Origin of the sequence: Microcoleus sp. PH2017_24_DOB_U_A, assembly GCF_020738205.1 — a bacterium.
Lineage (GTDB): Bacteria > Cyanobacteriota > Cyanobacteriia > Cyanobacteriales > Microcoleaceae > Microcoleus.
The window spans coordinates 1-56,705 of the sequence record NZ_JAEQCT010000060.1 but is presented as its reverse complement, the minus strand read 5'-3'; the positions used below and the strand labels follow the sequence as shown (position 1 = coordinate 56,705).

The following is a 56,705-nucleotide window of genomic DNA, read 5'->3' as shown; positions in this document are numbered from 1 at the left end:
ACCTTAAATGTACGCGGAGACAGAGTAAGACTATGAAAGGTAGCATCAGTCGATGAGGCGTAAAGAATCCCCGCGCGTTTACGCCGGGGAGTATGTCAATGAGAGATTACTACCCGCTGAGGTGGTTGGGAGCTTTGGGAGCGCAAGTCGAAATTCTGGTACCTTGGGACTTGCGAGAGAAAATAGCTGTAGAAATCCAAAATACTGGCAACTTATACCTATAGTCTTTTGCCCGATAATTATTAAAGCTATTGTGGAAAACTTGCATATTTCTGTGGAAAACCCCCTTTTTCCTGTGGAAAACCACAACTAAACGAAGTGCGATTGCTCTCACCAGATTGATAGGATTTAAAAAATTGGAGGAATTGCGATCGCCTTTCATCGCCTTCCTCCTTTATCACTCAACCTGCTTTTTACTGGAAATACAGCCTAAATCTTTCTTGCTTCATCCTTACCTCTTGCTGATTCCTTCTTCCCTCTCTTGCGCCTCGTAGCTAATTTGGTCGGAATGGTAAGCAGGCGGCTCAACGTGAATTAAGATGCGTACAGGGCTGAAACGTTCTTCCAAACGGGCTTCAACTTCTTCTGTGATCCGGTGAGCAGTTTCTACATCGACAGCATTGACAATCATGTGCATATCAATAAACACTTGACGCCCGATCAGCCCGCGAGAGGCGATCGAGTGACAATTAACAACTCCGGGCACATCCATGGCAATTGCTTGGATGACTTCCGGTGCGATCGCCATTTCATCCACCAACCAAGGCAAATTTTCCGTTAAAACTTTCCAACCGCTGTGAAATACCAAAAGAGCAACTGGAAAAGACAAAAACACATCCAGGGATTGCAATTGAGGTATCTTTAAAATCTGACCTTGCCAAACACCAATCAACCCGCCGATGACCATAATTGTCACCCAAACATCGCTCATCGTGTGCTGGGCGTCAGCCACCAAAATCGCGCTACCGAGACGTTTGCCAACTCTGCGCTCGTAAAAAGTTACAAAAATATTAATCCCCAGTACCAGCAGCAAAATCCACAGTTCATTTGGGGATATTTTGACAGCTTTACCGCCGTGTAGCAGCCTTTCGACAGCACCGCTGAGAATTTCAAAACAGGCAATTCCCAGAAAAACTGCAATTCCCAGAGCTCCGAGAGCGTCAAATTTCTGGTGTCCGTAGGGATGATCGCGATCGGGTTGCGGATTGGCATAATGATTAGTTACCAATCCTAAAATATTATTAGCGCTGTCCGTGACGCTGTGCAAGGCATCTGCCAGCAAACTCAAGGAACCAGTCAGCCATCCCACGCCTGCTTTAATTGCCATCACTAGCAAGTTTAGCAATAAGGTAATGATTAAAACCTTGCGGACTTCGGAACGGTTATCGGCAACCATAGAATCTCCTCTATCAGCGATCGAGTTTTCTGGCTTCTAGTTTAAAGCGTATCAAGTCACGAAAGGTTAAAAGTATTATAGAATCTAGCTTGCAACTAGATTTATTTTCATTAATTTAGCCAAGCTTGTTGAGAGAAGTTTCAATTAATAGCATTCTCGCAGTCCAATTGAGCTGGAACGTACTTCTTTTGGGTTACTATATTTTTTAGCATTAACGATTGTATATTAAATTTCATTGCCCATGTCTCTTTCTCCGCTGACACTGAATTTAGTTGAAGGTTCTGTCTCGTTTAGCTTTTCCCCGGAAGCTGCGCGGGATTTGCAAAGTGCGATCGCCACTTTGATGGACAGCTTGAAAGCCGTAGCAGCCAAAACCGCTGGTGCTAAAGCTTCTCCCCAAAAACCGATGGAATATCGGTATGCAGGGGATGTATTTTTGGAGGTTTTCTGCAACCCAAATATTTGGGCGACTCCTTTTGCTGCGAAAGTGCTGATTACGGTTAGGGACGATCGCCTGCGCGTCACCACCGAAGCCGAACTGAGCCGCCTGCGCGACGATCTCGCTCAGTATATCGAACAAGTTGGTTGAGATGCTTCAACCTGAAACCCGTCGGTTTATCAAGGTTGCATTCTTAATGAATTAGCAGGTTTTGTCAAAGCTTAGTAGGGTGCGTCAGCTATGGTTATTTCATATATAATTAAAAAGCTCTGAGCTGACGCACCCTACGACCAAACTAAGAGGGCTGAAGCCCAACAACGTACCTCATCATTCTGAGAACCGCTATATCTCTAATTGACAAGCTCTAAGCTGAGGCAACCTACGACTTTTTTCTAACTGATAGCTATCAGCAGGCGAAGCCGACCATTCCCACATTGAACCTGCATAATTCTTAGCATCAAAGCCGAAACTTGTCAACACCGAAGTCAACCACGCAGACCTAATTCCGCCACTACAATAACTCACAATTTTAGTTGACAGCGAAACACCTTTCTGCCGCAAGATTTCGACAATTTCCCCGCGAGAGAGGAGTTGTCCCTGCTTGTCCATCAACTGTTTGTAATAAAGGTGAATTGCCCCGGGAATGTGGCCGCCCCGCGTTTCTCCGTAAGGTGTTTTACCTGCATATTCTCGCGGCTCTCGGGCATCAATAACTGCTAAATTATCATTGCCTAAAATAGCTTTTAAATCATCCCGATTGATTTCCCAAGTCGAGCGGCGAGATACGATAAAATCTCCGGGCTGAGGTGGATTATTTGCACCTGTTACGTGAGAAATTCCAGCTTTGACTAAAGCTTGATATCCTCCACCTACAAAAACAGCTTTTTCGTGTCCCAAACTTCGCAGCATCCAAACAATCCGCCCGTCTTCGCCCCATCCTTTCACGGAATTGGCGATCGCGATTACAGGTTTGTCTTGACAAATTCCCAGTGCTTGCAGTTTTTCTGTTAAGATTGTGTCATCTTCGAGAATTTTGCCTTTGTGCGGAAAGTGCGATCGCGAAAATTCCTGCCAAGTTACGGGAATAGCTGGCGGGAGACGGCAAAACCACTTTAAAATAGGTGCGCGAGCATCGAGCAAGGTAGCTCCTCGTGACAGCAACTCCTTAGCTATATCTGCACTTACTATCCAATTATCTGCTAAATTACACATCAATTAGAGATAATTTATTGAGCAACTTTTGCTGTATTAGCACCGCAGGCTACAACCCCTTTAGTATCCATTGTTGGCTTAGCTGGTTTAATCTTGCCAGAAGCAACATTTAGACACAAGATTGTTTGGGTCTTATTTCCTGCCAAAAAGACTCCACCCACAAAACTTTTGAGATTAGATTGATTCGACACTGCATAATTAAATACAGCTTTGTTTACTGTATCAATTGAATATTTGTAATTAGCTGTGTCAGCTTTAATGCCGAGAGCTAGATTAGAAACAGAACTTGTAAAACCCGTATTATTGCGATAGTAGTCTTGCTGAGCTTTATTCATTTCTACCACATATTGTTTGGCTGCTGATTCCTGAGTTTTAAGGGTTGGCGACAACTGAGCATGAGCCACTGTAGGAAACAAAACTGGTAGAATTAGAGTTGCGATCGCAATTTTTATCTGCTGGTTACGAGAGCTATAAATCATGTTTTTACCATTGCTTAAAACTTGAATGGCGGTAGGACGCTGCACGGCCGTGTCTTTACATATCTGCGGCTTTGGCTACATATTTCACGTCAAATTCATCGCTCCACCTAATTAGCCAAAGCAGTATTATTCGCAAAAATTAATCATGAACTGAGCGGTGGAGTAACATACAATTAAACTAATTGTTTTGCTTGAAACTGTTTCAAATCTTCCGGAGCAACCGTGCCGTATTCTGTGATAATTCCCGAGATTAATGCAGCCGGAGTTACATCAAAAGCTGGATTGTAAAATTCTACTCCTTCAGGACAAATTCGGGTAGTTCCAACTTGATACATTTCAACTGAATCGCGTTCTTCAATGGGGATTTGGCTACCGTCGGAAAGTTCAAAATCAATTGTTGACAGAGGAGCGGCGACAAAGAAGGGGACGTTGTGAGCTTTGGCAACAATTGCTAAACTGTAAGTGCCAATTTTATTGGCGGCGTCGCCGTTAGCAGCGATTCTGTCTGCACCGACAACTACGGCGTGAATCATGCCGAGTTTCATGCAGTGAGCGGCCATATTGTCGGCGATTAATGTGACGGGAATTCCTTCTTGCACGCATTCCCAAGTGGTGAGTTTGGCGCCTTGGAGACGGGGGCGAGTTTCGTCAGCAAAAACTCTGCCGAGTCGGCCTTCTCGCCAAGCAGAACGAAATACACCTAATGCTGTACCGTAGCCGGCTGTGGCTAACGCACCGGCATTGCAGTGAGTTAGTAAGTTCAATTTTTCGGGTGTTGCTGGTAGAACTTCTAAACCTTTGTCGCCGATATCTTTACAAGTTTGTACGTCTTCTGCTTGAATGGTTTTGGCCATTTCTAACAAAGTTTTTTGTACTTGTTCGACGGAACCGGTAGTTTGATTTGCTGTTTTGAGCATTCGGGATATTGCCCAAAACAAATTAACTGCTGTGGGACGAGTCGATCGCAATAATTCACCAACTTGTTCTAGTTTAGCCAGAAATTCAGTGCGATCGCCCGTTGAGATTTCTCGCGCCCCCAAATACATCCCGTAAGCTGCTGCTACCCCAATCGCCGGAGCACCTCGGACGATCATAGTTTTAATCGCCTCAGCCATATCTTGAGAGTTGGTAATTTCGACTGTAGCGTATTCTTTGGGCAGTCGGTTTTGCTCAATTAGCAGCACTCGGTCTTCAATCCAGGTGACGGGGGAAACGGGGGATTTTTGAGCAGTCATCGGTTTCAATGATATGAGGGACAAGTTTCTATGATGCCATGAAGGCGACTCTTCCTCCTATGTTATGAGCGATAGGCTGGATTTGCCAAAATCCCTGTCCTGCCGTTGGAGATTGGAGATTGGAGATTGGAGATTTATTGCATATTTACGAATATATGGGTACAGAATTAACAAAAATTATTGTTCAACAGGGATACTCTCGATCGGCTGTTGCGGATTTAAATTGTATATTTCCCGGAACTGTTCCCCACTCCTCAAATTCTCCTCTGGAACATAGCACGCTATCTCTCGCTCGCCCAGCAGCTTATCGACCCATATTGCGTTTCATGCGATCGAGTTCTTCCTCAGCTTCCCAGTTTTGAAACTTTTGTTCTAGAGGGTCTGCCGCCTTAAAACTGTTATAATTAGAACTCTGATTCCAACCCTTTGTATCCCAATTCTGCTCAGTTTTATCTGCTTTAGCGGTAGTTTTAGTTTTCGCTTCTGCGGCTTTGGCCCGGACTTCTTTTCGGCGCAATTGAATTTGGCGGTACAATTCTTTGGCTTTTTCTATCCGTTCTTTGCAGCCTTGCATTTGTCCCCAGCGCTGATTTCCCTGACGCAGCAAAGCTGCTTGTCGCTCTTGGGCGGCTTGAGCGAGATCCAGCCTTTGAGCTGCTTTGGCTTTGTTGGCGCGATCGTTCCAGCGCTGAATTTCTTGGGCGGCGGACAGAATTTCTGCTTGCAGTGTTTTCTCTTGTTTCTGAATCTCTAGAATCAGTCGCAGGGTGTCTTCTTCTTGTTCCTTGAGTTGTTCTTCTATTGCCTGCAATTCCAGGTGGGGGTTGCTACGCAAAAATTCTTCTAATCGGGTTTCTAGAAAGCGGCTGACATCATCAAATATGCTCATTTTTTATGAAAATTCTGTGTTATTGGTTATTTGTTATTGGTTATTTGTTATTCGTTTTTAGCAGTGGAGATTCCCCAGCGATCGATTTATTAGCTACTAACAACTGACCCTTCGACTTCGCTCAAGGCACCGCAACTGACAACTGATAACTGATATCGTTTCCGGTTGCATGGTCAGGTGATTTAACCTTTCTAGAACACTATTGACACAGAGTCCGAGAATAGAGAGCTGAATACAGGACGATGCTACCGGAATTGATATGACAACTGACAACTGACAACTGACAACTGTCAACTGTCAACTAACGGATTAGAACTTTTGTCCGACAAAAACCGATCGCACATCTCCACCCTTGCGGATAACTGCTTCTTGATTTTTGATTTCTGCCAGAGTCCAACCGCTAGCGCCGATGCTTTCACCGACATAAATTCTGCGGGCTACACCGTCTACTTCAAACAAAGCAGCCGATCGATCGCCCAATTCCAAAATCCCCACTAGCGTCTGGGCGGAAGTCGGCGCGCCGGTAACAGCCGCTGCCGATTGCTGGGGCGCTGGCGCGGATTGCCCTGCTGCTGGCGCTGGTGCTGATTCAGTTTCGCGAGCCAAAATCTTTGGCTGCACAGACTCCGAGGGGGAAGCAGCAGCCGCGAGGGGACTGCGATTGCCAGCGGTGGCGATCGCGCGACCGGAGGCAGAGGCTGACGGTGAAGGCGAACCTGCTGCGGTTTGAGAAGCTGCCGGAACCGCCACATTCACCTGAGTCGGAGCCGCCGGAGCCACAGTCACCTGAGCGGGGGGAGGGATGACTACGACTTGGGGTGCAGGTGCTCCCGGCGCGGCGGCGGCTTGTTCTAGGGCATTCGCGATGCGGTTGACTGCTGTCGAAAGACCTGCGGTTGCCGGTGGCGCGCCGGAAATTGAAATGCTCGGGAGTGTTCCTGGGGTTGCGGCTCCCGGAACTGTGGCAAGTTGCGAGTTAGCCTGAGGAGCTTTTTTTTGTTCGATCGCTACTAGCGATCGCTGCACGTATTCGACAAACTGGGTGTCTGGTGCAATTTTGCCACTTGCTGCCGGCGTCTGCGGGGTCGGGGCTGCGGGCAAGCGCACCAGTCCCGACCTGCTTGCCAGCCACAATCCCATGACTAGAAGCAGCGACCCACAGGCTGCTCCTAGCAGGATTCGGTCAAATGATTGTTTGGACTGTTTTTTGGTTGTTTCTAGGGCGACTTGGCGGGCGATCGCTGCTACCTCTTGTTCCCCGCCTCGCGGAGGTTCTGGCGCCAACTGCGACAAAACTATTTGAGGTACCGAGATGGATTTTAGCGCCACGAATTCTGCTGGTGGCATCTGCTCGGCTGGCAGTCCCTCGCTGCCGTCGAATGCTCGATCGACTCCTTCAAACAGTTCGTCCATCAACCGATCGGCGTAGGACTCTACTGCCACTGTTTCGGATGGCACTGTTTCGACGGTCGCCACCACGGCGATCGGATCGGACGCTGATTCCAAGGACATCTGTTTGGCGATTACTTTTTGAGGCATAGTTTTTTGTTGGCTCCCGCTCCTCGACAACTCTGAGATTCTCAACTTCAGATTTCTACAGGATACTTGTGATGTTGACCAATTCTTGGCTTAGAACAGGTTAATTGTAGCTCAACTCATAACAAAATTTTTAGTCTTTGGCAAACTTATTGCCCGGTCTCTACTTCTGAAGCAAGCTGTTTTCCGCCTTTTTGCCTGCTAATTTCTGCTGCCACTTTTACTCAGCCTTAGTCTCATACACATTTTAGTTTTTTTGTCAATGCCCATTCAGGGCTTTCCCCGGCTCTAGACACACAACTTGACTTTACGGCTAATCGATTGAAGAATTGGAGAATTGGAGAATTCAAGAATTGACACCAATGACTATTGAAATACAATATAAGGGACAAATAGAATTACCTGGTGAAAAAATACAGTTACATCTATAAAAAAAGAAGGTTATAGCCTTTCTCAGAAAGATGAGGTACTAATGGGCATAGGGCATAGGGCATAGAGCATAGGACTCGCGGGCATACCTCACTTTTTTGAGAAAGGCTATATATTAATGTATGAGATATTGCCAAACATTTAGGATGGCAGTTAAATAGTATTTATTTTTGCCATTTAAAAAAGTTACAAAGAAATCGTCAACATTACCTTTGAATTCCTTGAAATACTATAGCAAACATCTTAACGCTTTCTCCACTACTTATCTCAACGATTTGCGCGGAGCAATTCTCGCATCTCCTTATTTTGCCATCAATAATCTCAACCGCGACTTCATCGGTACAAAAGGGTTTTCACTGGTATTCCAGCGTTCAGAGATTGCACAAGTCGAACAGAAATTCCCCTGCTTCAAACCCTATCTAGACCAAGCCCTACAGTCAGCTTGTAATGCTTTTTACCTCAACCCTCTACTGCTGAAAGAAGGTTCTCGCGTCGATCCGCATATCGATCGATCTTTGCGATCGTATTGCAAAACAGTTGAACCGCCCGCGACAGTCAGCGTATTGTATGTGCAAGTACCGACAAATCTGGAAGGCGGAGAGTTGGTGTTGCGCTGTCACAAAAAACAAGTCGGGCAAATTAAGCCAGAAGCAAATACGCTGGTGTATTTCCAAGGAGACTTAACCCATTCTGTGAATGCAGTTACAAGTCCTGGGACTCGCCTGAGTTTGGTTTGCGAACAGTACAGTTTGAGTGAAACAGAATTAGCAGATATTCCCGGATTTACATTAGAATCTCGGGCTGTAAAATCCAAAATAAAATAAGACAGTTCCGAGCTTTCATCTAATAAGCTGAGGTGCATCTAAATTTCACAGTTAAGTTTGATAAAATTATTGTGGAGTGGGCGTCTCGCCCGAAAAATTCACTTAGATTTTGATAAAATTATTGTGGGGTGGGCGTCTCGCCCGCACAAAAAACCTAACTTAGATGCGGAACAGCTTATTATGTCTTCCTTCTAATTAAAAATCATGTACTCAGATCCAGTTCAAACAGAATATTCTCGCCTCGCCAAGCGATATGATAGTCGTTGGTCATTTTATGTCAATGCCACAATTGGGGAAACACTCAACCGTCTAGAAATTAACCAAGGAGAACGTATTTTAGACCTTGGTTGTGGAACCGGGGTTTTAATCCAGCGTCTGTTACAGGTGTCTCCAGAATCAGAAGTTATCGGAATTGACGCCTGTGCCGAAATGCTCGAAATTGCCAAACAGAAACTACCTGAATTTGTGGAGTTAAAACTAGGTAGTGCTGACAACCTGCCATTTCCCAGCAACTATTTTGATCTAGTAGTTTCAACCAGTGCATTTCATTTTTTTCGAGATCCATTCCAAGCACTCCAAGAAGCAAAACGGGTTCTCAAACCTAATGGTCGTCTAGTGATTACAGATTGGTGTTATGATTATCTAACTTGCAAGGTTTGTGACTTTTTCCTGCGATGTTTTAACCGCGCTCATTTGCGTACCTATGGAGTCGCGGAATGTCAAGCGATGATGCAAAGTGAGGGATTGCAAGAAGTTGAAATTGAACGATACAAAATCGATTGGTTTTGGGGGATGATGACAGCGACAGCAGTCAATCGATTTTAGATTTTAGATTTTATGATTGATTAACTCATTGATCCAACAGTGATAACACCCGCTGTAATTCCCCACAAGCTGCCTGAAGCGATGGCGGTGCATCTTCTGGTAAGCTTTGAGAATAACATCGATCGGCTAAATTCTCAACATAGGTTTTGCAAATAGCCTCATTTTTCTCATATTTTGCGTAAGCATCCTCCTCATTCACAGTTTCTCCCTGCAAATAGTGTATCCAAGTCTCAATATTGCGCTTGGGGACGAAAATTGCGATCGCCTCATGGGATTCCCTCTTTTCCTGAGCATCTTGATCGAGTATACTAGCTAACTGATTTAGTCTGTCTTGTGGCGTACCCGTATCTGCATCAATTAATACCACTAATGCGATCGAAACCCGGTTTCTATTTTGGCGATAAGCTTTCACTTCCACCGGATACTGACTGCGTACATACTGTTCTCCAGATTGGCTACCGGGCGGACAAATCTTAGTCCGAAATAGACCTGTGAAACCTCGCTTTTTCAGGAAATGACGGGCAAAAACCTCCTGCTGTCTGTCCTCGCAGAGAATGACAATCTGAACTCTACGCTGACTCATTCAACCATCCCCGTGCAATCAATTCAGAAACTGGCAATCCAGAATTATCAGCTACTTCACTACTAATTCGTTTAACTCGAACCGCAGCATTGCTTTGACGCTCAAACCAATAGCCAATCGGTGAAGCTAACAGATAGTTAATTAACTCAGGATGGTGAGAAATTAGTAAAGCTTGAAGTTTTCCCTCGTTACAAAGGTCATAAAGTTCAATCAGCCAAGGTTGAATTTCTGGTAATGCTAAAAAGTTTTCCGGTTCATCAATCCACAAAGTATAGTCTTCAGATTTTGTACCGTGAATCAGGGTATATAAAGCAACTAGGGTTTTTTGTCCATCCGACAATTCTCCCAAGCGATATTCAATTGGTTTGATATTGTCTGTTTCTCCTGAAAACCGCAGTTTTAACAACACATTTTCTTCGCTGACTCGCTCAAATTTAAAATTGTTGAATCCATTCAAAACATCTTTTAAAATATTTCCTATTTCCGCAACCTTACCTTGATCTTCAGATAAGTAGCGATACCAAGAAACAAAATTTTCCATTTTTGGAGTCAAACGCATTTGTTCTTGCTTGCTTTCATCAACCATCAAGCTGGGAACAACTTGCACGATGATAAATCGCGCCATCCGTTCTCTAAACCAAGTTAACTTCGTGTTGTCGTTTCTTGGCATTAATGAAGGCAGAATAGATTGCGACCAGTCAAACTGGTATTTCGGGCCTGGCGAATAATCATCTCGATAGAGTTGAACTTCGCCGAATTCAAATTGTAGTAAAAGTCGGTTATCAAAGAGCAGACTCTCGTACCTAACACGACATTTATCTCCATACTCATCGATTTGTAATTGATATGTGTAGCAGCCGTCATTACCGAGAATTTCTAGCTCGAAACGCTGAATTTGTAAGGTTTGCCAGCGGGTGAAGTCCGCAGGTTTGAAAATTCCTTCTACCTTACTGTCGCCGCTGATAAATGCTTGAATTTTTTGCAATACTTCAAAAACAGTCGATTTACCTGAACCGTTAGCACCTAGAAATAGATTAATTGCATCAAAGTCAAGTTCAAAGTTTACCAGACAGCGAAAATTGTCAATATATATTCGTTTCAGCATGGGATTTTTTTACTTATAATTCCTCTAGCTCCTGTCATTGTTAACAGGAGCCAAACACAACACTCGGACAACCAAAATTACCCCAGCCGTTCGGCTAAGTCCAACCACCGCTCAGTCGCAGTATCAATTTCGTGAGTCAATTTAGCCAAACGATCGGATAACTTCTTCACCTCCGCAAACCCGCTCGGAGCATTGTTGGACAAAATCTTCTCAATCTCTGCTTTCTCTGCTTCCAGCTTCGGAATTTTAGTCTCTAATTGCTCGTATTCCCGCTTATCATTGAAGGAAACTTTAGTTGATTTTTGAGGAGCAACTTTGGCTGATGAATTGTTGGATTCAGCGGTGCGTGTAAGTTTTTCTTTGTCTTTTTGTCCTTTGAGTTCCTTGGCTTCTTCGGCTTTCTTGTAATCTAAATACACTGAGTAATTGCCGGGATATAAACGCAAATTGCCGCCAGGTTCCAAGGCGAACACCATGTCGATCGTCCGATCGAGAAAATAGCGATCGTGCGATACTACAATTACGCAGCCGTTAAAGTCTTCGAGATAATCCTCTAAAACCGCCAGAGTCTGCACGTCTAGGTCGTTTGTGGGTTCGTCGAGAATCAGCACGTTGGGCGCACTCATCAGCACTTTCAGCAAAAATAACCTGCGCTTTTCGCCGCCCGAAAGCTTGTTAATGGGTGCATACTGTTGGTTGGGCGGAAACAGAAACTTTTCCAACATTTGAGAAGCAGTAATGATTTCCCCATCCGCCGTTTGCACCAATTCCGCCACACTTTTGAGATATTCAATCACCCGCTGGTCTTCATTCGGTGTCAAATCCTCTGAATGCTGGTCAAAATAACCGATATGAATGGTTGTGCCAATTTCCACAGTACCAGAATCCGGCTGAATGCGTCCGGTGATGATATCCATCAGCGTCGATTTTCCCGCACCGTTGCAGCCAATAATCCCAATCCGGTCTTCGGGAGTGAAATTGTAGGTAAAATCTCTGATTAAAGTGCGATCGCCATAGGCTTTACGGATATTCAACAACTCAATGACTTTCTTGCCAATTCGGCGGCCCGCTGTGGCAATCTCGACTTTACCATTGGCTGTTTTAAACTCCTCTGCGCGCATATCCTTAATGCGATCGATCCGAGCTTTTTGCTTCGTACTTCGCGCTTTCGGCCCTTTCTTGAGCCATTCCAACTCACGCCGCAATACTCCCGAAAATTTGCGCTGAGTGCTGGCGGCGGATTCTTCAGCTAAGGCTTTTTTCTCCAAATAATAAGCGTAATTGCCAGCATAATTGTATAGGTCGGCGCGATCGATCTCCAGAATGCGATTGGTAACGCGATCGAGAAAATAGCGATCGTGCGTAATCAGCAACAAAGCACCGCGATAGCCGTTCAAATAGTTCTGCAACCACTCCACAGACAGCGCATCCAAGTGGTTTGTCGGTTCATCCATCAACAACACATCAGGTTCAGACAACAGCGCCGTTGCTAAGGCAATTCGCTTGCGGTAGCCACCGGACAAGTCGCCAATTTTGGCATGAAAATCCTCAATCCCCAGCTTCGTCAAAATCAATTTAGCCTTAGTTTCCAAATCCCACGCGCCCACCTCATCAATGCGCGCCGAGACAGTAGACAGACGCGCCATCAACTTGTCGGTATCGCCTTTACCGTGGGACAATTCATCCGAAATTTCTTCATATTCCCGCACCAAAGCCATTTGTTCGCCGCTGTCGGCAAATACTTGCTCTAAAACCGTGTGACTTTCGTCTAAATCCGGCTGTTGCGGCAGATAGACAATTGTAGAGCCTGGATTGACCCAGCGATCGCCAGAGTCGATCGACTCCAAGCCCGCAATCATCTTCAGCAGCGTTGATTTCCCGGAACCGTTGGTACCGATGAGTCCGACTTTATCGCCTTCATCCAGGCTGAAGCTGGCATTTGTCAAGAGTTCCTTGATGCCGAAGTCTTTTTTGATCGATCGCAGAGTAAAAATAGTCATGAGTATATAAAATTATCTACTTAGCTTTTGACATTCACTAGCAATTTGCAGTATTTTAGATTATATCATGTCTTGTACCGCACTTGATTTTGATTTGCGATTTCACTCAAGGCAAGCGAGAATTTATCAGTCTAAGTTTCCGAACTGGCAAGATGAGATATAAAATAATAAGTAAGAGTTGAGATTAGGAGCAATGAAAATAGATCGTATTACAAGCAATCCCAAGCGAATGAATGGGCAACCATGTATTCGCGAGCTTCGGCTGACTGTTCGTCGGGTAATCGAGCTGCTAGCAACTTATCCCGATCGAGCAGAACTACATCAAGAGTTTCCAGAATTAGAGGATGAAGATATCCGACAAGCTCTAATTTTTGTATCCTCTTATCTTGACGATCGGATCATTGAACTACCTAATCGTTATGAAGCTGTTGCTTGACCAGGGATTACCACTTTCTGCGGCAGCATTATTACGTGATGCAAGTATCGACACCATCCATGTTGGTGAAATTGGTATGTCTCAAGCCGAAGATGCCGAAATCATCCAGAAAGCCAGAGAAGAGGAACGTGTAGTTGTTACCCTCGATGCAGATTTTCATACATTACTAGCACTTGATGAAGCAGTTTCTCCCTCAGTTATTCGCGTTCGGATTGAAAGGTTACGCGCCCAAGCATTAATGGATTTACTGCTGATGGTAATTGCTCAGTGCGAGGAGGATCTAGAACAAGGCTCTGCCATTTCGATCGAGCCAAGCCGTATTCGGATTCGCCGTCTGCCACTCATACCGGATGTCTAAAAAATAGTCATCAGTATCAACAGTCATTTACCTAGCTTTAGTGTAGCATGATATCGCGTGTATTAATTGCATTATTTCTGCTCATATTGCGTCTTGTACCGCATCTTCGATACAATTATAAGTTAGAGTTCTCATCTTGAGCGGTCTTTGTTTTAGGTGTTGTATTCCCATTCAATTTTAACATCGATAACAGTTTAATTATATGAAATTGCACAACACACCTGAAATTGCTAAGTTGAACGGCTACATGGAAGCTATGAGTTGTTGCTTAGATGGTTGCAACTATGTCGTCCGGTTTAGCGCTAAAGGAATACAGCTTGAGGATAATGAATTAGAATCGCAAACATTGGATGAATTAGCTATTCGAGAGAATCTTCAGGAAGTAATACCTGGTTCGGAATTGCAGAGTTTAATGCAACTAGCTTATCCAAGAACACACCCTCATCTTGCAACTATGTGCGAGTGCCATCACGGTCTCACATGGTTGACTACCAGAGTCAATACCTTTATTGCTCGCATAAATCCGTCAGACGGGTTCAAGAATGTGGACAAGCACAAAAAACAGAACCTGACCATAGGATTTTGGCGTAATGTCAATGCGTGTATTGATTATGAAAATTCTCGATTTTTTCAGTACAATCCAGCCTTCGGTGTAGACGATGAGTTATGGGACTTCATAATTTGGGGCTTCACATTTTTGATTGTGAATGAACAACAACGAAGATGTTTACTGATACATGGTGCTGCATCAGATTAAAAACGATGATAAAGCGTTAGCCAAAGTTTTTGGTTGCAGCTTTAGTTTGTGACTTCATTATGTTTCGTTAGTGCGATCGCAACTGGAGATTGACAAACAAAAAACCTATGCGGTAAAATGAGGAAAAAAGCACGGATAATTCCCAAATGAACGATCGCTCCTCAGCAGATTTGATATCTGTGACAGAGTTACACCGCCAGCTTAACGACTTACTCCAGCAACTATCACCAGAACGATTACAGGTGCTTGCTGATTTTGCAGCTTATTTAGCCAATGCTGAAAGCGAAGCTGCAACTCAAGAACTTTTGGCAATTTCTGGATTGCTAGAGCGAGTTAAGCAAAATGAAGCAACTCTTAAAACTGATTATACAAACTGGAGAAGTCTTCGATCTGATGTATGAAGTTCTTCTCCATCCTGATGCTCAAAAGGTTTATGTCAATGCTGACAAAGCCCTAGCGAATAAAATTGCCCGATGTTTGGAGCAGTTAGAACAAACTCCCCGATCGCACCCTAATATTAAAGCCCTCAAAGGAGATTATGCAGGGTACTATCGCTACCGAATCGGTGACTACAGAGTCATTTACTCGATCGAGGATGAAGTGGTACAGGTATTTGTTGTGGCGATAGCCCATCGCAGTCAAGTTTATGAACCGTGAGGGCGAGTTAGTCAGCCCAGCAGCAAGAGTGATTCCAATCCTTGTAAAAACCCACTATAATTCAGATACCAACCTTTGTTGGAGTATTTTTATATGTCCTTGCAACAGCTTAAAGAAAAAGCCTGTCAACTCTCAGTCAGCGATCGCCTGGCCCTGCTAAGTGCGATCGTTCAATCGCTCCAAACTACACCAGAAATCGAGAATTGGCAATATTTAGTTGCACGTCCTCATGCTTGGCGCAAACAACTGTACATTAAAGGACGTAAATTACTGGCATCGACTATTTGGCGAGACATGACTGCTAATGGGATGTCACCCGAACAAGCCGCCGAAAATTGGGATTTACCGCTGTCTGCTATCTATGAAGCGATTGATTACTGTGAGAATCATCAGGAACTTTTAAAATTAGAAGCAGACGAAGAACGCTATCGATTGGAAGCAAAAGGAGTTCGACTTGAGTCTACAAATGCTGCTTGACGAAGATTCTCAAGCAAAATATTTGGTTAATCTACTTCAAGCAGCCGGTCATGATGTAGCCACAGTCAATACACTGAATTTAATGAATCATCCCGATTCAGTCGTGCTAGACGCTGCTAGAAAAAATGAAAGAGTCCTGCTTACACGCAATTGTGATGACTTTCAGGAATTACATCAAGCCAACCCAGAACATTCAGGAATTTTGGCAGTTTACCAAGATTCTGAAGCTTCTAAGAATATGAGTTATCAGGCGATAGTAAAGGCAATTGATAATTTAGAGATAGCAGAATATGACCTCAATAATCAGTTTGTTGTTCTCAATCAATGGAGTTATTAATTTACAATAAATTTATTGTAAATTAAGAAAGCTTAATCAAAACCCCGATCGCCCGTGCCTGCCAATGTATTATAATACAGATACCAACCAAGGTTGAAGTATCTTTGTATGTCCTTGTTATTATAAACGCAGGTTCGTTCTTATGTCTCAAGCACTTAGGCAAGACATCATCAATATCGCCGAAGAGCAGATTGACGAAATAAAGCAAAAGATTGACTACTATACCACAGAATATGCCATCGAATTCATAGTCGATAAATACCTGGAACAAGATGATGCCGGGCTCGGTGAGATTTATCTCCCTGAATTTCACAGAAACTTGAGATGGGGTATTAATCATCAATCTCGATTCATTGAATCGATTATTCTTGGTGTGCCTATTGCTGCCATGATTGTCGCAGAAATCGAAGAAACTGGAAAAATAGCGATTGTTGATGGAGCTCAGAGGGTGATGACTCTGGCAGCTTTCCTGACAAATCAGTTCCAATTGAGCAACCTCCAAACACTAGATTCTCTAAATGGTTCCTATTTTAAGGATCTCGCACCTTCACGCCAAAGAAAGTTTAAAAACACTTCGATCAGAACGATCGTTCTCTCAGACAAGGCTGATGAGAAAGTAATAAATGAAGTGTTTTGTCGCATCAACTCTTGAGAAGATATTGAATTGCGTACCGACAGATTTTTCAATTAAACTGAAGACATATGATGTTAAAAAACCACTTTTAAGTCAAAGCCTATGAAAGAGTTCATCAGAGACTTTAACAGGCGAGTGGCAGAAATTCAGAAATATTTTGAATTAGTAGATAAGATTGAACAACTTGGTGCATTATCTTCTAAATCAATCATCTTCCCATCAGGTGAATATATTGTTGATAGCGAGATTCAAAAAATCTTGCAGTCTCATTGTTATCTGCTATTATACAATCTCGTCGAATCTTCTATTAGAAACGGCATAACAGCAATTCATGATATTATCTTAATCGAGCAATTAACTTATAAAGATTTAAGTCCGAAAATCAAGAGATTGTGGTTGCTGAATGATAAAAGTAAAAGTTTCAGAGACTCATATATCAAAAAAGATTCGATCGCTGACAATCTTCGGGAATTAATTAAATCGGTTTTGGATGATGAGATGGTTTCGTTAGATTCATCTAATATTCCCATATCGGGAAATTTGGATGCTAAAACTATCAAATAACTCATAGATATGTATGGCTTCTTTGGGAATTTAGGAGTTGCGAGTAGAGAAATAGATGACATTCTGAATTTTGTGGTTAAGATCCGATGCGATTTGGCACATGGAAATGTTTCGTTTTGTGATGCTTTGAGTCAAATACTTTGGAGCAAGTTAGTTGATGATAAAGATAAATTGGTGAAATATCTAACTCATATGCTGAATAATATTGATGATTATATTGATCGGAAGAAATACAGAATTTAGCCGTCGGTAGCGACTAGGGTAAAAATATTCCCACTACTCGATCGCACCTTAATTTCCTAGCTTATTTTTGTCCTCCTTTGCGGAAGTTGTCGCTGTCGGATTTCTCTTGATTCGATCGCCCACGCCTTCCAATGTACTATAATTCAAATACCAACCATTGTTGGAGTGCTTTTTTATATTTCTGCAAGAGCTTAAAGAAAAAGCCTGCCAACTCTCAGTCAGCGAGATCCTTGCGTTACTAAGTGCGATCGTTCAATTTCCCCACTTTGATAAGCACGGTTTTATCATGTCGATTAAAACAGTCTATCGCCTAACTGCCCATCTCAAAAAAATCCCGCTACGAACAGTGCTGATTGTACCGTTTGTGCTGCAAATTGTCGGGACTGCGGGGTTGGTGGGGTATCTTTCCTATACAAACGGGCAAAAGGCGGTTAACAACCTAGCAGATCGGCTAGCAGCACAAATTGGCGATCGCGTCGTACATTACCTCGATACATATCTGTCTGCGCCTCATTCGATCAACCGCATTAACGCCGATGCGGTGCGCCAAAAAACAATCAATTTACAAGATTTGCGGCAACTCGAACGCTACCTTTCGTTTCAACTCAAACAGTTCGATTCGCCGACAACCATTATTTTTGGTAGCAAACGGGGAGACTTCGTGGGAAGCGATCGCACTATCGGACAGAATCTGATTATGCGATCGGATGAGTTCGATCGGGGCATCATCAATATGTATGTTCCAGACTTGCTAGGTAATAGAACCAAACTATACAAAACTTTTCGACAACCTGATGCCACAAATAGGCCTTGGTACCAAGCTGCTAAAGCTGCCGGGAAATCCACCTGGAGTAATATTTTTCAAGTCGGTAACAATACAGATTTAGTAATTAACGGCAATCGACCGATTTATGATGAGGCGACAAAGGAACTGCTGGGAGTCTTTTCGGTAAACCTCAACATTAGAAAGATTGCCAATTTTCTCGATAGCATAAAAACTAGCAAGTCGGCAAAAATTTTTATTATCGAACGCAGCGGGTTGTTAGTAGCCAATTCCGGGCCCGACAATCCCTATATTTTGAGCAACCAGCAGTTTAATCGATTAAAATTAACGGCAAGCCCAAATGCTACAATCCGCGCCACGGGTCTATTTTTAACGAATCACTTTGGCGATTTTTCCCAAATTAATCATGTTCAACACCTTGAATTTGAAATTGACGGCCAATCCCAATTACTCAAAGTAGTACCTTACAAGGATAATTTTGGTTTAGATTGGTTGATTGCGATCGTCATCCCAGAATCTGATTTTATGGCAGAAATTGACGCCAACAATCTCACCACAATTATACTATGTGCGACTGCCTTAACGGGAGCAATTGTTGTCGGCATTTTCACAGCCAAATGGATAACAGAGCCACTTTTATGCTTAAATACTGCCGCCAAAGCTCTAGCTAACAATGAAGGGAATACAAATGTCGAGATCGATCGCGCTGATGAAGTCGGGCAATTGGCAAATTCGTTCAATTATATGGCAGACAAACTGCAATATGCTTTCAAATCGCTCCAATCTTTAAATGCTGCCTTAACCGACAGTGAAAGCCGCATGAAACAAATCCTCGAAGCTATGCCGGTGGGAGTATCAGTTCATGATATTACTGGACAACTGATTTACATAAATCAGATAGCGCGACAGTTAGTAAATATCCAAACTATACCGGAGTCTACAATTGAGCAAATAGCAAAAGTTTTTAGACTTTACGATGCAGGAACAGATGAATTATATTCAATTGAAAAAAATCCAGTCGCTCGATCGCTCAAAGGAGAAACCGTGAGAGTGGAAGACATAGAAATTCGTTTGCCCGATCGCACTATTCCTTTAGAAGTTTTTAGTACGCCGCTGTTTGATGAAGCTGGCAACATTATCGGCGCGATCGCAGCTTCTCAAGACATCACCGATCGCAAAAAAGCCGAAAAGTTGCAGGCAGACTACAATCGCACTTTAGAACAAAAGGTGAGCGATCGCATTGCCGAACTCCAAAGAGCAAAAGAAGCCGCCGAAGTCGCATCCCTTGCTAAAAGTGCCTTTCTTGCCAATATGAGCCACGAATTGCGTACTCCCCTCAATGCCATTCTCGGCTACACTCAAATACTTTCCCGACAGCCAGATTTTTCTCCCCGCGACAAAGAGCAAATTCGCACGATCCAGCAGTGCGGTTCTCAGTTGCTGACTTTAATTAATGATATTTTAGATTTGGCTAAAATTGAAGCTGAAAAGATGGAGTTAACTGTTAACGATGTTTGTTTGTCGGATTTTCTCAATGACATATTAGAAATTTTTCGGTTCAAAGCCGAAGAAAAGAACCTGGTCTTTGTCACCCAAATAGCAGGTAAAATTCCGGATTTTGTATCTGTCGATGAAAAGCGGTTGCGTCAAATTCTCCTGAATTTATTAAGTAACGCGATTAAATTTACTGATGAAGGTAGCATACTTTTTAAGGTAGAGGTAATTGAGAACAGTCAACCTGTTGCAGGAATATTGAGCGGGGGCCAGGAATCAGATTTTTTATTTAATGCAAGTCCCGCCTTCCCAATTACCAAAATCCACTTTCAAGTTAAAGATACAGGCATCGGAATTACTAGCGATGCAATAGAACGAATATTTCTACCTTTTGAACAAGTGAACGAAATCGGGCAGAAAACAGAAGGGACGGGTTTGGGATTAAACATTGCCCAAACCTTAGTTTCGCTGATGGGAGGGGAACTCAAAGTCGAAAGTTGTTGGGGTGTTGGGAGTACGTTTTGGTTTGAGATTGAATTGTCCCTCGCAGATGTGCTCCTACCAGTTTTGCCACCACCACAGCAACCCGTAATTACAGGTTATGAAGGTCAACGGCGTAGAATATTAGTTGTTGACGATAGCCCAGAAAATCGCTCTTTGATGGTGGATATTTTAGCACCGCTGGGTTTTGAGTTAATTGAGGCTGATTCTGGTGAAAGAGGTTTAGCAATAGCGATTTCCCAGGAACCGGATTTAATTATTGCTGACTTGTTGATGCCTGGAATCAGCGGTTTTGAACTCTGCGCTCAATTGCGTTGTTTGCCAATGTTTCGGGAGACGCCAATCTTGATTGCTACTAGCGGGCTGTTCGAGTTGGAGTTGGAAAAGCAAGAGGAAATAGGCTACACTGATTTTATCAGTAAATTTTTTATAATTGATGATTTTTTGGCAAAAATACAGAATTATCTGGGACTGATTTGGATTTTTGAGGCTTCGGGCGATTCCCTACGGGATAACTCCATCGCGCGTACTTTCTCTGAATTGGCGATCGGCTCAGAAGACGTAGAAATGCCTCCCCGCGAAGAGTTACTTTATTTGTACGAAGCCGCTCAAATCGGTAATTTCGAGCAGGTTAAGTACGAAGCACAGCGCCTGCAAGAGTTAAATCCGACCTATGCCCTATTTGCTCGGAAAATTTGGCAGTTAGTCGATCGCTATGACGATGACGCGATAATTAAACTAATTGGGCCTTACTTAAATCCGGGCGACTAAAATTGCTTCCTAGTACGGAGTTCAATCCTCATAATCTGATTTAACAAGCAGTTATAGCCTCAATCCTAAAAATCGTTCGGAGCCAGCAAACTTGCAGTATAAATAGTAAGGGTGTGAGAGCGACCTCTACCTAGAAGGAAGAGGATTGGAGTAATGAATAGTCTGATTTTAATTTCTCCCTCAAAGACTTGGGGCTTTCAACCAATTCTTTCTGGTAAGTAAGTCATGGCCAGTGAAACGTAAGCGTTGGGATGCGCGACGATCGCCATCGCTGGTATTGGGTACATCTTATTTTTGCATTTTTAGTAGTGCTGTCCCCGCTCGCGTGCTGTGTAAAGCACGCGAGCGGGGACAGCACTGTAAAAAACATCCTTTTTGCGAAAATGAGATGCTCCCGCTGGTATGTATGGCAGTTGTACGTCACGGCACCAGAAACCCAGTTTTTCACACTCTAAAGTTGATATAACCGAGCAAATTTGAAGAATAAATAGTAGAATAGATTTCTATAAGGGTTCCATCTCCTACATCCGATCTGTTGCACCAAATTCTACCAAACTCAAGCAGCCGAGTAACAGCGATGCAACATCTCGGCTTTCAGGTTGAGTTTGTGGCAAGCAACTCTGTTTCTCTATTCAATGCCTTCTCATATTCTTGTATGTTGGGTTAAGACACTCCCAATCAACCTACTTTATGTGAGCCATTTCGTTGATTTTCAAACATAAAAATATGCAGACTCAGCCAAAAAGCAAAGTATTAATCGTAGACGACCAACCCGCTAATATTAACATATTATCATATTTCCTAGTGGAATACGGATTTGAGATTTTTGTAGCTACAACGGGAGAAAAAGCGCTGGATAGAGTCACAAAAATCTTGCCAGATATCATTTTGCTAGATGTGATGATGCCGGGAATAGACGGATTTGAAACCTGCCGCCGCCTGAAATCAATAGATGAAGTTAAGGACATTCCCGTAATTTTTATGACAGCTCTTTCCGAGGCTGCGGATAAAGTGAAAGGGTTGACTTTGGGTGCAGTAGACTACATCACTAAACCGCTGGAGCACGAAGAGACGATCGCCCGCATCAACGTTCACCTACAACTGCGAAACCTCACCAAACAATTAGAACAACAAAATATGCTGTTGCGATCGGAAGTGCGATCGCGCCAATTAGCCGAGTTAGCCCTGCGCTTTTCCGAAGAAAAATTTGCCAAAGCTTTTCGCAGCAGCCCCGCCGCCATGACAATCGCCACACTGGAAAAGGGATACTTAACGGAAGTCAACCAGAGCTTTTGCAACCTCACCGGCTATTTTCCCGAGGAAATCTTGGGAAAAACCGATCGCCAAATCAATTTATGGGAGAATTTGGGCGATCGCGATCGTTTCTTAGAAATCTTGCACATATCCGGCAGTATTTACAAACAAGAATTCCAGTTTCGTACCAAGTTCGACAATATCAAGTGTGTCCTCATATCCGCAGAAATCATTAGCATTGGCGACACCAACTGCATTCTAATGATGACTTACGACATTACCGAGCAAAAGCTTGCACAAGAAACCTCATACCGCCGCGAACAAGAATTCAGGGCCTTAGCGGAAAATTCCCCGGATATGATTGCCCGATTTGACAAGCAACTGCGCCACCTTTACGTCAATCCAGCAGCCGAATTAGCGACAGGAATCCCCGCCGCAGCATTCACGGGTAAAACCCATCGAGAGTTAGGAATGTCTGAGGAAGTGGTGATGCTCTCGGAAGCAGCTTTGTGCGCCGTATTCGCTAACGGCACCGAACAGTGCTTTGAGTTTAATTTTCTCACAAAATCAGGCACTAAATTTTATCAAGTTTGCATGGTTCCTGAATTTAAGCGCGATCGGATAATTGCATCTGTCTTATCTGTCAGCCGCGACATCACCGCTGTCAAACAAGCCGAACTGGAACTGCGAAAAAGCGAACTGCGGGAACGAGAAAAAGCTACTCAATTAAAATTAACATTAGACAATCTCCGACGCACCCAATCCCAACTGATTCAAACGGAAAAAATGTTAAGTCTCGGGAGAATGGTAGCAGGAGTTGCCCACGAAATTAACAATCCCAATAGTTTTATTTTGGGCAATATCAATCCAGCCCGCCACTATTTCCAAGATTTAAACAACCTCCTGGAACTTTACAAAAACAAATATCCAGAACCCGGAGCCGAAATACAACAACTCGCTGAGAGTATAGATTTAGATTTTTTGCAAAAAGATTGGTCGCGGCTAATGCAGTCAATCGAGTCTGGAGCATCGCGCATCCAACAAATTGTTGAATCGTTAAAGTTTTTCACAAAGCTCGACGAATCCGGCATCAAAGAAGTAGATATCAATCAAAATCTCGATCACACTTTACTATTCGTCCAGCACCGAGCGGGAGGTAAAGGTGTTAGCAAAAAAAGCGGGAGCAGCATTATTTCTCAAGAGATTGAGGTAATAAAAAACTACGGCAACCTGCCGGAAGTTCCCTGTTACAGCAGTCAGTTGAATCAGGTGTTTGCCAGTTTGCTAAATAATGCCATTGATGCCCTAGAAACTCAACCTTACCCCAAAATAGAGATTCATACTGAGCTGGAAACAGCAGAATGTTCGGGAGTTGGCAAAGGCAAAGCAGCAAGAGCTTACAATCAGTTGTCAGCGACAATTACTCCCGAAAATTCTCCCAGTCAATTCGCAGTGATTCGGATTGCTGACAACGGTATTGGCATGAGTGAAGCAGTGGTAAAAAAGATGTTTGACCCGTTTTTTACCACAAAACCTGTAGGGAGTGGCACGGGATTGGGTTTATCTATCAGTCACCAAATTGTTGTCGAACAACACGGCGGTCAAATTAGTTGTATTTCTGCTCCCGGTAAAGGGACAGAATTCGTTGTGAAGATTCCTTTACAACAGGTAACTTGCGATCGGGAAACTCGACACCCGGTTTCTTTGTAAGTCAGTCAGTAGGATGCCGATCGCAGGGGAAAATTCTTAAGTAGGCGATCGCCACATTATTGTACCCGCACTCGGCACCCTAACATAACTTCCTTCTTGCTTCGGCCGAATGCTATAACAAAAAAATAATTAACAAGCGCACACAGCAAATGAAATATTTCTTCTTATCCGACGGCTGGAAAGTGGGGCGCGTCTGGGGAGTTGGCGGCGAGTGGACAGCAGCCGGCTGGAGGCGCCAGCCAGACATCCAACAGCTCAAGCTCTCCCTGTTGGATCGCAACGAAAAAATGTGGCTCTACCGCGTAGAAGACGCCGTGCTCATGGTAGAAGTCAAACCCTGTGCCCCTCCCGATCCCGCAGATCCGGCAAAAAATATCGGCAGCGTCACCCTCACCAGACTGATCGATGCCGAGCAAGTCCTCGAACGCCTCGGGACGATCGCCACCCGCTGCGAAATCGAGAACCCGCAATTAATGTAAGGCCGAACATATTGCAATCGGTTCTAACACTCGATACACTTCTTTAAATAACTTTCATTTTTATGCCTCCACCCCTGTGAGGGTTTAAAACAGTAGCCGAAAAATCTAGACTTGTCTAGATTTTTCAGACTTTGACGATCGCCGAGCAATAAATCGTTATAAACTGGAAAAACGCTTGATTGGTGCGGGTTGCTAAAGCTGACTGGGCATGAAAACCACAGAAACACACTTGGCACAAATTAATCATCAAAAAATCAAATATGGAAGTCCTCTGCTAATAAGGGCAGTCTCTAACTGGGAAGATTAGGCCAACCTGAGCAATCAGGAAGCTTATAGCACTTGATCTAGGCTAAACATAGACCGCTAAGTTTGATTTACAGATTTCTGTAGGTTTTTAGAAGCGGTAGAAAGGATTCGGCACTCGTCAGAATTTACAGCCCGCAGGTAACTGCACGGCATTGAGAATCTGATTTTTCCGTCAAAATAGACATCATCACTTACACCTTGGAGAACCGCAGTCAATGGGACTACCCTGGTATCGCGTACACACAGTCGTCTTAAATGACCCAGGTCGATTGATTTCTGTACACTTAATGCACACTGCCCTCGTGGCTGGTTGGGCCGGCTCAATGGCCCTTTACGAACTAGCAGTTTTTGACCCCACAGACCCAGTTCTTAACCCGATGTGGCGTCAAGGGATGTTCGTGCTACCCTTCATGGCTCGCTTAGGAGTCACCGGTTCTTGGGGCGGTTGGAGCCTCACCGGCGAAACTAACGTCGATCCGGGCTTCTGGTCTGTTGAAGGCGTTGCTGTTGCTCACATCATCCTCTCCGGTTTGCTGTTTTTAGCAGCAGTCTGGCACTGGGTATTCTGGGATTTGGAACTCTTCAGAGATCCTCGCACCGGCGAACCAGCCCTCGACTTGCCAAAAATGTTTGGCATTCACTTGTTCCTCTCCGGCTTGCTGTGCTTCGGCTTCGGGGCATTTCACCTTTCCGGACTTTTTGGCCCGGGAATGTGGGTTTCCGACCCCTACGGCTTGACCGGTCACGTCCAACCAGTGGCGCCTGCTTGGGGCCCTGAAGGCTTCGATCCGTTCAATCCCGGTGGCATCGTCGCTCACCACATTGCAGCGGGTGTAGTCGGCGTAATTGCCGGTTTGTTCCACTTGACTGTGCGGCCGCCGGAACGTCTTTACAAAGCCCTGCGGATGGGTAACATCGAAACTGTACTTTCTAGCAGTATTGCTGCTGTGTTCTTTGCAGCTTTCGTGGTTGCGGGTACGATGTGGTACGGTTCTGCTGCTACTCCGATCGAGCTTTTCGGCCCGACTCGCTATCAGTGGGACGGCAACTATTTCCAACAAGAGATCGATCGCAGAGCTCAAGCTAGCTTGGCCGCCGGTCAAAGCTTCCAACAAGCTTACGAGCAAATTCCCGAAAAATTGGCTTTCTACGACTACGTGGGCAACTCTCCTGCTAAAGGTGGTTTGTTCCGTGCTGGCGCGATGGTCAACGGCGACGGTATTGCTAAAACTTGGTTGGGCCATGCAGTATTTACTGACAACGAAGGTCGGGTATTGTCGGTACGACGCCTCCCGAACTTCTTTGAAACTTTCCCAGTAATTTTGACGGACAAAGATGGGGTCGTTCGCGCTGACATCCCCTTCCGCCGTGCTGAATCAAAATACAGCTTTGAACAAAGCGGAGTTACTGTCAGCTTCTACGGTGGCGAACTGAACGGTCAAACTTTTAAGAATCCTTTAGATGTTAAGAAGTTTGCTCGCGCCGCCCAACAGGGTGAAGTATTTGAATTCGATCGCGAAACCTTGAATTCTGACGGTGTTTTCCGTACTTCAACTCGCGGTTGGTTTACTTTCGGACACGTTTGCTTTGCTTTGCTGTTCTTCTTCGGCCATATCTGGCACGGTTCTCGGACTATTTTCCGCGACGTGTTTGCTGGAGTTGAGGCTGACCTGGAAGAACAAGTCGAGTGGGGCTTGTTCCAAAAACTGGGCGACAAGAGCACAAGAAGAGAAGAATCTATCTAGTTTTCTGCCGCCGAAGAGTACATCGGGAAACTTCCCCGGTGCACAAAAACCCGGTTTCTTCAAGAAACCGGGTTTTTTTAGTTATTGACACTCCCCGACCTTAAGGTACGGGGATTCTTAAGACATTTCTGTCAAAATATCCCGCGCAAGCGTGGGTTCCCAGGCTGACTACATTTGCAGCCTAGCTGCGTAGTCATATCTCCTCAAAAATGTTTTGGGCGTAGACTTTCCCCCAGTCCGGGGGTAGGTTTTTACATCTTGTCTGATCTAGTTATTCTACCATATTCATTTGTTAAGATGGATTTGTTATTTTACTTAACAATGTAAAAAAGTCGTCCGATCGGGACGGGGTTTTCAACCCAATTTTCTGATAAAATAATACGGCAAGGGAAGATAGGGAAAATTTAACATGGAAAGCGTTGCTTACATTTTGATTCTGGCTTTAGCCTTAGGTGTACTATTTTTTGCGATAGCCTTTCGGGAACCACCCCGGATTGGCAAATAATTAGCTATACGCTGGCAGCCAAGGGGTGTCAACAATGGCCTCAAAACCTTTGTATCTCTTGTTTATAGCAGAGTCTCGATCCCCTAAATCCCCCTTAAGAAGGGGGACTTTGAGAGAATTTCCGCCCCCTCGATAGTCAGGGGACGAAAGATAAAACTGCTGTCCTCCCGGATAGTGGGGGGACGCAAGACACTCTTGTCCCCCCGACCTAAGGGGGGCTAGGGGGGATCGGGCCTAGCCATCAAACAGCAGTCTAGAACTAGGTTTTAGCTCAAGTTGAGACACATCCTCAGCACTGTATCCTCAGTAATTTTTCTAGTCCAGCTATTCATCAGACCCCCGGGCGGTTAGATGAATGGCAATTTGCTGGCAACACCTGTTAAAATCAGCAATCATGCGCTGTTCCTCCTGTCAACACACAAATAGCCGCGTTCTCGAATCGCGTTCAGCCGAATCTGGTCAAAGCATCCGTCGGCGGCGCGAATGTTTGAGCTGTCAGCACCGCTTCACAACTTACGAACGCATAGAATTTGTGCCGATTACGGTGATTAAGCGGGACGGGAAGCGCGAATCTTTCGATCGGTCAAAATTAGTCAGAGGACTGGTTCGGGCCTGCGAAAAAACAGGTTTGTCTTCGGGACAGCTCGAAACCCTCGCAGAAGAAATCGAAGCCCAACTGCAAGGTCGATCGCTCCGGGAAGTCACGAGTTCTAACATTGGAGAATTAGTATTATTACATTTGCGGCCACTCAGCGAAGTCGCTTATGTCCGTTTCGCCTCTGTATATCGGCAATTTCGGGGCATTCGAGATTTTGTCGATACCCTGAATCACCTTCAGAGTCCCCTTGACGCAGCTTTGTGCCCAGAAACTGGGCCAGAAAATGAATCGGATTTGTCGGAACCGGATGAGTCGTGCGATCGAGCAAACCAGGAATCCTGCGTTATGTCAATTCCGGTTGCACCCTCAGTTGACTCAGGACACGGCAATGCCGTATCCCTACCCTAAAATAATCCATCGGGTAGGGACACGGCACTGCCGTGTCCGGATGCTTCTCAGGCAACTCAGGACACGGCAATGCCGTTTCCCTACCTAAATTAATTTAAAAGCAGTATGCCGATAAGGTATAATAATCCACTGGACTCTGAATGTTAAAAATCAAACGCTTTAACACAGAGTTGGAATTAAGAGCAATGGCAAGCGCCGGTGTACGGTTGCACCGGGCAAAAGTTGGCAAAAACTGACTTTCGTAAAAGATTTTGCAAGAAGTTAACCACTTTTTCAGCAAAATCTCTAGTATCTGCCTGCAAACGAAAAACATGAAGGAGAGAAATCCTAGGAAACTATTCGCATGGTCAATACCAAAACCACAGTCAAAGACATCGGCTTTACTCACGAAGATTTTGCGGCCTTACTTGATAAATATGACTATCACTTTAGCCCCGGCGATGTAGTAGCGGGTACAGTTTTTAGTATAGAACCGAGGGGCGCTCTGATTGATATCGGTGCTAAAACAGCAGCGTACATTCCCATTCAGGAAATGTCGATCAATCGAGTCGAAAGCCCTGAAGAGGTATTGCAATCAAACGAAACCAGAGAATTTTTCATCCTCACCGATGAAAATGAAGACGGACAATTAACCCTGTCCATTCGACGCATTGAGTATATGCGCGCCTGGGAAAGAGTGCGACAACTGCAAGCAGAAGACGCTACAGTTCGATCGCAAGTATTTGCCACTAACCGTGGCGGCGCACTGGTGAGAATAGAAGGGTTGCGAGGCTTCATTCCCGGTTCTCACATCAGCACCCGCAAACCGAAGGAAGAATTAGTCGCCGAAGAATTACCCTTGAAATTCTTAGAGGTAGACGAAGACCGCAACCGCCTAGTATTAAGTCATCGTCGCGCCTTAGTTGAGCGCAAGATGAACCGCCTCGAAGTCGGGGAAGTGGTCATCGGTACAGTACGCGGTATCAAGCCCTACGGTGCTTTTATCGACATCGGCGGCGTCAGCGGCTTGCTACACATCTCGGAAATTTCGCACGATCACATCGATACGCCTCATAGCGTGTTTAATGTCAACGACGAAGTGAAGGTGATGATCATTGACTTGGATGCCGAAAGAGGCCGGATTTCTCTCTCCACCAAACAGTTGGAACCGGAACCGGGCGCGATGGTCAAAAATCGTGAATTGGTATACGAGAAAGCTGAGGAAATGGCTGCTAAGTTCCGTGAAAAAATGCTGGCCCAAAAGCAAGCTAAAGCTGGGATAGAAGTTCCTGCTGATTCAACTGATGCCGATGAACTCTCCGATGAAATACTCGAAGATGTGCCCTCAGCAATGGAAGAAGATTTGCCGGAAGAAACAACCGCAGCAGTCACGGAAGCTACACCCGAAGTAGTCACGGAAGCTACACCCGAACCAGTCACGGAAGCTACATCCGAACCAGTTACGGAAGCTACATCCGAACCAGTTACGGAAGCTACACCCGAAGCAACATTAGAGGTATCCTCAGAAATACCTCCGGTGACAGTCGAATAATATCGGCATCACCAAGAAATTGGGTTTGAAGCCCCGTCCTTCCAGGACGGCTTTGTGCCAGAATGTAGGTGGTTGAAATCCCCGCCGTATAGTGCAGCGATATATACTCATCAGAGTTGAAACCGGGACTGCTCAAGAAATAGGGAAAGACTGAAGGGCAATGGTTATAATCCAACCTGGAAGCAAAACAAAAGTATTGTTAGTTAAAACAAAACGATACATATAGTCGGGATAGGGCATTGCCACGACTCTAAACGGACATGGAGGAAGAGTAAGACAACCGGGCGTTGCATCATCCGATGAAGTGTCAAGAATCCCCGCTCGTTTACGACGGGGAGTATGTCAATGTTATTAATTAAGGAGGGTATACCCTCTTTTTTTTTAAGTAAATTTTTACAAAGAAAGAATATGAGTCAATCGATCTTCTGTTAACAAAGAGATTGAGAAAATTTGTAGGGGTAGTGGACGGTGCGTGCCTACCCTCCTCTCCTCATCCACTATTTTGTAGGTGTTTCAGGGATGGGGCGGGCACGGGGGCACCGCCCCTACAGGAATAGGGCGGGCACGGGGGCACCGCCCCTACAGAAAATTAAACAGCCCTGATTGACAAATACGGGGTTTTTCAGGAGATTTCTATGAGCACCTCCGAGACAAATATACCCGAATCGATCGCACCATCGGCGATCGACGAGGCAGAGCAAAACACAGTAGAAGCCCCGTTTCCCATCGTTGGGATTGTCGCCTCAGCCGGAGGGCTAGAAGCATTCACAGAGTTTCTGGGCCACTTACCTGCCGATACGGGCATGGCATTTGTGCTAATTCAGCACCTCGATCCCAATTACAAAAGCCTGTTAAGCGAAATCCTCGCCACAAAGACAGAAATGCCTGTTAGTCAGGTGGAAGACGGCACGACTGTAGAGCCAAATCAAGTATATATAATTCCGCCTAACACTAAGATGACTCTCGTGGAAGGGGTGCTGAAACTTACACCCCGCGAGAAAGTTTATGGAAAATATATGCCGGGAGATGCGTTTCTGGTGTCCTTGGCTGTCGATCGCGGACACAAGGCGATCGCCATAATATTATCCGGGGGAGACGGAGACGGTTCGCTGGGAATCAAGGCAATCAAAGCAGCCGGTGGCTTGACATTTGCTCAATGCGAAGCCTCGGCAAAATTCGATAGTATGCCGAATACCGCAGTTGCCACAGGTGATGTAGACTTCGTTCTGCCCCCTCAACAAATTGCTCAGGAATTGGCAAATCTCAGTGGCAATCCCTGGATTTCTTGCCCGATATCGACGATCGCGGTTGCAGTATCACCCGAACAAAGTGATGTCCGGGCAACTATTTTGGGACTGTTGCGATCGACCACAGGCGTTGATTTTACCCACTATAAAGTCGCTACGGTCGATCGACGCATCCAGCGACGGATGCTGTTATACAAGCTGGAACGATTGGCAGATTACGCCCAATATCTGCGAGACTATCCGGCTGAAGTCCATGCTCTGTATCAAGAAATCCTGATCCACGTCACCAGTTTTTTTCGCGATCCAGAAGCCTTTGAACAGTTAAAAGAGCTGGTTTTTCCCACGATTACCCAAAATAAATCGGCAGAAATTCCCATCCGGATTTGGGTGGCGGGATGTTCCACGGGAGAAGAAGTTTACTCGATCGCGATTTGTTTGTTAGAGTTTTTGAGCGATCGAGCTCCCCTACCACAGATCCAGATTTTTGCCACAGATATTAGCGAAGCGGCGATTAGCAAAGCAAGGTCTGGCTTCTACTTAGAAAACCAAATGATCGACGTTTCAGCAGAGCGCCGGGCTCGCTTCTTTCTGGTGGAAGGAGGAGGCTATAAAATCAACAAAACAGTCCGCGAACTGTGTATATTTGCCAGACAAAACTTAGGCAGCGACCCGCCTTTTTCCAATCTCGATCTAATTAGCTGTCGCAATGTGCTGATTTACTTAGCAGAGCCGTTGCAAAAACGAGTGATTCCGATTTTTCATTACAGTCTTAACCCGACTGGCTTTCTCCTATTAGGCACTTCTGAGAGTATCGGAAAATTCTCATCATTATTTGATTCAGTACACACAAAGTGCAAAATTTATGCTAAAAAATTGACTGAAAATAGTCCGATATTTTCGTTTTCGACGAGTTCTTATCCCGTCGCTAAAGTAGATGAATCTGAGCAAATGAATGAAAACGATCCAGATTCATTTGACTTACAGCGATACACAGACCAACTGATTTTGAATCGCTATGCCCCAGCAGGTGTGGTTGTCAACGAACAGATGAACATTCTGCAAGTGCGGGGAGACACCAATGCTTACTTGAGACTGACACCAGGGATTCCCAGCTTAAACTTGCTGACAATGGCAAGGAAAGGCTTGCTGATCGAGCTTCGCACTGCAATTTATCAGGCACTGATGCAGAACGTAATTGTCAGAAAAGAAGGGATCGGGGTGGAAACGGGCGATCGATCGAGTCTCGTCAATCTTGAGGTGATTCCGTTCCAGCCTGCGACAGTCGAATCACGCTACTTGTTGATTCTATTTGAAGAAGCTTTACCCACTGCGATTAACCTCAATAACGTCAATTCTGAGAGTTTGGAGCCTGGTGATTTAGAGGCTGAGATTGTGCGGCTGAGGCAGACGCTTGTCACCGCTAACGAAGAAAAACTTGCGGCTCAAGCGCATCTGCAAGCGGTAATTCATGAGCAGGAAAATCTCAACCAAGATATCAAAGTTGCCAACGAAGAAATCCTATCGAGCAACGAGGAGTTGCAAAGCACCAACGAGGAACTAGAAACTGCCAAAGAAGAGATTCAAGCTACCAACGAGGAACTGATCACCACTAATGAGGAACTTCGCAGTCGAAATATTGAACAACACCAGGTCAATAATGACTTAATAAATTTGCTTGGTAGTATCAATATCCCGATTTTAATCCTGACAAATGATTTACAGATTCGACGCTTTACGCCAATGGCAAAGCAACTTTTTAATCTGATTACTACAGATATTGGACGACCTTTTAGCGATATTCGTTCCTCTCTTGATGTTCCTAATTTGGAAGCAATGATTTTGGAGGTGATTGATACTCTCCAGACGAAAGAACAAGAAGTCCAAACTCTAGCGGGATATTGGTACAACCTCCGCATTCGTCCTTATCGCACGACGGAAAACCTGATTGACGGTGTGGTAATGGTTTGGATCGATATTGATGCTCTGAAACGTAGTGCCAAAACCTTAGAGTTGGCCCGAAATTATGCTGAAACGATCGTCGAAACTGTTCAAATACCTTTAGTCGTGCTGGATGCTAATTTACAAGTGAACACTGCCAATCGATGTTTCTATGAAACATTTCAGGTTTCATCCCCAGAAACAGCGGAATTTTCGCTGTTTGAATTGGGAAATGGGCAATGGAATATCCCGAAACTGCGATCGATCTTGGAAGATATTCTGGTGAGTGATGTTCAGCTTCAAAACTTTGAGTTAGATCACGTATTTGAGCAGATTGGGCAGAAAACTATGCTGCTGAATGCTTGTAAACTGCAACGCGAAGACCAAGGTTTAATGATTTTGTTGTCGATCGAGGATATCACCGATCGCAGACAGTTTGAGATAGAGCGATCGCAGCTATTGATGCAGGAGAAGTCAGCCCGTCAACAAGCAGAAACCAGCAACCGTGCTAAAGATGAATTTCTGGCAAATCTCTCCCACGAACTCCGTAACCCCCTAACTCCGATCCTGGGATGGGCAAAATTGCTGCGCTCTGGCAAGCTGAATGAAGCAACGGCTAGTCGCGCCCTAGAGGTGATTGAGCGGAGTGCGATCGCCCAAAATCAGTTAATTGAAGATATTCTGGATATTTCCCGGATTACGAGCGGTAAGCTTCATCTCGATATTAGTCCGATCGATCTGGTGGTGGTGGCGCAAAATGCGATCGACGGGGTTCAATTATCAGCGGATGCCAAAAACATCCAAATGGTTGCTCAGTTGAGTTCTGCGACGGTTTTAGGCGATGCTGACAGGTTGCAACAAGTCCTATGGAATCTGCTATCTAACTCGATTAAGTTTACCCCATCGGGTGGACGAGTGGAAATTGTCTTAGAGGCGATCGACAGTCATGCTCAAATTCGAGTCAGCGACACCGGAAAAGGCATTCTGGCAGAATTTTTGCCGTATATATTCGATCGTTTCCATCAAGGAGATTCCAGCACTACCAAGGCTAATCAAGGGCTAGGATTAGGTTTGTCGATCGTGCGTCATCTAGTAGAGTTGCATGGGGGAACAGTGCGGGCGGATAGTCCGGGTGAAGGACAAGGAACTACGATAATTTTGAGGTTGCCGCTAGTTTTAATAGCCCAAGAATCAATACAACCTAGTAATTTGCAGCCAACTGTATTTACACTACCCCTAAACACATTGAAAGATAGTAACCGCTGCCTTGAAGGCTTGCAAATCTTAAGCGTAGATGATGATGCCGATACCCGTGAGTTATTGAAATTTGTGCTAGAAGACTACGGCGCCGAGGTGCTGACGGTGGGATCTGCAAAAGAGGCGATCGCGGCTTTGAAGGAAAACCTTGACAAATATGACGTGCTGATATCTGATATTGGAATGCCAGAAGAAGATGGATATTCTTTGATGGAACAAGTGCGATCTCTTGATGCCGAAGCTGGTGGAAATATTCCAGCCATTGCGCTTACTGCTTATGCTAGCGATGGAGAACGGCAAAAGGCGATCGATGCAGGTTTCAACAAGCATATTGCTAAGCCTGTGAAGCCTGTTCAACTCGCATTAATCATTGCGGAGCTAGCGGGAATATCTTAAATAATCTTGGACATAAGAGTCGGCGGTTGAAACCGCGTCTATACAAACAAAACCCTTCTAGTGCGGGTTGAAGAATGCCGGTTAAAATTACCTTGTTTTCTTCAGTCCGCGGAGGCGGACATCGTTTGTGTAGACGCGGTTTCAACCGCCGTCTAATCTCAGACATCGTTGATATAGACGCGGTTGCAACCGTACGTCCGATCTAAAAACAATTGCCAAAAATAGCACAATATGAGACAATACAATAAAATACAAAAATTAAGGAGTTTTGATTCTTGGTAACTATTAAATGTCGAGGCATTAGCTTCTCTAATATTCAAGCCGTAATCTTTGACAAAGATGGTACTCTAGAGGATTCTCAAGAATTTTTGAGACATTTAGGGCTGAAACGATCGCGCCTCGTAGATGCTCAAATCCCAGGCGTTGGAGAGCCATTACAAATGGCTTTCGGCATCGAAGTTGGTAAAATCGACCCCACGGGCTTGCTAGCAGTCGGTAGCCGCCGGGAAAACGAAATTGTGGCGGCAGGATATATCGCGGAAACTGGCAGAGGATGGATAGAATCTTTAACTATTGCTCAACGCGCTTTTGATGAAGCCGACCAAATGTTAAAAAGTAGTCCACCTTCTCCTTTGTTTGTTGGCAGTTTGGAAGTATTAAAATCTCTGTCTGAAGCTGGCTTGAAACTAGGAATTCTTTCGGCTGCGACAACAAAAGCGGTAGAAAAACTTGTGAAAGCTCACCAATTAAGCGAATATATTCAGTTAGAAATGGGTGTAGATTCTGTACATCTGAATAAACCCGATCCGAAACTATTTTTGTTAGCTTGTGAAAGACTGGGAGTAAATCCCGCAGAAACTTTGATGGTGGGAGATTCGGCGGGTGATATTCAGATGGGGAAAGATGCTGGCGCGGCTGGCTGCATCGGGATTTGTTGGGGGAATGCCCAGGTTAGTCATTTGGAAAAGGCTGATGTGGCGATCGCATCTTTGGATGAAATTACAATTTTAGCAGATTGAGCAAACATTCAGATCAATGGAGACGGAGGAGACGGCAGTGCCGTGTCCCTACCGCGATCAATTGTAGGGAGACGGCACTGCCGTCTCCTCGCTTGTCACCTGACGGCGCAGCCGGAATTGATATCAGTCCCTACAAACAACGCAAACCCAGAATTATCACATCTCTTTCAACGCCATCAAGTTCGGCGACTTGCGGCATATATCCCCACTGCTGAAACCCAAATTTCTGGAACAACGTTAGACTCGGCTGATTGTGAGCAAAAATTATTGCCATCAGGGTTTTAAGTCTCAATTCTGGACTCCGCGCAATTGCCGATTGCAATAATTTTTGTCCAATTCCGCAGCTTTGGCGATCGGGCGCGACGTAGATGCTAATTTCTGCGGTATGCTGATAGGCGGCGCGTCCGTAGAAAAGCTGAAAACTCAGCCAGCCGACGATTTTTTTTTCTGATTCCATTACCCAAATCGGCAAAGAATAGGGCGAGTGTTCTCTGTACCATGCGAGGCGGCTTTCGACTGAGACTGGTTTTAAATCTGCTGTGGCCATTCTCCCCGGTATTGCTGCATTGTATATTTGGACAATTGCGGATAAATCGCTTTCTACTGCGTCGCGGATTTTCATGATTTAAGAAAGAGTTGACAGTTGACAGTTGAGAGTCGTAGGGTGTGTCGCCCTCAAACATTCCCAAACAAATATCGACAATCTTATGGCGACGCACTTGGTACAATTTATCTCTTGCAAAAATACAAAGCACTCCGCCCCAACCCTCCCCTTGAATCAGGGGAGGGGGTAAGATTATTCTTGTTTCCCCCCTTGATAAGGGGGGACTAAGGGGGGTAAATTTGACTTTTGCAAGAGTTCTAATTTATAAAAAATTTTGCTACCATAAATTTTCGAGTTTGTTGCATCAAATATGGTATAAGGTTCGTCGCTACAAGATTTGCGATCGACTTTTAGGCATTTTTGAGGGCGACACACCCTACAAATACTTCCTTTGTACAGACGCGGTTTCAACTGTACGTCGGATCTAAGCATCAACATTCAGATTGTACAGTTCCATGATATCGCTAACAGCCATCCGCGAATTGGCTCCCAATGTTAGCGGTGATGTGTGTCCTCGCTGAAAGTGTTCTGCCGCCGCACAGCCGATCATTGCTGCGTTGTCCGTGCAATATTTTAATGGGGGAAACAATACTCGCAAGTTGTGCTTAACTGCGGCTGCTTGTAAATGTTTTCGGAGTCCGCTGTTGGCTGCGACTCCGCCGCCGACTACTATGGTAGTGAGTCCGAAATTTAGCGCACAGTCGATCGACCTTTTGGTTAAACCCTTCGCTACTGTTTCTTGAAAACTCGCCGCAATATCATTAATTGTAGAGGCAGCCAAGACGCCTTCGCCACCGGCATTAATATCTAGTTTTTTGAGTTTCTGCACTAATTGCAAAACTGCTGTTTTCAACCCGCTAAAACTGCTGTCGTAGGGATGATATCCGCCACCAGGTAGGGAAATTCTGCCTTCAGGTAGGGGGTATGCTTGGGGATTTCCCAGGGCGGCCAATTTGTCCATCAGCGGCCCGCCGGGATATCCTAGCTGCAACAGTCTGGCGACTTTATCAAAAGCTTCGCCCGCCGCATCGTCGCGCGTTTGTCCGACTGTTTCGTAAACGCCGCAATCTTTAACATAAATTAAACTGGTGTGTCCCCCGGAAACTAACAAGCACAAAAACGGCGGCTGCAAGTCTGGTTCGATTAGGTAAGAAGCGTAGATGTGCCCTTCGAGGTGGTGGACGCCTAAAAAAGGTTTTTGGTGGACTATTGCCAAGCTTTTCGCCGCTGTCAGCCCGACTAACAATGCACCTACTAAACCGGGGGCACAAGTCGCTGCAATGCCGTCAATTTCTGACCAACTCAGGTTGGCTTCACTCAGACACTGGGCAATTACCTGATTTAGCATTTCTAGGTGACTCCGCGAAGCCACTTCCGGGACTACCCCACCGTACTGCTCGTGGATTTTAATTTGTGATGCTACAACATTGCTGCAAACTTGACGATTCTTAACAATTGCTGCTGCTGTTTCGTCACAACTTGTTTCGATCGCGAAAATGGTTGCCATTAACTGGTAATTTTATTTGATAGGTTAGCTATTGCTAGCTTAACGAATTCGGCGCAAGTCCCCCGGCTCGATCTGTTCTCAGGTTATTGCTTGCGGATATTTGCCAGCCGTTGGAGTGGGTCGGAGGCGATCGAATTATAATGCAAGCTGTGGAATATCCTAGCGGTATTACTAAGCTCTCGCACTGACCTATGAAACCCGAATCCCTCATTCTTTTGGGCTTTGCCGCCTCTATGATGGAGACTTTACACCCTCAGCAAGTGCGGTAATCTGGATTCGCGATCGGCAAGTTGAAATGCTTGTACAAAAACTTATTGTTTTGTAACAAAAGGAAACAATTTCATGCGACGATTGTTTGCTGCAATTTTAGTGGTTAGTCTGTGGATCAGTTTTGTTCCAGTTGCTTCGGCTTACAATTTAGTGCCGTGCAAGGACTCTCCCGAATTCAAGGAACTGGCTAAAAATGCACGTTCTACCAATGGCGATCCGGCATCTGCCAAGGCAAGATTCGAGATGTATTCTCAAGCTATGTGCGGCCCGGAAGGATACCCGCACTTAATCGTAGACGGCAGCTTGGACAAGGCTGGCGACTTTTTGATTCCTAGCGTGCTGTTCTTGTATATTGCTGGTTGGATTGGTTGGGTAGGCCGCGCTTATCTGCAAATTGCCAAAAAATCTGCAACTCCAGAGGAAAAAGAGATTATTATCGACGTTCCTGTGGCAATCTCCTGTATGCTGACTGGCTTTTTGTGGCCTCTGGCAGCACTCAAAGAAATCACCACTGGTGAAATGTTTGCCAAGGACGACGAAATTACTGTTTCCCCCCGCTAAAATAGGGAAATGGAGCCAAGGCTAATAGCTAACAGTTAATCGATTAACTGCAAGTTAGCAATTAGCGTCTTACCGAGCGATCGGCAATTACCAACTGTCTCGAATTTTCAGGAGCAGAATTCATGCAATATTTTCTCAAGTTTCTTTCAAGCGCACCAGTATTGGCAGCACTTTGGTTCTCTATTCAAGCTGCGGGTTTGATTGAATTTAACCGCTTTTTCCCTGACTTGCTTTTCCATCCGATGCCTTAAGATTTGACCGGAATTAGGTCTCAAAAATTAGGGCAAAAAAGTTGAGAGTTTTGAGTTTTGAGTGATGAGTTAAAGGTTAATTTAAAGCTCAAACATCAAAACTCTCAAACTCTATAGACTTTCTCAGTAACATGAAGTGGGCATAGGGCATGGGGCATGGGGCATGGGGCATAGGGTATGGGGCATGGGGCATGGGGCATAGCTACTAAGAACCAAGAACCAAGAACCAAGAACCAATAACAACTAACAACTAACAACTGACAACTGACAACTGACTAATGACTAATATTGTGAATCGATGAAGTCTTATCTCGCCGCAGCAATTCAAATGACTAGCTTGCCTGACCTGCAAAAAAATTTGGTGCAGGCAGAGGAATTAATCGACCTGGCAGTGCGTCGGGGTGCGGAGTTAGTTTCCTTACCAGAAAATTTCTCGTTTATGGGAGAAGAGGAGGAGAAGATTGCTCAAGCAGAGGCGATCGGACTCCAAAGCGAAAAATTCCTCAAAACCATGGCCCAGCGGTTCCAGGTGACGATTCTGGGCGGCGGATTTCCCGTGCCGACGGATGGGGGGAAGGTATACAATACTTGCTTGCTAGTAGACCCAAACGGTAGCGAAGTGGCAAGGTACAAAAAAGTACATTTGTTTGATGTGAATGTGCCAGACGGGATTACTTACAGGGAATCAAACACGGTGAAAGCTGGTGAAGATTTGCCGCCGGTTTATGTGTCGCCGGAGTTGGGGACGCTGGGACTTTCGGTGTGCTATGACGTGCGGTTCCCGGAAGTTTACAGGCATTTGTCGCACAAGGGTGCTGATGTTTTGTTCGTGCCGGCGGCGTTTACTGCTTACACTGGCAAGGATCATTGGAAGGTTTTGTTGCAAGCGAGGGCGATCGAGAATACTTGTTATACGATCGCCCCAGCGCAGACTGGACACCACTACGGCCGCCGTCAAACTCACGGTCACGCGATGATTGTAGACCCTTGGGGTGCGGTTTTGGCGGATGCCGGAGAGGAACCGGGTGTGGCGATCGCAGAGATTAATCCCGATCGGCTAGAACAAGTCCGCCGCCAAATGCCATCGCTGCAACACCGGGTTTTTATGTAAGTTATGGTGGCTTGGTACTTCGCAGTTTTGTCACCAATTGGTGTCAAAATTGCAGTTTTCGCCAGCCACCAGACTTGAAAAGTTTTTTCTGCCATCGAGTAATTGTGTACGTTCGTACACAAAAAACTTGGATCGGGTGCCGTCAGCACCGGGTTGGGGCGGGTTTAAGGTTGAGATCGAGCCGATCCCCCCTAACCCCCCTTAAGAAGGGGGGGACAGGAGTGCTATCAAAGTCCCCCTTGTTAAGGGGGATTTAGGGGGATCGAGACTGCGGTAAAAGCGAAATTTATCAAGAGCTTTTTTCTCGGACATGAAGGGCCAATAACTCGGGATAAAATGTCTAAGGCAGGTTCAATGGGCGTGCACTTCTGCTAAAAGGCGAATGGGCGACAGTAGAATTGCACAAAATGCGTCTTTTTTGGAGAAATGAAACACACTCTTTCGGTTTTAGTTGAAGATGAAGCGGGTGTCCTCACTCGAATTGCTGGTTTATTTGCCCGTCGGGGTTTTAATATTGAAAGTCTGGCAGTTGGCCCAGCAGAGCAAGTGGGAGTGTCTCGGATTACGATGGTTGTACCGGGAGATGACCAGATTATCGAGCAGTTGACCAAGCAACTGTACAAGTTGATTAATGTGCTTAAAGTTCAGGATATAACGGAAATTCCGTGTGTGGAACGGGAGTTGATGTTGCTGAAAGTTAATGCTGCTAGCGGGACGCGATCGGAGATCATTGAGTTAGCTCAGATTTTTAGAGCGCGAGTGGTGGATATTGGTGATGATACGCTGACTTTGGAAGTTGTCGGAGATCCGGGTAAGATGGTGGCGATCGTCCAGGTTCTAAATAGATTTGGGATTAAGGAAATTGCTCGTACTGGAAAAATTGCTATGACTCGGGAGTCGGGCGTAAATACGGAGTTTCTCAAGTCTTTGGAAGCGAAAGTTTAAAGAAGAAGGAAGAAGGAAGAAGGAAGAAGGAAGAAGGAAGAAGGAAAAAGTCAACCCCCATGCCCCCCTGACAGGTGTAGGTTTTCCCCTGGCAAAACCCAGCAAATCTAGACAGTGCAAAGGTTTTGGGCTTTTGCCTCTTAAAATTTCAAACTCTTATGGGATAAGGCTTTTACCCAAAAACCTACACCCGTCAGATGCCCCCCAAGGGGGGAAATTCAGGAAGAAGGAAGAATGTTTTAACTTCTAATTCCCAATTCCCGATTCCCAATTCCCGATTCCCAATTCCCAATTCGCGATTACCATTTGGGTTGACTTTCGATCAAACCTGTGGCTGTGATGGTGTCTACAGGCTTTGAGAAAAAGTATCCCTGTCCGTATTCGCATTGCAGCGCTCTGAGCAAGTTAAGCTGTTCGATGGTTTCTATTCCTTCAGCGATCGCATCCATGCCTAAATGACTGGCTAAGATCAAAATAGTCTGTACAATAGCTTCGTTTCCTTCATCTTCAGTCATGCGGCTCACAAAAGCTCGATCGATCTTTAAGGCATCAGTGGGAAAAGTGTGCAGGCGGCTCAAAGAAGAATAGCCTGTGCCAAAATCGTCAATATATAATTCAATTTCTAAATTTTTCAATTGGGAGAGGATAGCGGCGGCTGATTCGGCATTGTCCACGATCACGCCTTCGGTAATTTCTAACTTTAAAGTGCGGGGGTCAAGGTGAGTTTCTTGTAAAATCTCACGAATGCGATCGATTAAATCCGGCTGTTTAAATTGTTCGTTAGAAAGGTTGACGCTGACTGTCAACGGCGGATTTGCGGGGAATTTTTCGTGCCACTCGTGGATCTGACAGCAAGCCGATCGCATCATCCACCAACCAATAGGTACAATCAATCTAGTTTCTTCTGCTACTAAAATAAACTCACCGGGAGCTACTAAACCGCGCTGGGGGTGATACCATCGCAGCAGCGCTTCAAAACCGCTGATTCTACCGCTAGTTAGAGAGACGATGGGCTGGTAGTAAAGCTGAAATTCCTGGGAGTCTAGAGCGCGCCGCAATTCGTTTTCCAGTTGCAAAAGGGCGACGGCGCGAGTGTGCATACTTAAGTCGAAAACTTCGTGGCGAGCTTTGCCCAATCCCTTTGCGTGATACATGGCAGCATCTGCATCTCGCAGCAGTTCTTCTGGTCGATCGTACAATATTCGGAATGGGACGGGAACAGGAGAGTCGGGAGATAGGCAAGACAAAGCAGTTTCCCGATCGACATGGACGAGATTTCCTGGACTAGAAAATTCGGAAAAATTGTTGGGATCCTGTGGCAAACCGGAACAAACAATGCCAATGCTAGCACTGCTAAAAACTTGATATTCGTTGAGGTAAAAAGGCTGTGCCAGTTCCGCTTGCACTCGTTCGGCAATGTGGATCGCATCATCGGTGTTTTTGATATTTTCCAGCAAAATAGCGAATTCGTCGCCACCGAGACGGGCAACGGTATCTCCAGCCCGCAAACAGATTTCCAGGCGCTGGGCGATCGCGATCAGCAAGCGATCGCCCACTAAATGCCCCAAACTGTCATTAACCACCTTAAAGCGGTCTAGATCGATAAACAGCACCGCAAACAAAACCTCGGGACGGCGTTTTGAAAGCTCGATCGCGTGTCCCAAACGATCCATAAATAAAGCTCGGTTGGGCAAACCCGTCAGCGTATCGTGCAAAGCATCGTGTACTAACTTCTCTTCAGCTATTTTCCGCAGAGTGATATCTTCGACAGTACCTTCGTAGTAAAGCAAATTGCCACCAGCGTCGCGAACAGCCCGGCCGTTTTCGGAAACCCAGATAGTAGTTCCGTCAGCGCGGTAAACTTGGGACTCGAACTCAGACACAGAACCGTGTTTTTCGATCGCACCCAAGAACTCGACGCGGCGGTTGGGATCGAGGTAGAGTTGGTGCTCGATATCGTGGATGTTTGCGATCAGTTGGGTTGCCGACTCGTAGCCGTAAATTCTGGCTAAAGCCGGATTGGCACTGATATAGCGTCCGTCAGCACTCGTTTGAAAAATTCCCTCGATCGCGTTTTCAAAGATGCTGCGGTATTTTTCTTCGGCTTGTTGCAGCGCGAATTCTGCCTGCTTGCGATCGCTGATATCTGTCAGCGTGCCGAGATAGCCCAGAACTGCTCCATTGTTGTCAATTTCCGGCACTGCTTGCCAAAATACCCAGGTTGTGAGGTCGCCGTTGCAAAAGCGGTACTCTAACTTACAAGGCAATTTATCTTTGACAGCGCGATACCACTGGCTCAAAATGCGATCGCGGTCTTCGGGATGCAAACTTTGGGCCCAACCTTCGCCCAATGCCTTTGGCGCAGTCAGTCCCGCCATCTCCAAAAATCGCTCGTTGACATACAAACAATCTCCCGCAGCGTCGGCGCGGAAAATCCCGACTGGCAGTATTTTAGCTAAAGTGTAATAGCGGTATTCGCTTTCTAGCAGGGCGCTGGCAGCTACTTTAGTCTCTGTGATATCAAACATTGCGCCTTGAAGGATGACGGAGTTGCTGGCTCGATCGCGAACTGCGATCGCTCGATCGCGGAACCAGACAATTTTACCGTTGCGGGCGATCGCGCGGTATTCTGACACCAGCGGCCCGTCGCTAAAGATATCTTCTCCCTCGGTAAATTTCTGTGTAGCGTTTTCAACTAACACGCGATCGCGGTCTTCTGGGTGAACGAGTTTCAGCCACAGATCTGGGTCTGCCTTCCATTCAGCTACAGAATAACCCAGAAAAGTCTCAATTTGCGGGCTGATGTAAAGTTTGGCAGCGCTGCGGTTGAGGGGAGAAATGTAGGTGACAGCCGGCATTTGTTCTACAAGCGCGCAGTATTTCGCTTCTACGGTGCAGAGTGCTGCTTCTAGGCGCTGCCGCTCCAATTCGGCAGCCGCCCGTCCGGCAAAGATGCTAATAATTAGCTGAAATTTGGCAAGATGTGATTCTAGTAGGGGGCGATCGTGGAAAATACAAATAATGCCCAAAGGTTCGCCGTAGGAGTTTTTCAGCAAGATTCCCAGGAAGCTGCGCGAACCTGTAACGATCGGTCTGCGGTCTTCAGGAAAGGTTTCCATGAGGCGGTCTGGACAGGAGTACATTCCCTGCTCAAACACCAGCGCTTCGGGAGTATTGGCAGTGTTGCACTCAAAGTTTGGCTGTGGCTGTCCGTCGCTCCAAAAACTGATAACTTGTAATTTATCGGGAGTTAGATCGGCGCGTTCGATCGATTTAATCGATTTGGCAGCAATGGCGCTGCGAACTCCTAGTGCTGAGGCTAAGTGGGGAACTAAGGTATCAAAGAATTGTGTCCCCCCGGGCGAATTAGTACCTGCCAGGATGTCACCTAGCAAGTCTTCCTCTAATTGCGGGGAAGTGGTGGCTTTGGGAGGGTTGTCGTTAGGAGGGCTATCGGCATTTTGGTCGATCGAACCCTCGATGCTCAGACTAACGGTTTTGCTGGTGGAAGGCCCTACAAGAGGCGAAGAATTCACAGTTGGGCGTTGTTGCTGGGCTAAGAATAGATTGTAGCCAATACCTAACAGTTTACCCAAGAAGCTGTCAGCGATCGCCAACAGATTTGAGTTGGGGAAAATCAACAAGTTTTTCCTAATTTTCAATCTCGCAGATAAATCTGGCTGTAATTCTGCCAACTGCGGTTGCTCTTCGGCAGTTGGCAGACTGGGATGCCTTCGGTGCCACTTGAGATAAATCGCGATCGCGAAGACTAAAGTCGCCGATAATCCCAGAAGGTATGCAAGAATCTCAAAGTAAAAAAATAAATCTAGCTCGAACATCGATTAGCACCGCTCGACAATTATAGTAGTTAGCAGAAAGAATTGGTTTAAAGCCGGAATCCCGATCGGGAGAAATTAAAATCAGATTATTCATCACTCCAATCCTCGGACTTCGAGATAGAGGTAGCTGTCCCAAGTCAACTGTCAATTGTCAGTTGAATTAAAGGCAGTCTATATTATTAAAAATAACTAAGTATCGTCACGGATGAGTAACGAATACAAGGTAGGATTGGAGGTGAAGGCGAAAATAGAGTTAATACCCTGCTATGAAAGCGATCGTTTTTGAAACTCCCGGAAGCCCATCCGTATTGAAACTGCAAGATATCTCAGCCCCTACTATACAAACAGAAACTGAAGTTTTGGTGCGGTTGCGGGCGGCGGGGATCAATCCGATAGATACTAAGTTGCGATCGCGCGGCACATTTTACCCCGAGAAAACTCCTCACGTTTTGGGGTGCGACGGTGCTGGAGTGGTAGAAGCTATCGGTGCTGAGGTGCAGAGTGTCCAAGTCGGAGACGAGGTTTTTTTCTGCCACGGGGGTTTAGGCGGGTCGATCGGTACTTACGCTGAGTTTGCCGTTGTAGACGAACGTTTTCTCGCCATCAAGCCTGCTGCTTTAAGTTTTGTTGAGGCGGCGGCTGCACCCTTAGTTCTAATTACAGCATGGGAGTCGCTGTACGATCGAGGGCGCTTGCAAGCCGGTCAGAAAGTGCTCATTCTAGCAGGTGCAGGCGGTGTCGGCCACGTCGCGGTACAGTTGGCTTCGTTGCAGGGTGCTGAGGTTTGCACTACTGTTAGTTCCGAAGCAAAAGCCGAGTTTGTACGGCAGTTAGGTGCAGATTCAGTTATTTTATACAAAAATACGGATGTTGTCGATCGGGTTTTGGCTTGGACTGAGGGCCAAGGAGTTGATTTGGCTTTTGATACAGTCGGGGGAGAAACTTTTTACCAAACTATTCCGGCTGTGAAGATTTACGGAGATTTGGTAACAATTTTGGAACCAGATCCGGCTTTGGGCAATTTGAAAACAGCGAGAATGCGGAATCTGCGGATTAGTCTGGAGTTAATGTTAACTCCGATGCTGCAAAATTTGGTGGAGGAACAGCAACAGCAGGCAAAGATTTTGCAGCAGTGTGCTCGTTTGTGCGATCGTAATTTGCTCAAAATTCACGTCAGCCAAACTTTCCCGCTAGAACAAGCTCAAGCAGCGCATGAGTTGTTAGAAACAGGTTCAGTAACGGGTAAAATAGTGCTTGAAATTGCGGGCGATTGAGATTCCCGGCGAATCGAATTCGGCCTGGGGCGACTAATAAATGAATTGAGAGAGCGCCGCTCCCCAAAATTCTTACTATAGCGGTTATCAGAAACATAAGGTACGTTGTTGGGCTTCAGCCCTCTTAGAGGTACGTTGTTGGGCTTTAAGCCCTCTTAGAGGTATGTTGTTGGGCTTAAGCCCTCTTAGAGGTACGTTGTTGGGCTTAAGCCCTCTTAGAGGTACGTTGTTGGGCTTAAGCCCTCTTAGAGGTACGTTATTGGGCTTAAGCCCTCTTAGAGGTACGTTGTTGGGCTTAAGCCCTCTTAGAGGTACGTTGTTGGGCTTAAGCCCTCTTAGAGGTACGTTGTTGGGCTTAAGCCCTCTTAGAGGTACGTTGTTGGGCTTCAGCCCTCTTAGTTGAAATGGTTATATAAGCTACCAGTCATACCTCATCTTTTTGAGAAAGGCTATACAATAACAAAAACAAACCGCCTCACCATCTCACCAATGTTAGATAAAATCTGGCGATTCCTCAAACAATTAATTCAGCGGCTATTCCGCACCAATCCCAAGATTGAACCGACACCACCTCAACCTGGGCCAACTTTGACTGATGCGGAATACGAGGCGAAGTTGATGGAACTTCTCGAAGGGGTGAATCAGGGCTGGGGAAGAGGCGATGTTGCGGGATTCTTAATCGCAAAACAAATTAAAAATGGTGATTTGGCGGCTTGGTTGCGGGGGTTTGGCGATCGATTGTTGGAGGGCGCGCAGGGGAGTACAGCGTCTGCGGATGCGGTGGTATCGCTTCAGGAATTGGCGCGCAGGTTGGAGTTGTTGGGTGGAGTTGCGGGTGGGGAATTGGGAGAGGTGGCGGGGAATGTTGGTAGGGAGATTTTGGTTGGGTTTCCGCTAGTTTCGGGTGAGGGGGGTGAGGATGTTGATGGAGAGGCTGAGGCTTGGACAAAGCTAGGTAATGAGCAATATATGAAAGGGGATTTTGAAGGGGCGCTGAAGTCTTACGACAAAGCCTTAGAAATCAAACCAGATTATTACAAAGCCTGGAACGGTCGGGGCATTGCACTGGGTAATTTAGGCAGGCCTGAAGATGCGATCGCCTCCTACGACAAAGCCTTAGAAATCAAACCTGATGATGACACAACCTGGTACAATCGGGGCCTTACACTGGATAAATTAGGCAGGCTTGAAGAGGCGATCGCCTCCTACGACAAAGCCTTAGAATTAAAACCAGATTTTCACAAAGCCTGGCACCATCGGGGCGGTACACTGGGTGATTTAGGCAGGCTTGAAGATGCAATCGCTTCCTACGACAGGGCTTTAGAATTCAAACCAGATTATCATATTTCTTGGTACAATCGGGGCGTTGTACTGTATGATTTAGGCAGGCTAGAAGATGCGATCACCTCCTGCGATAAAGCCTTACAAATTAAATCAGACTATCACTTTGCCTGGGGTACTCGGGGCAATGCACTGGGTAAATTAGGCAGGCTTGAAGATGCGACCGCCTCCTACGACAAAGCCTTAGAATTCAAACTAGACTTTCACGTTGCTTGGTACAATCGGGGCATTGCACTGCGTAATTTAGGCTTGCTTGAAGATGCGATCGCCTCCTACGACAAAGCCTTAGAAATCAAACCAGATGATGACGCAGCCTGGAGCAATCGGGGCCGTACACTGAATGATTTAGGCTTGCTTGAAGATGCGATCGCCTCCTACGACAAAGCCTTAAAAATCAAACCAGATGATGACGCAGCCTGGAACAATCGGGGCAGTGCACTGCATAATTTAGGCTTCTTGGAAGAAGCGATCGCCTCCTACGACAAAGCTTTAGAATTCAAACAAGATTTTCACCAAGCCTGGTACAATCGGGGCGGTGCACTGGATAATTTAGGCTTGCTTGAAGATGCGATCGCCTCCTACGACAAAGCCTTAGAATTCAAACTAGACTTTCACGTTGCTTGGTACAATCGGGGCATCGCACTGCGTAATTTAGGCTTGCTTGAAGATGCGATCGCCTCCTACGACAAAGCCTTAGAAATCAAACCAGATTTTCACGTTGCCTGGTACGATAGGGGCATTATACTGAGTGATTTAGGCAGACTAGAAGAAGCGATCGCCTCCTACGACAAAGCCTTAAAATTCAAACCAGATGATGACGGAGCCTGGTACAATCGGGGCATCGCACTGCGTAATTTAGGCAGGCTTGAAGAGGCGATCGCCTCCTACGACAAAGCCTTAGAATTCAAACCAGATTATGACCGAGCCTGGAACAGCAGAGGTATGATACTTTGCTATTATTTAAACAGATATGAAGAGGGGATCGCCTCCTTCGACAAAGCCTTAGAAATCAAACCAGATGATGACTCATCCTGGATTAACCGGAGTATAGCAGTCAAATATGCACCTAAACATAGGCTGCTAGTTTATGAAATCTTACAAGCAAAATTCCCTAAATCTCCACCTGTTACCAGAACTCTCATAACTCACAACCTGAAACAGCGCGGCTACGAAGGACAAATATTAACATTAAAAGCAGGCTTAGAATATTGCCGACAAAAGACCCATCCCGAAGGATATGGAGAACTGCATCAAGCACTAGGAGATGCTCATTATAGTCGAGGAAAACTCAATTCTCCCAACACCTATTGGAATAAAGCCACCACCAGCTACCAAGAAGCACTCAAAACTCTAACCAAAGATACTTTCCTGCAACTGCATCTACAAGTATTACAGAATTTAATCAAAACCTTAGTTAGCCTAAAACAAACTGACGAAGCCAATAAATTACAGCGAGATGCAACGGATTTATTGCACCGCTTGCTGAAACAGCAAAACTATTCCCAAATCACCCAACAGCAACTCACCGACAAATTAGTTAGCTTTGAACAGTTAACCGTAAATATATTCATCCAATCCGGGCAATTTGCCCAAGCCTTAGCCACAGCAGAAACCGATAAAAATGTCTGCCTATCTTGGCTGCTGGATGCCTTGCCAATTCCCGATTACAAAACAGAAGAGACAGTCACTCACGCACAAATTCAGCAACTCCTCAATCCCACAACAGCCGCCATTTACTGGCATCTCAGCGACGCATCCCTGACAACATTCATCATTAAATCCGATGGCTTGTTGTCTCCAGAAACCTGTTTCAGCGATTTTCCCGATGAATTTGAAAAATGGGTGAAGGAGTGGAATCAACAATACACCGATTATCAATCTAAGGAGAAAACCAGTCAAGTAAATCATCCTTGGCGTGCGGAAATGGCAAGTAAATTTGCACGACTCAAGGAAATATTGAAAATTGATGTGATTGAACAGCAATTAGAGGGAATTACGGAGTTGATTTTGATTCCGCACCGGGACTTGCACCGCTTTCCGATTCATGCTTTGTTTAGTCGGGATTTTGTGGTGAGTTATTTGCCTAGCGCCGCCGTTGGGATTAGTTTGCAACATCGGTTTACCCCGAAATGGGCAACCACGGGGGGATTGCCCCTACAACAAAATAATCCATCCGTAGGGGCGGTGCCCCCGTGCCCGCCCTCTATGCCCTGCCCGCCCGAATCCGTAGGGGCGGTGCCCCCGTGCCCGCCCTCCATCTCCATCCTCAGTATCGAAAATCCCCACAGCGTAATTACCGATAAAAACGGCCAACAAAAAAGACTCGCCCCTCTCCCCGCCGCCGAAATCGAATCGGAAATTATTTGCCGAATGTTCGACAATTACACCCGACTCGAAGAAGACGCAGCCACCCTCGATGAAGTCGAAACATTATTGCAACAACCACACAATATTTTTCACTTCACAGGCCACGGCAGCTATAATTTTGATCATCCCTTAGAATCAACTTTATACCTAAGTGGCAACCACCGATTAACAGTCAGAGAAATTATCCAACTTAACCTCAGTAACTACGAATTAATCTGCCTTCCCGCCTGCGAAACCGCATTGACTGACAAACAAACAATTCTCGCCGAATATGTAGGATTGACTAGCGGTTTTATGCGCGCGGGAGTTGGCTGTGTCGTCAGTACCCTGTGGCCCATAGAATCTGGTGCCAGTACGTTATTAATGATTTATTTTTACCAACGGTGGCGAGAAGCCGGCGATTCTCTACCCGTGGCTTTAGCAAATGCTCAAAAATGGCTGCGAGAATCTACCCGCGAGGATTTAGCCGCCTGGTATCAAGGGGAAATTGACAAGATTTCCGCAAACAGCCCCGAACCTTCTGAAGTTGAATTTATGCTAAGCCGATTCTTTAACACGAATCGCCAAGCATTAGCTACAATGGAATTAGATCAACCCTATCAGCATCCCTACTACTGGGCTGCTTTCACCATCACTGGATTATGAAAGACACGCAAAACGAGATTTTCAAAGCTTTTATTATCGCCCTAGTCCAACAGACTGAACCTTTGCCCGCAGCCGTCCAATCCGAGTGCAATAAAATCGGTGAAGCTTTCACGATTATCGATATTGCAAGACTTGCCGAATTGCATCTACCTCTGCTAGCCGCCTATGAAGAAGCTGACACTTGGTTAGTGAATCATAGCAACGAACGCAGCAAAGGATTAGATGTTTTACCGGATGCTGAATTTGAAAATAACAACACTACTAATATTGAAACAGATAACAGCGCTAGCGACATCAGCGATTTGACAAATTTGCCAGAAATTATCAAGAAAATCGAGGAAAAAATTGAGCCTCGCGGGTTTGGAGGATTTCTCAGAAAGATTTTGCAAGCTGGGGACTCTGTGCAAGCAAGTCGAGATACAATCTTATTGTTAAGCCCAGATGGTTTTGTCCATGAGTAAGGAAAATTGGCTAATCTACCCGACTGTCGATTTGTTTGTCTACGATTTAGCAGACGGTATCGGGCAAAATGAGGACAAGATTAGCCAAAATCGCGCACAGTTTTGGCAAAAGATTTATGGCGACAAAATCTCTGCGCCACAATTAGCAAAACTCAAGCAAGCTGAAACAGAAACTGCTGAGTATATTGAGTTACTGGGCGACAAAAAATTAGCAGCATTTGAGTCTCCCCTCGATGGCTATGCTTATCCCGTGAAAATCGGCGATACTTATGCGGCACAATTTGACTTGTCTGGGAAAATCGAATCCGACAAGGAAAACACATTTAAACCGAAAGAAATTGACTGTTTAGAATGGCTGAAACAACAAGTAATTTCCCGTGTCAATCCACCTGCGACAATTGGTCAAAGTTGGCTGGTTTGGGGACAATTGACTGCTAATGACCAAGATGCTTTAGCAACTGCTAAAAATTGTTATAGTAAACTCAATCTATTCCCGAATGCTAAATGGGAGAGAGACTTAAAAGCCACAGGGCAATTTAAAGGTGCTGATTTTTACGAATTGTGGCTACCACCGGGAGATAGGGGCAATATTGGTCAAAATTATCATGTCTTAATTTGCTTGTTTCCTTACAATAATGGTCAATCAATTGCCGATATTAGCAAGACTGTCGCTAAAATTTATGTGCATCTAATGCGATTGTTTGCCTTCCGCAATAAGGTGATTTGGGCTTACACTCAAAGCCGCCAACTTAAGGCTGATTTGAAAGATGCTTCGCGGACGATTCAAGACATTGTTCAGCAATTACCGCAACAGGTGAATGCGCCGAAAGTTGACTTGAAAGAATTGCAGCAAAGTTTGGTTGATTCCTTGACAATCTTCTCGGTTTATGCTAATTATATTAGCAGATTGGAAGAGCAAGAAAATACAATCAAAACTAATCTTAAAAATTATAAAAGACGGTTGGAAACTATCGGTGAGGATATGGGAAGTGATGCTGAAGCTTTCAAGTTTATGGCCAGTTTCAGCGATTTTGCTAAGGAGAAGTATGTTTGGCAAGTGGCGGCGGATAATCGGAGTTTGAGTGCGGGTTTGAGGTTGTTGGAAAATGCGATTCAGACGATTGAGGGGATTATTGAGATTGAGAGGGCTAAGAGCGATCGCACTTTGAATGTTACGATTGGGGCTGTTGGTGTGGGAATTGGCACCAGCGGGGTAGCCGCCAGCGTTTATGCTAGTCAAATTAGGAGTCCTGCCAGCCCCACAAATCCGATAAATGTGAATGTAGTTTTTGGGTTGAGTATGGGTTTGGGAATTGTAGCAGGTGCGATCGTCCTGATAATGATAGGCAAGAAATGGCGCTAAAATAGATTAGCGGCGATTTTAGAGGAATCGGCGCAGCAATCGGCGATTGAAATCGCTTCTTATCAAACAAAGTCCGCCTGCGCGGACTGAAGAGAGAAGAAGAGAAGAGAAGAGAGGTAATAAAATGACAACCGTTACTTTAAACTTAGATAGTGTCGAGTTAACAGACGAACAGTTTTACCGTTTATGCCAGATGAATCGAGATTGGCAATTTGAACGGACAACGAAAGGGGAAATCATTATTATGTCACCAGTAGGCGGAGTCAGCGGCAATCGAGAAGCCAATTTAATTGGCTTAGTCTGGATGTGGAATCAACGAACTCAGCTAGGGATAGTGTTTAGTTCTTCAACTATTTTTCGCTTGCCTAATAATGGAGACAGATCTCCTGATGCGGCTTGGGTTAGCTTGGAAAGATGGTCGGCTTTAACTGATGAACAAAGGGAGAAGTTTCCGCCGATTTGTCCTGATTTTGTCATAGAATTGCGATCGCGTACAGACCCGCTAAAGCCACTTCAGGAGAAAATGCAGGAATATATCAATAGCGGTTTGCGTTTGGGTTGGTTGATTAATCCTCAAGACGAACAAGTGGAAATTTATCGCGCTAATCGTGAGGTGGAAATTGTACAGTTTCCGGTTAGTTTGTCCGGCGAAGATGTGTTGCCTGGATTTGTGCTGAGTTTGCCGATGGTTTGATTGAGAATTAGAGGAATCAGTCTCTTTCAACCGCCCGGGCTGTGTCGCCGCGATTTCAACCGCCCGGGCTGTGCAGGCGCAGTTTGCAACCGCCCGGGCTTCTGAAATTACGATCGCCCTTAAGTCGTATACTCCGCATTAATCTTCACGTAGTCGTAACTCAAATCGCATCCCCAAGCCTTCGCGAAACCGCCGCCATTCCCGACAGCAACCTGAATTAAAACCGTGTCTTCCTTCAGATATTCACCAGCAGCAGCAGCCTTCATATAATTACTCGCAGCAGATTTATCGAACTCCTTCGGCTGTCCGTTTTCCATCATCAAAAAATCTCCCAATTGAATCCGCAAATTCTCTTGTTCAAAAGCAACGCCCGCGCGCCCCGCCGCCGCCGCAATTCTTCCCCAATTCGGATCGCGTCCAAAAATAGCAGCTTTCACCAAAGAAGAACCGACGATTGTTTTGGCAATTTTACTCGCAGAAACTTCGTCGGCGGCGCCACTAACTTGTACTTCCACCAAACAAGTTGCACCTTCGCCGTCACGGGCGATCGCCTTTGCCAAATGCACGCAAACTTCTGTTAGCATCGCCTCTAATTTTTCAGCATCCGCCCCCATTTCTGTAATCGCAGGCGTGCGGGATTGGCCGTTAGTCAAAGCAATTAGCGAATCGTTGGTACTGGTATCGCCGTCAACAGTAATTTGATTGAAACTTCTGTTTGCCGCCCGAGTCAGCATTTCCTGCCACAAATGTGACGACACTGCTGCATCACACGTTACAAATGCCAGCATTGTTGCCATATTCGGGTGAATCATTCCCGAACCTTTGCAAATGCCGCCGATACGCACGGGACGATCGCCAAACATGGTTTCCAGGGCGATCGTTTTCGGCACTAAATCAGTCGTACAAATAGCCTTAGCAGCCGCATCAGAACCAGTTTCCGAGGCCTCAGCAACCAATCGCGGAATTCCCGCCCTCAGCGGCTCCATTTTAATCCGCTGCCCGATCACGCCAGTGGATGCCAAAAGAATCGATTCTGAAGGAATATTCAGCGCTTCGCCCAACAATTTCGCGCTTTCGAGGGCATCTGCTAAACCTAATTCGCCAGTAGCAGCATTTGCTTGTCCGGCATTGCACAAAATTGCTTTGGCGCTGGGTTTAGCTTGCAAGCGCTGGCGGCAGTAGTCCACGCAAGCAGCCCGGACTGTGGATGTGGTGAAGACTCCCGCGGCGATCGCGTCCACCTCTGACAAAATTAAACTTAAATCCGGCAAGCCAGAAGGCTTCAAACCCGCTGTAATTCCCGATGCTCGATATCCTCTCGGTGCTGTAACTCCGCCGCCAATTTCCTTCCAGTCCGACATGATGACCTCCCTAGAGCGTTCTATTCTATTGAGAGGGGATTATATCATTTTAGATTTTAGATTTTAGATTTTAGATTTTAGATTGCCAACAAATGACGAATCAATGAGTTGTTTTTTTGTCGTTTAATCGTTCTTTCCCCGATGCGCGATCTCAAATCCTGTAGCATTGGAATTATTAATCTCTCTATTCTCTCTCTGTGTTCTCTGCGGCCTCTGTGGTTAAATCATTCCGATGCAACCGGAAACGATATGAAAATATAGTTGAGCAATAAAATTTTGGGACGGGCTAGAAGCCCATCCCACAAGAAAAAAGATTTTTGTGGGATGGGCTTCTAGCCCGTCCTAACTATTTTTGCAAGAGGTCTATTATATTTCATTATTTGTGTTAAATCAATTCCCTAAAACTAATCGCGACTTATTCTGTAGAGATCTAACTCAAGAACAAGTCGCGACGGTTTTGTAACTGTCATTATTAATTTTTAGCTGGCAAACAACAGACTCGATTCAACTGTCTCGCTGTTGAAAAAACGAGTTATTTGCGATCGACACTCGCCGCAGAACCAATATCTAAACCAACTTCAGCAGCCGCGCGGCTGAGCATAGATTCCTGACGGTTTTTGATGAGGTGTTGGTGGCGCATCATCAGACTGCGCGCTTGTTGTTGGGTAGACATCACTGGTTTTCTCCAAATGTAGGTAATAGGTTTGCGGGCAATTGGGGAAATTAATTGAGCTTTGCCTTAGCTCATGGTGGCGTTGCTGCGATCGTAACTGGCTTGAAGGCTGGGCTGCGGCTTGCCTTGAATGTGGCCCCAGTAGTGAGTATTTTCCATTCCGACTTCGCTGGCGGTGCGGTTGAGCATGGATTGCTGCCGGTTCTTCACCATTTGGTGGTGGCGCATCATCAGAGAGCGGGCTTGATTTTCGGTAGACATATCCGGTTCCTCCGTTTTCCTCGATCGATCTTGGGCTGCTTTTTGTTCCTATTTATAACTATACTAGATATTTCTGTATCTAAAGCTACAAAGTTAAAATTGTAATAAAAGTTTACAATAAGGCAAGAAGTGCGATCGAGAATGCGGGAGTACCGCGAGGCTTAAAAAATATTAGAAAGTAACTTATAAATTAAGCGAAAAATAGCTGTTGCCGCGATCGCCCCTAAAGCAGCCAACCATCCCACAAACAACACGCCTGTGAAAGGAGAATTTGGATAAATCGTAACAGCAGCGCGCAAAGCCGGGAAAAACCACAGTACAGCCAGAGTACCTGCACTAATAATCAGCATCTCAGTTTGCTCGATCGCCCTGCGGTACTGGCCGAAAATTAGCCCCCCGACAATCATCCCCAACAATCCGATACTCACACTTGGATTCGGCAGCAAACTCGTCAGGGCGATCGCCAGCAACCCCCCTTCAAAACCCGTAAACGCAGCCCCACCCAAAATATCCCAAATCGAAAAAGCCCTTCGCGGCCCCGATTGCAGGTTTCCCGGAGGAGTCGCCACCACAGGAGGCACAGGAGGCTGCTGAGTTGGTTGGGGGGTCGGAGTGGGTTGGGGAGGCGGCTGCACCACCATCGTAGGCTGTTGAGAATTGTATTTCAGAGCCGCTTCCACCTCGATCGCCGATTGATAGCGCTGGCTGGGAGCCGGTAACAACATTCGATCGAGAACTTCAGCCAAACGCGGGCTTACCTGTACGTGCGATCGCCAATTCCACTCATTTTCATAACTATCAAACAATTCCGTCGGCTGCAAACCGCTGAGCAAAGTAATGCAAGTCACAGCCAAAGCATAAAAATCCGTTGCGGGATAAACCTCTTGTCCGTTCATCTGTTCGGGCGGAGCATAACCCAAAGAATAAATACCAGTCGAAGCCTTAGAAGCACCCGCAGTTTGCGTCACCTGTTTGACAGCCCCAAAATCTAATAAATAAAGCCGACCACTTTTAGCCCGCATAATATTAGCAGGTTTAATATCCCGGTGAATCGAACCGCGCGAGTGTACAAAATCGAGAACCTTCAAAATTTCCCGCAGCACCTCCATCGTTTCCGCTTCCGAAAACTTGCCTTTAACAACAAGTTCTTCCTCCAAATTGTGACCGTCAATAAATTCTTGAACCAGATAGAAAAACTGATCGTTTTTCCCAGGCTGCAAACTCGGAACAGTCAGCTCAAAAAACGCCAGCAAACTCGGAATTTGCGAATGTTCGTTTCCCAGTTCTTCCAGCACCGCCGCTTCCCGTTCAAACAGAGTTTGAGCGATTTTTAGCTGTGCCGGAGTCATATTTGCCGACGGCTGCAAAAGTTTAGCAACGCACTGCCGCATCGCCGGAGTATAGCGGTCTCTGGCCAAAAATGCCGCCCCAAAACCGCCTTGACCCAGCAACCTGACTGGCAAATAGCGCCCGCTCAAAATTAGGGGCATTCCACAGGCCTTGCAATACCTTTGCTGCACCGTTTTCAGCAGGGAACTGTCATCGAGGTCGGAAAAATTGTTTTGAGGGCGCGGGCAGCCCGGGCGGGTGCAGTAAACTTCCATTTTGGTTTGCTAATTGGTCATAGGGCATTGGGCATTGGGCATTGGTCATCGGGCATTGGGCATTGGGCATTGGGCATTGGTAATTGGTAATTGGTAATTGGGAATTGGTAATTGGGAATTGGTAATTGGGAATTGGGAATTGGGAATTGGGAATTGGGAATTGGGAATTGGGAATTGGGAATTGGGAATTGGGAATTGGGAATTGGGAATTGGGA

Annotated in this window: 46 protein-coding genes and 1 pseudogene; 31 read left to right on the top strand and 16 right to left on the bottom strand. The window is 45.6% G+C overall.

The window, feature by feature from the left end; genetic code table 11:
- Positions 1-98: 98 nt before the first annotated feature.
- Positions 99-224, top strand: coding sequence for a hypothetical protein (locus JGK07_RS17960; protein ID WP_293192257.1), 126 nt, complete (start codon positions 99-101; stop codon positions 222-224).
- Positions 225-451: 227 nt separating this feature from the next.
- Here JGK07_RS17960 and JGK07_RS17955 read toward each other — a convergent pair whose 3' ends face one another.
- A complete protein-coding gene (locus JGK07_RS17955; RefSeq protein ID WP_293192255.1) occupies positions 452-1,396 on the bottom strand; it encodes a cation diffusion facilitator family transporter in 945 nt (314 codons plus the stop codon).
- A 241-nt stretch (positions 1,397-1,637) separates the two neighbouring features.
- On the opposite strand from JGK07_RS17955, the gene JGK07_RS17950 reads away from it, so the two are divergent.
- Positions 1,638-1,985: a hypothetical protein gene (locus tag JGK07_RS17950; RefSeq protein WP_293183136.1), complete on the top strand. Its 348-nt coding sequence runs from the start codon at positions 1,638-1,640 to the stop codon at positions 1,983-1,985.
- A gap of 192 nt (positions 1,986-2,177) precedes the next feature.
- Here JGK07_RS17950 and JGK07_RS17945 read toward each other — a convergent pair whose 3' ends face one another.
- From JGK07_RS17945 to JGK07_RS17925, 5 genes are all read right to left on the bottom strand, one after another.
- Positions 2,178-3,047 (bottom strand): sulfurtransferase, encoded by an 870-nt coding sequence (locus tag JGK07_RS17945; RefSeq protein ID WP_293192253.1) that lies wholly within the window; start codon positions 3,045-3,047, stop codon positions 2,178-2,180.
- Between the two features lie 14 nt (positions 3,048-3,061).
- Positions 3,062-3,571, bottom strand: coding sequence for a type IV pilin-like G/H family protein (locus JGK07_RS17940; protein ID WP_293196663.1), 510 nt, complete (start codon positions 3,569-3,571; stop codon positions 3,062-3,064).
- A gap of 128 nt (positions 3,572-3,699) precedes the next feature.
- On the bottom strand, positions 3,700-4,761 hold the full coding sequence (gene mtnA / locus JGK07_RS17935; RefSeq protein ID WP_293183142.1) for an S-methyl-5-thioribose-1-phosphate isomerase: 1,062 nt from the start codon (positions 4,759-4,761) through the stop codon (positions 3,700-3,702).
- Positions 4,762-5,065: 304 nt separating this feature from the next.
- Positions 5,066-5,650: a TIGR04376 family protein gene (locus JGK07_RS17930; RefSeq protein WP_293183144.1), complete on the bottom strand. Its 585-nt coding sequence runs from the start codon at positions 5,648-5,650 to the stop codon at positions 5,066-5,068.
- 309 nt (positions 5,651-5,959) lie between these two features.
- Positions 5,960-7,189 carry a hypothetical protein gene (locus JGK07_RS17925; protein WP_293183147.1) on the bottom strand — a complete coding sequence of 410 codons (1,230 nt, stop codon included), beginning with the start codon at positions 7,187-7,189 and terminating at the stop codon, positions 5,960-5,962.
- 647 nt (positions 7,190-7,836) lie between these two features.
- On the opposite strand from JGK07_RS17925, the gene JGK07_RS17920 reads away from it, so the two are divergent.
- Positions 7,837-8,439 (top strand): 2OG-Fe(II) oxygenase, encoded by a 603-nt coding sequence (locus tag JGK07_RS17920; RefSeq protein ID WP_293196662.1) that lies wholly within the window; start codon positions 7,837-7,839, stop codon positions 8,437-8,439.
- Positions 8,440-8,643: 204 nt separating this feature from the next.
- A complete protein-coding gene (locus JGK07_RS17915; protein WP_293192245.1) occupies positions 8,644-9,264 on the top strand; it encodes a methyltransferase domain-containing protein in 621 nt (206 codons plus the stop codon).
- A gap of 25 nt (positions 9,265-9,289) precedes the next feature.
- Here JGK07_RS17915 and JGK07_RS17910 read toward each other — a convergent pair whose 3' ends face one another.
- The 3 genes from JGK07_RS17910 to JGK07_RS17900 form a co-directional block, all read right to left on the bottom strand.
- Entirely contained in the window at positions 9,290-9,847 is a 558-nt protein-coding gene (locus tag JGK07_RS17910) for a hypothetical protein (protein WP_293196661.1), read from the bottom strand.
- Entirely contained in the window at positions 9,834-10,952 is a 1,119-nt protein-coding gene (locus tag JGK07_RS17905) for an AAA family ATPase (RefSeq protein ID WP_293183155.1), read from the bottom strand. The genes JGK07_RS17910 and JGK07_RS17905 overlap by 14 nt, the downstream gene beginning before the upstream one ends.
- Positions 10,953-11,029: 77 nt before the next feature.
- Positions 11,030-12,952 (bottom strand): ABC-F family ATP-binding cassette domain-containing protein, encoded by a 1,923-nt coding sequence (locus tag JGK07_RS17900; RefSeq protein ID WP_293196660.1) that lies wholly within the window; start codon positions 12,950-12,952, stop codon positions 11,030-11,032.
- A 193-nt stretch (positions 12,953-13,145) separates the two neighbouring features.
- Here JGK07_RS17900 and JGK07_RS17895 point away from each other — a divergent pair, with 193 nt between their 5' ends.
- The 18 genes and pseudogenes from JGK07_RS17895 (at position 13,146) to JGK07_RS17810 (ending at position 35,358) form a co-directional block, all read left to right on the top strand.
- Positions 13,146-13,388: a DUF433 domain-containing protein gene (locus JGK07_RS17895; RefSeq protein ID WP_293183159.1), complete on the top strand. Its 243-nt coding sequence runs from the start codon at positions 13,146-13,148 to the stop codon at positions 13,386-13,388.
- The gene (locus tag JGK07_RS17890; protein WP_293183160.1) at positions 13,372-13,746 is read left to right on the top strand and encodes a DUF5615 family PIN-like protein; all 375 of its coding nucleotides are present in this window, start codon (positions 13,372-13,374) and stop codon (positions 13,744-13,746) included. Before JGK07_RS17895 ends, JGK07_RS17890 begins: the two co-directional genes overlap by 17 nt.
- Before the next feature lie 202 nt (positions 13,747-13,948).
- Positions 13,949-14,503, top strand: a complete 555-nt coding sequence (locus tag JGK07_RS17885) for a hypothetical protein (protein ID WP_293183162.1) — start codon at positions 13,949-13,951, stop codon at positions 14,501-14,503.
- 146 nt (positions 14,504-14,649) lie between these two features.
- On the top strand, positions 14,650-14,904 hold the full coding sequence (locus JGK07_RS17880) for a hypothetical protein (protein ID WP_293183164.1): 255 nt from the start codon (positions 14,650-14,652) through the stop codon (positions 14,902-14,904).
- Positions 14,897-15,160: a type II toxin-antitoxin system RelE/ParE family toxin gene (locus JGK07_RS17875; RefSeq protein WP_293183166.1), complete on the top strand. Its 264-nt coding sequence runs from the start codon at positions 14,897-14,899 to the stop codon at positions 15,158-15,160. Before JGK07_RS17880 ends, JGK07_RS17875 begins: the two co-directional genes overlap by 8 nt.
- 93 nt (positions 15,161-15,253) lie before the next feature.
- On the top strand, positions 15,254-15,637 hold the full coding sequence (locus JGK07_RS17870; protein ID WP_293183168.1) for a hypothetical protein: 384 nt from the start codon (positions 15,254-15,256) through the stop codon (positions 15,635-15,637).
- Positions 15,627-15,974, top strand: a complete 348-nt coding sequence (locus JGK07_RS17865) for a DUF5615 family PIN-like protein (protein WP_293183170.1) — start codon at positions 15,627-15,629, stop codon at positions 15,972-15,974. The genes JGK07_RS17870 and JGK07_RS17865 overlap by 11 nt, the downstream gene beginning before the upstream one ends.
- A 142-nt stretch (positions 15,975-16,116) precedes the next feature.
- Positions 16,117-16,626: a DUF262 domain-containing protein gene (locus JGK07_RS17860; protein ID WP_293183172.1), complete on the top strand. Its 510-nt coding sequence runs from the start codon at positions 16,117-16,119 to the stop codon at positions 16,624-16,626.
- Positions 16,627-16,710: 84 nt separating this feature from the next.
- A pseudogene (locus JGK07_RS17855) lies at positions 16,711-17,415 on the top strand (MAE_28990/MAE_18760 family HEPN-like nuclease).
- A 286-nt stretch (positions 17,416-17,701) separates the two neighbouring features.
- Entirely contained in the window at positions 17,702-20,965 is a 3,264-nt protein-coding gene (locus tag JGK07_RS17850) for an ATP-binding protein (RefSeq protein ID WP_293192237.1), read from the top strand.
- A 726-nt stretch (positions 20,966-21,691) separates the two neighbouring features.
- On the top strand, positions 21,692-23,929 hold the full coding sequence (locus JGK07_RS17845) for a PAS domain S-box protein (RefSeq protein ID WP_293183176.1): 2,238 nt from the start codon (positions 21,692-21,694) through the stop codon (positions 23,927-23,929).
- Between the two features lie 149 nt (positions 23,930-24,078).
- Positions 24,079-24,408 (top strand): hypothetical protein, encoded by a 330-nt coding sequence (locus tag JGK07_RS17840; protein ID WP_293143313.1) that lies wholly within the window; start codon positions 24,079-24,081, stop codon positions 24,406-24,408.
- 521 nt (positions 24,409-24,929) lie between these two features.
- Positions 24,930-26,459, top strand: a complete 1,530-nt coding sequence (psbB, locus tag JGK07_RS17835) for a photosystem II chlorophyll-binding protein CP47 (RefSeq protein ID WP_293183178.1) — start codon at positions 24,930-24,932, stop codon at positions 26,457-26,459.
- A 409-nt stretch (positions 26,460-26,868) separates the two neighbouring features.
- Positions 26,869-26,964 carry a photosystem II reaction center protein T gene (locus tag JGK07_RS17830; protein ID WP_083622085.1) on the top strand — a complete coding sequence of 32 codons (96 nt, stop codon included), beginning with the start codon at positions 26,869-26,871 and terminating at the stop codon, positions 26,962-26,964.
- Between the two features lie 394 nt (positions 26,965-27,358).
- Positions 27,359-27,970 (top strand): transcriptional regulator NrdR, encoded by a 612-nt coding sequence (nrdR, locus tag JGK07_RS17825; RefSeq protein WP_293183214.1) that lies wholly within the window; start codon positions 27,359-27,361, stop codon positions 27,968-27,970.
- A 343-nt stretch (positions 27,971-28,313) separates the two neighbouring features.
- Positions 28,314-29,501, top strand: a complete 1,188-nt coding sequence (locus tag JGK07_RS17820; RefSeq protein ID WP_293183180.1) for a 30S ribosomal protein S1 — start codon at positions 28,314-28,316, stop codon at positions 29,499-29,501.
- A gap of 635 nt (positions 29,502-30,136) precedes the next feature.
- A complete protein-coding gene (locus JGK07_RS17815; RefSeq protein WP_293205697.1) occupies positions 30,137-34,339 on the top strand; it encodes a chemotaxis protein CheB in 4,203 nt (1,400 codons plus the stop codon).
- Positions 34,340-34,614: 275 nt separating this feature from the next.
- Complete coding sequence (locus JGK07_RS17810) at positions 34,615-35,358, top strand: HAD family hydrolase (protein ID WP_293183184.1); 744 nt, start codon at positions 34,615-34,617, stop codon at positions 35,356-35,358.
- A gap of 130 nt (positions 35,359-35,488) precedes the next feature.
- Here JGK07_RS17810 and JGK07_RS17805 read toward each other — a convergent pair whose 3' ends face one another.
- Both JGK07_RS17805 and tsaD read right to left on the bottom strand, forming a co-directional pair.
- Positions 35,489-35,980 carry a GNAT family N-acetyltransferase gene (locus JGK07_RS17805; protein ID WP_293183186.1) on the bottom strand — a complete coding sequence of 164 codons (492 nt, stop codon included), beginning with the start codon at positions 35,978-35,980 and terminating at the stop codon, positions 35,489-35,491.
- A 406-nt stretch (positions 35,981-36,386) separates the two neighbouring features.
- Entirely contained in the window at positions 36,387-37,469 is a 1,083-nt protein-coding gene (gene tsaD / locus JGK07_RS17800; protein ID WP_293205699.1) for a tRNA (adenosine(37)-N6)-threonylcarbamoyltransferase complex transferase subunit TsaD, read from the bottom strand.
- Positions 37,470-37,811: 342 nt separating this feature from the next.
- Between tsaD and JGK07_RS17795 the strand changes: the two genes are divergently transcribed.
- The 4 genes from JGK07_RS17795 to ilvN all read left to right on the top strand — a co-directional run bounded on the left by JGK07_RS17795 (position 37,812) and on the right by ilvN (position 40,607).
- Complete coding sequence (locus tag JGK07_RS17795; protein WP_293183190.1) at positions 37,812-38,300, top strand: Photosystem I reaction center subunit III; 489 nt, start codon at positions 37,812-37,814, stop codon at positions 38,298-38,300.
- 122 nt (positions 38,301-38,422) lie between these two features.
- Positions 38,423-38,551 carry a photosystem I reaction center subunit IX gene (psaJ, locus tag JGK07_RS17790; RefSeq protein WP_293183192.1) on the top strand — a complete coding sequence of 43 codons (129 nt, stop codon included), beginning with the start codon at positions 38,423-38,425 and terminating at the stop codon, positions 38,549-38,551.
- A gap of 298 nt (positions 38,552-38,849) precedes the next feature.
- Entirely contained in the window at positions 38,850-39,662 is an 813-nt protein-coding gene (locus tag JGK07_RS17785; protein ID WP_293183194.1) for a carbon-nitrogen hydrolase family protein, read from the top strand.
- Between the two features lie 426 nt (positions 39,663-40,088).
- Positions 40,089-40,607, top strand: a complete 519-nt coding sequence (ilvN, locus tag JGK07_RS17780; protein ID WP_293128958.1) for an acetolactate synthase small subunit — start codon at positions 40,089-40,091, stop codon at positions 40,605-40,607.
- Positions 40,608-40,906: 299 nt separating this feature from the next.
- Here ilvN and JGK07_RS17775 read toward each other — a convergent pair whose 3' ends face one another.
- On the bottom strand, positions 40,907-44,446 hold the full coding sequence (locus JGK07_RS17775) for a GGDEF domain-containing phosphodiesterase (RefSeq protein WP_293205701.1): 3,540 nt from the start codon (positions 44,444-44,446) through the stop codon (positions 40,907-40,909).
- A gap of 266 nt (positions 44,447-44,712) precedes the next feature.
- Between JGK07_RS17775 and JGK07_RS17770 the strand changes: the two genes are divergently transcribed.
- The 5 genes from JGK07_RS17770 (at position 44,713) to JGK07_RS17750 (ending at position 52,591) form a co-directional block, all read left to right on the top strand.
- Positions 44,713-45,720: a zinc-dependent alcohol dehydrogenase family protein gene (locus tag JGK07_RS17770; protein WP_293183198.1), complete on the top strand. Its 1,008-nt coding sequence runs from the start codon at positions 44,713-44,715 to the stop codon at positions 45,718-45,720.
- A 489-nt stretch (positions 45,721-46,209) separates the two neighbouring features.
- Positions 46,210-50,073, top strand: coding sequence for a tetratricopeptide repeat protein (locus JGK07_RS17765; RefSeq protein WP_293183200.1), 3,864 nt, complete (start codon positions 46,210-46,212; stop codon positions 50,071-50,073).
- A complete protein-coding gene (locus JGK07_RS17760; RefSeq protein ID WP_293183202.1) occupies positions 50,070-50,534 on the top strand; it encodes a hypothetical protein in 465 nt (154 codons plus the stop codon). Before JGK07_RS17765 ends, JGK07_RS17760 begins: the two co-directional genes overlap by 4 nt.
- Positions 50,527-51,897, top strand: coding sequence for a hypothetical protein (locus JGK07_RS17755; RefSeq protein ID WP_293183204.1), 1,371 nt, complete (start codon positions 50,527-50,529; stop codon positions 51,895-51,897). The genes JGK07_RS17760 and JGK07_RS17755 overlap by 8 nt, the downstream gene beginning before the upstream one ends.
- 124 nt (positions 51,898-52,021) lie before the next feature.
- On the top strand, positions 52,022-52,591 hold the full coding sequence (locus JGK07_RS17750; protein WP_293183206.1) for a Uma2 family endonuclease: 570 nt from the start codon (positions 52,022-52,024) through the stop codon (positions 52,589-52,591).
- A 119-nt stretch (positions 52,592-52,710) separates the two neighbouring features.
- Here the strand turns inward: JGK07_RS17750 and argJ are convergent, their stop codons facing one another.
- From argJ to JGK07_RS17730, 4 genes are all read right to left on the bottom strand, one after another.
- The gene (gene argJ / locus JGK07_RS17745) at positions 52,711-53,952 is read right to left on the bottom strand and encodes a bifunctional ornithine acetyltransferase/N-acetylglutamate synthase (RefSeq protein WP_293192225.1); all 1,242 of its coding nucleotides are present in this window, start codon (positions 53,950-53,952) and stop codon (positions 52,711-52,713) included.
- Between the two features lie 532 nt (positions 53,953-54,484).
- A complete protein-coding gene (locus tag JGK07_RS17740; RefSeq protein ID WP_293192263.1) occupies positions 54,485-54,625 on the bottom strand; it encodes a hypothetical protein in 141 nt (46 codons plus the stop codon).
- Positions 54,626-54,691: 66 nt separating this feature from the next.
- On the bottom strand, positions 54,692-54,886 hold the full coding sequence (locus JGK07_RS17735) for a hypothetical protein (RefSeq protein ID WP_293183210.1): 195 nt from the start codon (positions 54,884-54,886) through the stop codon (positions 54,692-54,694).
- Positions 54,887-55,047: 161 nt separating this feature from the next.
- Positions 55,048-56,490, bottom strand: a complete 1,443-nt coding sequence (locus JGK07_RS17730) for a serine/threonine-protein kinase (RefSeq protein WP_293183212.1) — start codon at positions 56,488-56,490, stop codon at positions 55,048-55,050.
- Positions 56,491-56,705 lie beyond the last annotated feature (215 nt).

Bases quoted from the DNA above. Each gene is read 5' to 3' on its own strand.
- tsaD (WP_293205699.1), bottom strand. From the start codon at position 37,469: ATGGCAACCATTTTCGCGATCGAAACAAGTTGTGACGAAACAGCAGCA.
- JGK07_RS17900 (WP_293196660.1), bottom strand. From the start codon at position 12,952: ATGACTATTTTTACTCTGCGATCGATCAAAAAAGACTTCGGCATCAAG.
- JGK07_RS17915 (WP_293192245.1), top strand. From the start codon at position 8,644: ATGTACTCAGATCCAGTTCAAACAGAATATTCTCGCCTCGCCAAGCGA.
- JGK07_RS17755 (WP_293183204.1), top strand. From the start codon at position 50,527: ATGAGTAAGGAAAATTGGCTAATCTACCCGACTGTCGATTTGTTTGTC.
- JGK07_RS17905 (WP_293183155.1), bottom strand. From the start codon at position 10,952: ATGCTGAAACGAATATATATTGACAATTTTCGCTGTCTGGTAAACTTT.
- JGK07_RS17830 (WP_083622085.1), top strand. From the start codon at position 26,869: ATGGAAAGCGTTGCTTACATTTTGATTCTGGCTTTAGCCTTAGGTGTA.
- JGK07_RS17795 (WP_293183190.1), top strand. From the start codon at position 37,812: ATGCGACGATTGTTTGCTGCAATTTTAGTGGTTAGTCTGTGGATCAGT.
- JGK07_RS17910 (WP_293196661.1), bottom strand. From the start codon at position 9,847: ATGAGTCAGCGTAGAGTTCAGATTGTCATTCTCTGCGAGGACAGACAG.
- JGK07_RS17885 (WP_293183162.1), top strand. From the start codon at position 13,949: ATGAAATTGCACAACACACCTGAAATTGCTAAGTTGAACGGCTACATG.
- JGK07_RS17785 (WP_293183194.1), top strand. From the start codon at position 38,850: ATGAAGTCTTATCTCGCCGCAGCAATTCAAATGACTAGCTTGCCTGAC.
- ilvN (WP_293128958.1), top strand. From the start codon at position 40,089: ATGAAACACACTCTTTCGGTTTTAGTTGAAGATGAAGCGGGTGTCCTC.
- JGK07_RS17895 (WP_293183159.1), top strand. From the start codon at position 13,146: ATGAAAATAGATCGTATTACAAGCAATCCCAAGCGAATGAATGGGCAA.
- JGK07_RS17845 (WP_293183176.1), top strand. From the start codon at position 21,692: ATGCAGACTCAGCCAAAAAGCAAAGTATTAATCGTAGACGACCAACCC.
- JGK07_RS17730 (WP_293183212.1), bottom strand. From the start codon at position 56,490: ATGGAAGTTTACTGCACCCGCCCGGGCTGCCCGCGCCCTCAAAACAAT.
- JGK07_RS17815 (WP_293205697.1), top strand. From the start codon at position 30,137: ATGAGCACCTCCGAGACAAATATACCCGAATCGATCGCACCATCGGCG.
- JGK07_RS17740 (WP_293192263.1), bottom strand. From the start codon at position 54,625: ATGTCTACCCAACAACAAGCGCGCAGTCTGATGATGCGCCACCAACAC.
- JGK07_RS17890 (WP_293183160.1), top strand. From the start codon at position 13,372: ATGAAGCTGTTGCTTGACCAGGGATTACCACTTTCTGCGGCAGCATTA.
- JGK07_RS17850 (WP_293192237.1), top strand. From the start codon at position 17,702: ATGTCGATTAAAACAGTCTATCGCCTAACTGCCCATCTCAAAAAAATC.
- JGK07_RS17865 (WP_293183170.1), top strand. From the start codon at position 15,627: ATGCTGCTTGACGAAGATTCTCAAGCAAAATATTTGGTTAATCTACTT.
- JGK07_RS17870 (WP_293183168.1), top strand. From the start codon at position 15,254: ATGTCCTTGCAACAGCTTAAAGAAAAAGCCTGTCAACTCTCAGTCAGC.
- JGK07_RS17750 (WP_293183206.1), top strand. From the start codon at position 52,022: ATGACAACCGTTACTTTAAACTTAGATAGTGTCGAGTTAACAGACGAA.
- psaJ (WP_293183192.1), top strand. From the start codon at position 38,423: ATGCAATATTTTCTCAAGTTTCTTTCAAGCGCACCAGTATTGGCAGCA.
- JGK07_RS17840 (WP_293143313.1), top strand. From the start codon at position 24,079: ATGAAATATTTCTTCTTATCCGACGGCTGGAAAGTGGGGCGCGTCTGG.
- JGK07_RS17770 (WP_293183198.1), top strand. From the start codon at position 44,713: ATGAAAGCGATCGTTTTTGAAACTCCCGGAAGCCCATCCGTATTGAAA.
- JGK07_RS17925 (WP_293183147.1), bottom strand. From the start codon at position 7,189: ATGCCTCAAAAAGTAATCGCCAAACAGATGTCCTTGGAATCAGCGTCC.
- JGK07_RS17805 (WP_293183186.1), bottom strand. From the start codon at position 35,980: ATGAAAATCCGCGACGCAGTAGAAAGCGATTTATCCGCAATTGTCCAA.
- nrdR (WP_293183214.1), top strand. From the start codon at position 27,359: ATGCGCTGTTCCTCCTGTCAACACACAAATAGCCGCGTTCTCGAATCG.
- JGK07_RS17760 (WP_293183202.1), top strand. From the start codon at position 50,070: ATGAAAGACACGCAAAACGAGATTTTCAAAGCTTTTATTATCGCCCTA.
- JGK07_RS17945 (WP_293192253.1), bottom strand. From the start codon at position 3,047: ATGTGTAATTTAGCAGATAATTGGATAGTAAGTGCAGATATAGCTAAG.
- JGK07_RS17955 (WP_293192255.1), bottom strand. From the start codon at position 1,396: ATGGTTGCCGATAACCGTTCCGAAGTCCGCAAGGTTTTAATCATTACC.
- JGK07_RS17950 (WP_293183136.1), top strand. From the start codon at position 1,638: ATGTCTCTTTCTCCGCTGACACTGAATTTAGTTGAAGGTTCTGTCTCG.
- JGK07_RS17735 (WP_293183210.1), bottom strand. From the start codon at position 54,886: ATGTCTACCGAAAATCAAGCCCGCTCTCTGATGATGCGCCACCACCAA.
- JGK07_RS17880 (WP_293183164.1), top strand. From the start codon at position 14,650: ATGAACGATCGCTCCTCAGCAGATTTGATATCTGTGACAGAGTTACAC.
- JGK07_RS17860 (WP_293183172.1), top strand. From the start codon at position 16,117: ATGTCTCAAGCACTTAGGCAAGACATCATCAATATCGCCGAAGAGCAG.
- JGK07_RS17820 (WP_293183180.1), top strand. From the start codon at position 28,314: ATGGTCAATACCAAAACCACAGTCAAAGACATCGGCTTTACTCACGAA.
- JGK07_RS17775 (WP_293205701.1), bottom strand. From the start codon at position 44,446: ATGTTCGAGCTAGATTTATTTTTTTACTTTGAGATTCTTGCATACCTT.
- mtnA (WP_293183142.1), bottom strand. From the start codon at position 4,761: ATGACTGCTCAAAAATCCCCCGTTTCCCCCGTCACCTGGATTGAAGAC.
- JGK07_RS17765 (WP_293183200.1), top strand. From the start codon at position 46,210: ATGTTAGATAAAATCTGGCGATTCCTCAAACAATTAATTCAGCGGCTA.
- JGK07_RS17930 (WP_293183144.1), bottom strand. From the start codon at position 5,650: ATGAGCATATTTGATGATGTCAGCCGCTTTCTAGAAACCCGATTAGAA.
- psbB (WP_293183178.1), top strand. From the start codon at position 24,930: ATGGGACTACCCTGGTATCGCGTACACACAGTCGTCTTAAATGACCCA.
- JGK07_RS17875 (WP_293183166.1), top strand. From the start codon at position 14,897: ATGTATGAAGTTCTTCTCCATCCTGATGCTCAAAAGGTTTATGTCAAT.
- JGK07_RS17960 (WP_293192257.1), top strand. From the start codon at position 99: ATGAGAGATTACTACCCGCTGAGGTGGTTGGGAGCTTTGGGAGCGCAA.
- argJ (WP_293192225.1), bottom strand. From the start codon at position 53,952: ATGTCGGACTGGAAGGAAATTGGCGGCGGAGTTACAGCACCGAGAGGA.